At 39.9% G+C, this 57671-nt stretch carries 46 protein-coding genes and 1 other RNA gene (1 of these 47 only partly in view); 16 read left to right on the top strand and 31 right to left on the bottom strand.

Annotated features, from left to right (window positions below; genetic code table 11):
• The 5 genes from HL290_RS09895 to HL290_RS09915 form a co-directional block, all read right to left on the bottom strand.
• Positions 1-404, bottom strand: partial view of a Slam-dependent surface lipoprotein gene (locus tag HL290_RS09895; protein ID WP_198496341.1) — the 5' portion only. 388 nt of this gene lie to the left of the window's left edge; 404 of the gene's 792 nt are visible here — the first part of the coding sequence; the start codon lies at positions 402-404; its stop codon lies off the left edge, out of view.
• A 189-nt stretch (positions 405-593) separates the two neighbouring features.
• Positions 594-3764: a TonB-dependent receptor domain-containing protein gene (locus tag HL290_RS09900; protein WP_320158880.1), complete on the bottom strand. Its 3171-nt coding sequence runs from the start codon at positions 3762-3764 to the stop codon at positions 594-596.
• A gap of 139 nt (positions 3765-3903) precedes the next feature.
• Entirely contained in the window at positions 3904-4920 is a 1017-nt protein-coding gene (locus HL290_RS09905) for a FecR family protein (protein ID WP_198496342.1), read from the bottom strand.
• The gene (locus HL290_RS09910; protein ID WP_081409543.1) at positions 4921-5442 is read right to left on the bottom strand and encodes a sigma-70 family RNA polymerase sigma factor; all 522 of its coding nucleotides are present in this window, start codon (positions 5440-5442) and stop codon (positions 4921-4923) included.
• Between the two features lie 136 nt (positions 5443-5578).
• On the bottom strand, positions 5579-6469 hold the full coding sequence (locus HL290_RS09915; RefSeq protein ID WP_198496343.1) for a LysR family transcriptional regulator: 891 nt from the start codon (positions 6467-6469) through the stop codon (positions 5579-5581).
• A gap of 185 nt (positions 6470-6654) precedes the next feature.
• On the opposite strand from HL290_RS09915, the gene HL290_RS09920 reads away from it, so the two are divergent.
• The 5 genes from HL290_RS09920 (at position 6655) to HL290_RS09940 (ending at position 12101) form a co-directional block, all read left to right on the top strand.
• Positions 6655-7599, top strand: coding sequence for a dihydrodipicolinate synthase family protein (locus HL290_RS09920; RefSeq protein ID WP_003653186.1), 945 nt, complete (start codon positions 6655-6657; stop codon positions 7597-7599).
• A gap of 172 nt (positions 7600-7771) precedes the next feature.
• A complete protein-coding gene (locus HL290_RS09925; protein WP_045434717.1) occupies positions 7772-9157 on the top strand; it encodes an MFS transporter in 1386 nt (461 codons plus the stop codon).
• Positions 9158-9235: 78 nt separating this feature from the next.
• A complete protein-coding gene (locus HL290_RS09930; RefSeq protein ID WP_198496344.1) occupies positions 9236-10582 on the top strand; it encodes an OprD family outer membrane porin in 1347 nt (448 codons plus the stop codon).
• 646 nt (positions 10583-11228) lie between these two features.
• On the top strand, positions 11229-11513 hold the full coding sequence (locus HL290_RS09935) for a hypothetical protein (protein WP_013198682.1): 285 nt from the start codon (positions 11229-11231) through the stop codon (positions 11511-11513).
• Between the two features lie 285 nt (positions 11514-11798).
• Positions 11799-12101 (top strand): hypothetical protein, encoded by a 303-nt coding sequence (locus HL290_RS09940; protein ID WP_013198683.1) that lies wholly within the window; start codon positions 11799-11801, stop codon positions 12099-12101.
• A gap of 5 nt (positions 12102-12106) precedes the next feature.
• Here the strand turns inward: HL290_RS09940 and HL290_RS09945 are convergent, their stop codons facing one another.
• From HL290_RS09945 to HL290_RS09995, 11 genes are all read right to left on the bottom strand, one after another.
• On the bottom strand, positions 12107-13057 hold the full coding sequence (locus HL290_RS09945; RefSeq protein ID WP_198496345.1) for a hypothetical protein: 951 nt from the start codon (positions 13055-13057) through the stop codon (positions 12107-12109).
• Between the two features lie 170 nt (positions 13058-13227).
• The gene (locus HL290_RS09950; protein ID WP_198496346.1) at positions 13228-14544 is read right to left on the bottom strand and encodes an McrC family protein; all 1317 of its coding nucleotides are present in this window, start codon (positions 14542-14544) and stop codon (positions 13228-13230) included.
• Between the two features lie 8 nt (positions 14545-14552).
• Complete coding sequence (locus HL290_RS18665; RefSeq protein ID WP_227602219.1) at positions 14553-16772, bottom strand: McrB family protein; 2220 nt, start codon at positions 16770-16772, stop codon at positions 14553-14555.
• A gap of 147 nt (positions 16773-16919) precedes the next feature.
• The gene (locus HL290_RS09960) at positions 16920-20177 is read right to left on the bottom strand and encodes a type I restriction endonuclease subunit R (protein ID WP_198496347.1); all 3258 of its coding nucleotides are present in this window, start codon (positions 20175-20177) and stop codon (positions 16920-16922) included.
• Positions 20174-21565 (bottom strand): restriction endonuclease subunit S, encoded by a 1392-nt coding sequence (locus HL290_RS09965; RefSeq protein WP_198496348.1) that lies wholly within the window; start codon positions 21563-21565, stop codon positions 20174-20176. Before HL290_RS09965 ends, HL290_RS09960 begins: the two co-directional genes overlap by 4 nt.
• Complete coding sequence (locus tag HL290_RS09970; RefSeq protein ID WP_198496349.1) at positions 21565-23841, bottom strand: type I restriction-modification system subunit M; 2277 nt, start codon at positions 23839-23841, stop codon at positions 21565-21567. Before HL290_RS09970 ends, HL290_RS09965 begins: the two co-directional genes overlap by 1 nt.
• A gap of 89 nt (positions 23842-23930) precedes the next feature.
• Positions 23931-24289, bottom strand: a transfer-messenger RNA (tmRNA) gene (gene ssrA / locus HL290_RS09975).
• A gap of 160 nt (positions 24290-24449) precedes the next feature.
• A complete protein-coding gene (gene ggt / locus HL290_RS09980; RefSeq protein WP_198496350.1) occupies positions 24450-26435 on the bottom strand; it encodes a gamma-glutamyltransferase in 1986 nt (661 codons plus the stop codon).
• 304 nt (positions 26436-26739) lie between these two features.
• Positions 26740-28266, bottom strand: coding sequence for a DHA2 family efflux MFS transporter permease subunit (locus HL290_RS09985; protein ID WP_004641676.1), 1527 nt, complete (start codon positions 28264-28266; stop codon positions 26740-26742).
• Between the two features lie 6 nt (positions 28267-28272).
• Entirely contained in the window at positions 28273-29424 is a 1152-nt protein-coding gene (locus HL290_RS09990) for an EmrA/EmrK family multidrug efflux transporter periplasmic adaptor subunit (protein ID WP_198496351.1), read from the bottom strand.
• 268 nt (positions 29425-29692) lie between these two features.
• Entirely contained in the window at positions 29693-30190 is a 498-nt protein-coding gene (locus HL290_RS09995; RefSeq protein ID WP_004641674.1) for a thioesterase family protein, read from the bottom strand.
• Between the two features lie 142 nt (positions 30191-30332).
• Here HL290_RS09995 and hemB point away from each other — a divergent pair, with 142 nt between their 5' ends.
• The gene (gene hemB / locus HL290_RS10000) at positions 30333-31346 is read left to right on the top strand and encodes a porphobilinogen synthase (protein WP_198496352.1); all 1014 of its coding nucleotides are present in this window, start codon (positions 30333-30335) and stop codon (positions 31344-31346) included.
• Positions 31347-31371: 25 nt separating this feature from the next.
• Positions 31372-32487, top strand: a complete 1116-nt coding sequence (locus HL290_RS10005; RefSeq protein ID WP_198496353.1) for an NAD(P)/FAD-dependent oxidoreductase — start codon at positions 31372-31374, stop codon at positions 32485-32487.
• On the opposite strand, the gene HL290_RS10010 is transcribed toward HL290_RS10005, so the two are convergent.
• A complete protein-coding gene (locus tag HL290_RS10010; protein WP_198496354.1) occupies positions 32479-33384 on the bottom strand; it encodes a TIGR01777 family oxidoreductase in 906 nt (301 codons plus the stop codon). The genes HL290_RS10005 and HL290_RS10010 overlap by 9 nt on opposite strands.
• 83 nt (positions 33385-33467) lie before the next feature.
• Complete coding sequence (locus HL290_RS10015) at positions 33468-33920, bottom strand: ABZJ_00895 family protein (protein ID WP_003653232.1); 453 nt, start codon at positions 33918-33920, stop codon at positions 33468-33470.
• Positions 33921-34300: 380 nt separating this feature from the next.
• On the opposite strand from HL290_RS10015, the gene HL290_RS10020 reads away from it, so the two are divergent.
• A complete protein-coding gene (locus tag HL290_RS10020) occupies positions 34301-34678 on the top strand; it encodes a VOC family protein (RefSeq protein WP_004641669.1) in 378 nt (125 codons plus the stop codon).
• Between the two features lie 74 nt (positions 34679-34752).
• Here HL290_RS10020 and HL290_RS10025 read toward each other — a convergent pair whose 3' ends face one another.
• Complete coding sequence (locus HL290_RS10025) at positions 34753-35226, bottom strand: OsmC family protein (protein ID WP_198496355.1); 474 nt, start codon at positions 35224-35226, stop codon at positions 34753-34755.
• A gap of 164 nt (positions 35227-35390) precedes the next feature.
• Between HL290_RS10025 and HL290_RS10030 the strand changes: the two genes are divergently transcribed.
• Both HL290_RS10030 and HL290_RS10035 read left to right on the top strand, forming a co-directional pair.
• Complete coding sequence (locus tag HL290_RS10030) at positions 35391-36659, top strand: exonuclease SbcCD subunit D (protein WP_198496356.1); 1269 nt, start codon at positions 35391-35393, stop codon at positions 36657-36659.
• A gap of 9 nt (positions 36660-36668) precedes the next feature.
• Positions 36669-40265 carry an AAA family ATPase gene (locus tag HL290_RS10035; RefSeq protein ID WP_198496357.1) on the top strand — a complete coding sequence of 1199 codons (3597 nt, stop codon included), beginning with the start codon at positions 36669-36671 and terminating at the stop codon, positions 40263-40265.
• A gap of 200 nt (positions 40266-40465) precedes the next feature.
• Here HL290_RS10035 and HL290_RS10040 read toward each other — a convergent pair whose 3' ends face one another.
• Positions 40466-41158: a YggS family pyridoxal phosphate-dependent enzyme gene (locus tag HL290_RS10040; protein WP_198496358.1), complete on the bottom strand. Its 693-nt coding sequence runs from the start codon at positions 41156-41158 to the stop codon at positions 40466-40468.
• A 126-nt stretch (positions 41159-41284) separates the two neighbouring features.
• On the opposite strand from HL290_RS10040, the gene HL290_RS10045 reads away from it, so the two are divergent.
• Both HL290_RS10045 and HL290_RS10050 read left to right on the top strand, forming a co-directional pair.
• Positions 41285-42322: a type IV pilus twitching motility protein PilT gene (locus HL290_RS10045; protein WP_198496359.1), complete on the top strand. Its 1038-nt coding sequence runs from the start codon at positions 41285-41287 to the stop codon at positions 42320-42322.
• Between the two features lie 19 nt (positions 42323-42341).
• The gene (locus tag HL290_RS10050) at positions 42342-43460 is read left to right on the top strand and encodes a PilT/PilU family type 4a pilus ATPase (RefSeq protein ID WP_004641663.1); all 1119 of its coding nucleotides are present in this window, start codon (positions 42342-42344) and stop codon (positions 43458-43460) included.
• A gap of 69 nt (positions 43461-43529) precedes the next feature.
• On the opposite strand, the gene fur is transcribed toward HL290_RS10050, so the two are convergent.
• On the bottom strand, positions 43530-43967 hold the full coding sequence (gene fur / locus HL290_RS10055) for a ferric iron uptake transcriptional regulator (protein WP_003653242.1): 438 nt from the start codon (positions 43965-43967) through the stop codon (positions 43530-43532).
• 111 nt (positions 43968-44078) lie between these two features.
• On the opposite strand from fur, the gene HL290_RS10060 reads away from it, so the two are divergent.
• Positions 44079-44477 (top strand): outer membrane protein assembly factor BamE, encoded by a 399-nt coding sequence (locus HL290_RS10060; RefSeq protein WP_003653245.1) that lies wholly within the window; start codon positions 44079-44081, stop codon positions 44475-44477.
• A 67-nt stretch (positions 44478-44544) separates the two neighbouring features.
• On the opposite strand, the gene HL290_RS10065 is transcribed toward HL290_RS10060, so the two are convergent.
• The 10 genes from HL290_RS10065 to HL290_RS10110 all read right to left on the bottom strand — a co-directional run bounded on the left by HL290_RS10065 (position 44545) and on the right by HL290_RS10110 (position 54543).
• A complete protein-coding gene (locus HL290_RS10065; protein ID WP_005048580.1) occupies positions 44545-44856 on the bottom strand; it encodes an RnfH family protein in 312 nt (103 codons plus the stop codon).
• Positions 44856-45923, bottom strand: coding sequence for a hypothetical protein (locus tag HL290_RS10070; RefSeq protein ID WP_198496360.1), 1068 nt, complete (start codon positions 45921-45923; stop codon positions 44856-44858). Before HL290_RS10070 ends, HL290_RS10065 begins: the two co-directional genes overlap by 1 nt.
• A 151-nt stretch (positions 45924-46074) precedes the next feature.
• A complete protein-coding gene (locus HL290_RS10075; RefSeq protein WP_017388663.1) occupies positions 46075-46530 on the bottom strand; it encodes a bacteriohemerythrin in 456 nt (151 codons plus the stop codon).
• Positions 46531-46781: 251 nt separating this feature from the next.
• A complete protein-coding gene (locus HL290_RS10080; protein WP_198496361.1) occupies positions 46782-47630 on the bottom strand; it encodes a class II glutamine amidotransferase in 849 nt (282 codons plus the stop codon).
• A gap of 107 nt (positions 47631-47737) precedes the next feature.
• Positions 47738-48520 (bottom strand): GNAT family N-acetyltransferase, encoded by a 783-nt coding sequence (locus tag HL290_RS10085; RefSeq protein WP_045434753.1) that lies wholly within the window; start codon positions 48518-48520, stop codon positions 47738-47740.
• 122 nt (positions 48521-48642) lie between these two features.
• On the bottom strand, positions 48643-49548 hold the full coding sequence (gene argB / locus HL290_RS10090; RefSeq protein ID WP_003653251.1) for an acetylglutamate kinase: 906 nt from the start codon (positions 49546-49548) through the stop codon (positions 48643-48645).
• Between the two features lie 15 nt (positions 49549-49563).
• Positions 49564-50982, bottom strand: a complete 1419-nt coding sequence (locus HL290_RS10095) for a phosphomannomutase/phosphoglucomutase (protein WP_198077858.1) — start codon at positions 50980-50982, stop codon at positions 49564-49566.
• A 199-nt stretch (positions 50983-51181) separates the two neighbouring features.
• Positions 51182-51634, bottom strand: a complete 453-nt coding sequence (gene dut / locus HL290_RS10100) for a dUTP diphosphatase (RefSeq protein WP_003653255.1) — start codon at positions 51632-51634, stop codon at positions 51182-51184.
• 23 nt (positions 51635-51657) lie between these two features.
• Positions 51658-53697, bottom strand: coding sequence for a UvrD-helicase domain-containing protein (locus HL290_RS10105; protein ID WP_005042641.1), 2040 nt, complete (start codon positions 53695-53697; stop codon positions 51658-51660).
• Between the two features lie 192 nt (positions 53698-53889).
• Complete coding sequence (locus HL290_RS10110; protein ID WP_198496362.1) at positions 53890-54543, bottom strand: OmpA family protein; 654 nt, start codon at positions 54541-54543, stop codon at positions 53890-53892.
• A gap of 246 nt (positions 54544-54789) precedes the next feature.
• On the opposite strand from HL290_RS10110, the gene HL290_RS10115 reads away from it, so the two are divergent.
• The 3 genes from HL290_RS10115 (at position 54790) to minC (ending at position 57627) form a co-directional block, all read left to right on the top strand.
• Positions 54790-55716, top strand: a complete 927-nt coding sequence (locus HL290_RS10115) for an acyltransferase (RefSeq protein ID WP_045434764.1) — start codon at positions 54790-54792, stop codon at positions 55714-55716.
• Positions 55717-55731: 15 nt separating this feature from the next.
• A complete protein-coding gene (locus HL290_RS10120) occupies positions 55732-56778 on the top strand; it encodes a preprotein translocase subunit SecA (RefSeq protein WP_198496363.1) in 1047 nt (348 codons plus the stop codon).
• Between the two features lie 120 nt (positions 56779-56898).
• Complete coding sequence (minC, locus tag HL290_RS10125) at positions 56899-57627, top strand: septum site-determining protein MinC (protein ID WP_004641649.1); 729 nt, start codon at positions 56899-56901, stop codon at positions 57625-57627.
• The last annotated feature ends 44 nt before the right edge of the window (positions 57628-57671 follow it).

The following is a 57671-nucleotide window of genomic DNA, read 5'->3' on the forward strand; positions in this document are numbered from 1 at the left end:
CTTGCTGGCGTGTCGCCCGCTTTCCACCATTCACCAAAATAGACTTCCTGTGTGCCCACCTGACCAAAGTTAAAATTACCTAATGCACTGTGTGAAGGTGGCATTGCAGACACTGGAATATGCGAAATATTAAAGGTTTTGCTGCCAACCGTTACATTGGTGTTACTCGTTCCCTGAGCAGCAAAAGCCTGAGCCAAACCTTTTAACGAATTAAAACCTGTAAAAGCGTTATATGGCGCACCCGCAGCTTGAACCGATACCGCTGCTACGCCACCCGGATGACTTGCATTGGCAGCAGCCCCGATTTTGATGTTACTTTCATTACTCGAAATACCATCAATACCTGCATAAGCAAATGCAGTTGAACAAGCAACAAGACCCAAGAACAATTGAGAGATTTTCATTTGTTGTTACTCCATATTTTTAGAACTAAGTTATTGTTTAATTTAAAATAACGATTTCGCTATTTTTAATTTATTGAGTAGGCCAGTTGCAAACCTACTCGGTTTTTTGTAAATAATAATCATTCAATCTTATTATTTACCGTTACCTGACTCCCCTTTTATGTATGTGTAGAGGGAATCAAATTCTGTTTAAAATTTAGTGGTCCAACTGATTTTCATCGTTCGACCGGGTGCGGCCATGGCACTACGGGTTAAAGGATCGATATAAAACTGGTTAGAAAGATTACTGCCGACAAATTCAACCGTGTTGTAGTCATCGACCTGATAACGCGCATAGGCATCAAAAATCCATGTGTCATCCCACGCCAAAGGCACATTGAGGTAATAGCCTTTATTGACGCTAGCATCATTGTTTTTGCGTAGTGGGCTTTCATAAGCTTTATAAAATGTTGCACGTGCACCGAGCTCTAACTTTTCATCAAAAAAGCGTGCACCCAGCAAACCGTGGAAACTCAGTTCAGGTGTAGCCATGGTCACTAAGTAGCCATTTGGGAAACCATCATCAACACAACGCTGATACGGTTCACGGAACGCAAGGCCCTGCTCGGTTTGAACCGTGCCGCCTAAAATCATTTTGTTAATGGCACTATTGGTGTCACACACTTCATTTTTTAAGTTATAGGCGACGCTCAAGTCTGTGAAAAAACCGCCATTATCAAAACGGCTTTGTAGCTCTAGACCTGATAGTTTTTGTTCATCCATATTGGTAAAAATAAGATTTTGGTCACGCTCAATCACATTTTTGGTTTTGTTGTAGTAATAGGCGAGTTTAATGTCGGCATTGCGCGCTGTGCTGAACCAGTCACGCATGTCATAGACATAACCCACTTCGTAGTTAAAAGCGTGTTCAGGCTTAATTGCTTGGTATGGCAACATGGCAGAAAAACCGACAGTGCTTTCAAACAAACTTGGTAAGCGATATTCCTCTGCATAGCGTGCGTAAATTCTGCTGTTTGGCGTGAGGTGAATTGAGGCACCTAACTGCGGTGCCCAGCCGCTATCTTTAACTTTGTCGGCAGACTCAACCGGAACTTGGTCTACCACCGACATAAAGTTCCCGCCAGTTACGACGTACTTTTGTCCAGAGGCATTGAGCTGGTTTAAAGGATTATCGGCAAGCGACAATTGCCCGTTGGCATCAGCTTTCCAGCTCAGCGTATTTTTCTGTGACCAGATCATGTTATACAAAGTGCTCTCTGATGCAGGCACTGTATCGAGCTGCCCATCCCATTCAGGATTTTTTGTGGCATAGCGCTGTTTTAAAACATTGATTAAACGCTGCTGAGTCGAGGTGTAACTCTCGGGCATGGTCTGATATTCAAAGGTATATTCTTTAAGCTTCGCTTTTTTGGTAAACAGCGGATTTAAATTCGGGTCAATCTCACTCTGTAAAGATTTATTTAAAAAGTCATCAACAGCCCAATACGAGCGATAACGCATGCCCGCATCAAAACTTAACCAAGACAGCGGTCTATAATTAAAGTTAAAGTCGAAGGTTTTTTCCTCACGGCGCCCTGCCCGTGGTAATGCCTGATAGAGCGAATAACTTGGGCCAAATTCACCATAAACATCGTCAGACGTCAGTTTTTCTTTTAAGAAACTTCCACCGAGCGTCAAATCAAGCCGGTCTAACAAACGGGCTTTATTACTGACCGTAATGCCTTTACGCGTATTGTCAGAATGGCTTATCGCCGTGTTAATAATAGTGTTATCTCGAAAGTCGATTGTGGTTGGCCACCCACCACGTGTGTATGTCTGGCTTTCGGTGTCGGTTTGCCAAATGTTGGCATAGAAATCAATCCAACGATTATTCTCAGGCTTAAACTTATATTCGAGGCTATAAGCTTTAGAGTGAATATTGCTTAAAGGCCACTGTGGAACACCCAAGTCAGGCGTAATGCCCCAAACAATACGAGACGGCATAATTTCACCAAAAATATTTTTGGTATCTCGGTAAGTTAGTTTAAGAGTCTGGTGATCTGTTGGGCGATAGGTCCCTTTTAATAACCACGACTCCATATGACTTGAGGTATTGGGAACTTCATCGCCCGGTTGATAGGCATAGGCAAAGTAAGGAATAAAATCGAGACTACTGTCTGGCGTCGCTCGTTTATAATAGCCCGCGCCATGTGTGCCCGAAAAATAATTGCCGCGCTCACGTACTGCATAAACAGCCAGTAAATCGAATTTATCTTGCTTGGTGGCAATCGCCAATCGGCCCGCCAAGTCGTCGCCCGAAAAATTAGAATTATCACTTCTGGTACGGTTCTTTTTATAAATATCGGGGTCATATTTGGCCCCATTCATGTCGATCCAAGGCGTTGTTTCATCGTAGTTTTGGCCCACTTTGCTCATGTCTGGCAAAGACGGATCAATTGAGTTGGTTGAGCCTTCTACTTTTAACTCGGCACCAAAAGACTTACCCGGACGAACAATGTCATCGGCCTCTAGCGTTTTAACGACTACACCACCGCCAACAGAAGTCGTGGTATTGCGCTCTAAAGATGGGCCTTTAATGACTTCAATGCCCGCAATGAGATTGGGGTCGATATAGTTTCGGTTGTTTACCCCGTTGTAGCCACGCCACACGGCAATCGACTGTTCGGTGCCATCAATGGTTAAAGGCACACGACCAACGCCCTGCACACCACGTACACTTGGGTCGAGTGCGCCACTGTTACGGGCATCGCCACTATAGACTCCCACCATGCCTTGTAAAACATCGGCTGGGTTGGTTCCCTTAAAGCGCTCGACATAGTCTTTGCCCGCATAGACCGAAGAACGGTTTGCGTCATAAACTTTGTTATAGCCTTCTGTGTCACGGTCTTCTTTGCCGTACACCACAATTGGCGTGAGTCGTACCGATGCATCTTCTTCAATGACGGCACTACTTGGCGGCAGGCTAGCGGCCGGAACCTTAGAAGTTGCCCGAGACGTATATTTTTTGGTGAGTGTATAGCCCTGCCCAACTTTTACAGCATTAAATTCGGTTGCTTTTAAAAGCTGCTCAAAACCTTGTTCGACTGCAAAATTGCCTTTTAAGCCTAGGCTATGTAACCCTTGAAGTTGCTGAGCATCCATTGCAATTGAAGTACCCGATTGTTCGGCAAACTGATTCAGTACGTTAGCAAGACGGCCGGCAGGAATGTTATAGCTTTTAACTCCGGCTGTTTGTGCATAGGCCTGCTGCATGGGCAGCACAACAAGCCCACCCATCGACACAGCATGTATGGCAAACGCCAGTGTTGAGAATCGAAAAATCGATCGATTCCGCTTTTGCCCTGTTCCCGCTTTTTTCATTTGCCCCGCCCCAGTAAATCAAAATAAGAATCATTCAATACAACAGATTAAAATCATCCATATTTATTGCTTCTACTTACTATGACGAACGACTTTCAAAAAAGTGGAACCTAAAATTGAAAATAAATTTAATTTTTTATTATTTTAAAGAAACCATGACCACAAACGGCGTAATTTGCTTAATTTTCAGGTCTGGAAAAACCGTAGCCAAAAGCTTAAGCGATTCTGTGGTTTGGTCTAAAGGCAACACCGCATTGACCCGTACATGTTGCAGCACCGCATCATTAAAAATAATTTTGCCTTTGTAGTTGCGGTCTAGCTCTTGTAGCACTTGATTCAGCGGCAGGTTTTCTACCATGAGTTGATGCTTTTGCCATTTTTGTTGTTCGTTATACACATTTAGTGCAGGCAGTTTTTGCACACCGTTTTGATCCATTTTAATGGCTTGCCCCGCCTCGACAATGGCCTCGCGAGTAGTAAGCAATTGGGTCTTTTTAACCTGTGTGGCTTCTACTTTTACTTTTGAGTGCAACATTTTTAGTTCGGTTGCCGAAGGGTCATAACTGACACTAAAAGCTGTGCCGAGTGCCTGAATTTGTCCATGACTGGTTTTGACCAAAAATGGTCTGGTCTTATCTTTAGCAACATCGACATAAATTTGACCTTGCACTAACTCAACCACTCGCTGGTTGGTTTTAAAATCAAGATTAACCGCACTTTTACCCCGCAAAATTAAACGTGAACCATCCGGCAAAGTTTGCGTAGTCCACTGCCCCGATTGCCCTTGAATGTCAGCAGTCACATAGGCTACCGTAGTGTCGGTTAAATAAAATAACGCCCCACTCATGGCAACAAACACGACGGCAAAAGCTGTTCCTGCCCGTAAATGCTTGTAGGCTTTGCCTGAATTTAGGCCAGCTTTAAGGGCAACTTTAGTGACTTTTTTATATCCGCTAGTTTGGGAAAGTTTTTGAATTGAACCGATACATTGCTCAATATCGGCAGCCACTTGGCGATGTTGCTCACTGGTTTTTTTCCACTCTTCAAATTTTTGCTTGGCGGTTTTTCGTGAGCTTTCATCATCCGAACTCAGTTGAACAATCCAATGCGCGGCTTCTTCAACCAGTTGGTGATGTTTGCTTTTATCCATGGCCATTTAAATGCAAGCGTCCATGTCTTGTCGGTTTTGGTAGCACTGAATTAAACAGCTCGCCAAATATTTTTGAATCATTTTGGTCGACACATTTAAACGCTCGGCAATTTCTTTATGGGTATAGCCTTCGAGGTAATGCAAAATAAAGGCTTGCTGTGCTTTTTCAGAAACCCCTTCAAGTGCTTTGCAAAGCTGGTTAATCGCTTGAATAATCTGCATCTGGTCTTCGGGTGAAGCCACTGCATCAAGCATATATTCCATTTGACTCAAGCCATCTAAATAAGCCTGTTCAATGCGTTTACGACGCACTTGGTCAATCAGCAGATTTTTAGCAATTGACGTTAAATAGGCACGCGGTTCCTTAATGCCAAATAACTCGTCTCGGGTTTGTAGCAGTTTAATAAATGTGTCCTGAACCAGATCTGCGGCCTGTTCAGTATTACCTAATTTTTGTCTCAACCATTGGTGAAGCCAGCTTTGGTGACTTCTATATAACTGATCTACAAGCAAAGAAGTTTTGTTCACAGCAATTGGACTCAAAACAAGGAACTTACAAATGATAATAATTATCATTTAAACAAGTCAAGCAATAATTCAAGTAAAACTTAAATCACTGTTTAATAAATTGAATTAATTGCCCCCTTACTTTGCTGGACTTCTCTTAAAGCAAATGAGCCAGATTTTTAATTTCTTCCATCACTGCCTTGCAAGCAGGCGTTAAATAACCATGTTTAGAAATAGACAAAGAAATATAGCGCTTTAGCTCGGGACTCATAATTTTTGCCGCTTGAATTGAGGTGTATTGGCTGGCCTTTTTTAAAGCCTGTGGCCCAAGCATAGTATAAATGCCAGATTCAGCAACCAAATGCGTTTGCAAGCTAATCGAGTCGGCTTCAAACACAATATTCAGCTCTACCCCATTTTCATAAGCCATGTGGTCTAAAAAGTTTCGCCAGTTACTTGGCCTGCAAAACGTGACCAGCGGTAACTGATTTATTGCTTTAAAGTCGACTTCATTTGCCTGAGTTAACTCATCTCCTTCACACCCCACCAAATAGGTATCGGCTTCGGTAAGATAGACATCGCCCTGTTTAGGCGTCGGGTTAAACCGATAGAGTATGGCTAAATCGACGCTACCATCTTCAAGCCATTTTTCTAAATGTACCCCTTGCCCTTCACGCACAGACAGCTTAATTAAGGGATATTTCTCTTGAAGCACTTTATAGAGGGTCGATAACAACGGATGTGCAGTAGACGGCAAACTGGCAATACGAACCGTCCCGATCGGTGTATCGGTCGAGTGCAAAATTTCATTATTAAGTTGGTCGGTCACGTTCAACCATGAACGAATTTTAGGAAGTAAATGCTGGCCTAAATCGGTGAGTTCGACGCCTCGTCCGGTTCGGTTAAATAAACGACCGCCACATTGGGCTTCAAGTTCGTTCATTTGCCGACTGATTTGCGGTTGATTGGTGTTATGCAGCATTGCGACTTTGCTTAAGCTACCGAGTTCCACTGCGTCTAAAAATATTTTCCATAAATCATAATTCATCGATTCTTCCTAAATCGTAAACTAGCGCTTTTGAGCTATACATTTTCAGTATAACTGAAATTCAAGAATTGGTAATTCCTACATAGCTCGCCTATTTCTATACTCCAATCATGTTCTCTACAACACGATTTAAGTCAGATTAAGAACCAGAGAATATTTAATTACACTGTATAGGAAGTACGATTATGAGTTTAGATTTACGTGGATTAACCCCAGCACCTGTGACTCCTTTTACCCGTGATGGACAAGTAGACCATGATGCAATTCAACGTTTAGGTTCATGGTTAGGCAGCATTGATGGTGTGAAAGGCTTGGTTGTTCTTGGGCATGCAGGTGAAGGAACATTCTTGTCGCAAAAAGAACAAATGCAGGTCATCGAAAGCTTTGTTAAATCAGTAGATGACAAAATTCCGGTAATCGCAGGGATTACGCTCGAAGGTACTTCGGTTGCAGCAGAAGAAGCAAAACGTGCAGTGAGCGCGGGTGCTTCGGCAGGCTTAATCTACCCGTCACATGGCTGGTTGCGTTTTGGCTATCAAAAAGGTGCACCACAAGACCGCTATAAAGCGATTTACGAAGAAAGTGGTTTGCCATCTATTTTATTCCAATATCCAGATGCAACGAAGGCCACTTACGACCTAGAAACTCTACTCGATATTTCTGCACAGCCGGGTGTGTTTGCCATGAAAAATGGTGTGCGTAACATGCGCCGTTGGGATGTTGAAATTCCAATTATTCGCCGTGAACGTCCAGACTTACAGATTTTGACGTGCCACGATGAATATTTGCTTCACACCATGTTTGATGTAGACGGCGCTTTGGTTGGCTATGGCAACATTGCCCCTGAGCTTTTAATTGAAATGATTAAAGCAGGTAAAGCCAAAGATTATGCCAAAGCACGTGCACTTCACGACCAACTTTTACCAGTGACTCGCAATGTCTATCACCGTGGTTCACACATGGAAGGCACGGTCGCGCTTAAACATGCATTGGTTGCTCGCGGAATTTTGGACCATGCCACTGTGCGTTCGCCATTGCTTCCACTCGCAGATGGTGCTGAGCAAGAAATTCATGATGCGATGCGTCAAGCCGGAATTGGCAAGGTCGATTTAACCCAAGCCGTTGCTTAAATTCTATTCGGGCTAGCATGTACGCTAGCCTTTTTTTCCTGTACGCTGCCTGAGGCCAAACATCGGGCATGTCACTTAAAAATAATAATAAAAAGCATGCAAACTGTGGTGAACAGGTAGTGCGAAATAGAACAAAAAAACTACGAGGAATGTAGTCATAAGGAGATAGAAGATGACAAATCTAGCGGATGTAGAACCAATTAGTCATCATCAAAAAAATGCGGAAATTATTGCAAGACTCGAACGGCTTCCTGTGACCGGTCGATTGCAATTTATGCGAATTACCATTGGTATAGCGACCTTTTTTGACGCCTATACTGTTCTTGCGATTGCCTTTGCTTTACCCCAACTCATTACCGAATGGCACCTCACCCCTGCCTATGTCGGTGCGATCATTGCCGCGGGCTATGTCGGTCAACTGGTCGGTGCCATCTTTTTTGGTTCACTTGCCGAAAAAGTCGGTCGCTTAAAAGTACTGTCTTTTACCATTTTACTGTTTGTGGCAATGGACATTTCTTGTCTGTTTGCGTGGAGCGGAATGTCTCTGTTAATTTTCCGTTTCTTACAAGGTATAGGAACAGGTGGTGAAGTACCTGTTGCCAGTGCCTATATTAACGAGTTTATTGGTGCAGAAAAGCGCGGTAAGTTTTTCTTGCTCTATGAAGTTTTATTCCCGATGGGCCTTATGTTCGCAGGCATGGCAGCATTTTTCCTGATGCCAATTTATGGCTGGAAAGTCATGTTTATTGTGGGCCTCGTTCCATCTTTACTGGTGATTCCTTTACGGTTTTTCTTGCCTGAGTCACCACGTTGGCTTGCTTCAAAAGGCCGTTTTAAAGAAGCCGATAAAGTTGTCAAAAGTTTTGAAGACGGTGCGATTAAAAGTGGTAAAACTTTGCCTGAACCTGTGGTTAAAGACATTAACCCTCAAGCCATGGCAAAAACCGACTGGCGTGAGCTGTTCCAAGGCATTTACCGCAAACGTACCTTTACCCTGTGGGGTATGTGGTTCTGCGTCTATATGATTAACAATGCCATGGTGACTTGGCTGCCATCTCTCTACAAACAACACTTTGGTCTATCGCTTCAAACCAGTTTAGGTTATGGCTGGATTACCTCAGGTGTGGGTGTGATTGCCTCTATTATCTGTGCGTTAATGATTGATAAAGTCGGCCGCCGTCCTTGGTACAGTGCAGCGTTTTTCTTGGCAATTATTCCTCTCATGAGCCTATCGATTTTAGGTGCAAAATCGGCGATGGAAGTGGTGATTTTGGCAACGCTGAGCTATGCCATTTTGCAAACCATTTCATTCTCTTTATACCTTTACGCTGCCGAACTTTACCCAACTCGCCTACGTGCGATGGGCATTGGTTTTAGTACCGCTTGGTTACGTGCCGGCTCTGCAATTGGGCCTGTTATGGTCGGTCTGGTGGTTGGTGGCTACGGCATTCAATATGTGTTTAGTGTGCTGGCGGTTGTGGCGCTCATTGGTGGCCTTGTGACCTTCTTGTTTGCCATTGAAACCAAGGGTCAAGTGCTCGAAAAACTCTCTCCTTAATTCATCCATTTCATAAAAAGCTTGCCTAACCTCAGCGTTAGGCAAAGGGCTTATTCATGCTTAAAAAAGGAATTTAAAATGAATAAATATTTGCTATGGGGCTGTATTGGTTTAGGCAGTGTGAACAACGCGTATGCAGAGCTTCCCCAAGAATTTGGCAAGTTAGAATTAAAACTTAACACCCGTTACTGGAACAATAAAGGCACTGCCCACCCCACGCTTGCCAATCCTTCGCCTTCGTCGAGTGAATATGAACAAAGCGCCTTAGGGCTTGAGTTAAATTATCAGTCACCGTACATTTGGGACTGGCTTGGGGTAGATGGTTCACTCTATGCAGTCACCAAGTTATTTGACTCAGGCAAACCGAGCGCTCAGCTTTTAGAGGTTGAAAATAACGGCAAGCTCGATCAAAACTTTGCGACTTTAGGACAGTTCTACATTAAGGCAAAACTGGGCGATAAAGGCGAAATTAAATTAGGCCGTCAGTTGCAAGACTCACTCTTGCTTAAAAGCACCAATAACCGCGCAGTGCCCGACACTTTTTCGGGTGCGAGTGGTCAGTTTCAACTGAATGATCAGCTACAAACTTACATTGCTTACTATGACCACTGGAAACCGCGCAGCATGGATAGTTTTGAAAAGCTGGTGACTGAAAATGACGAACGCATTGATTATGTCGGTTTGCTTGGTGCCAAATACCAGTATAAAAACTGGAGCGTGAATGCCGAATATTTAAATAGCAAAGATTATTTAAAAAAGTACGGGGCGATTGCTCAATATAAGTTGCCCTTGCATGGCTTGGTGTGGACATTCAATACAGGTGCTTTTTTCTCGCGTGACGATGGCAAGCTGTTTAAATGTGGTGCCGAAACCGAGCTGGACTGTGTCAAAGGCCAAGACATTAACAACCGTGGGAATGGTTATTTTGTCGATGTAAATGTGGCCAAGAATAATCTCGAAGGTGGCATTGCCGTTTCAAAGTTTGATGGTTTTTGGATTGAAGATAACTTTGCCGTGCACTCCGACCGCAACTCGGTTTTGACACAAGACCACGGCACCAACCCGTTTCCGACCTCTGCGACCATTGGCCCAGACTTTACCAATAACGATGAAACCGCTGTTGCCCTTCGCCTGAAATATAACTGGAAAGACTACGTGAAAGGTTTAAAAACCGAAGCGAAGTATATTTATGGCTTTGGCGCTCACCAAAGTAATATCAGCAGTGATATTGAAGGTAAAGAGCGTTACTTTGACTTTACGGTGAGTTATGCGTTGCCGTGGGTAAAAAACTTAGATGTGCGTTATTCATTTTTGCATTATGATTCGAAGTTTGAAAATGCAAACCTAGGTGAAAAAATAAATGGCATGACTCGGAAAGATTGGGACCAGCACCGTGTATTTATTAATTATCGTTATACATTTTAAGTGCAGGTTAAACGTTTAGTTTAACTTTATTATTTTTATTAATTCACCGATTTAAATCGATAAACTTTTGAGTTTAATTAAAATATAAATTTATATTTTAATTTTTTATAATATTTTATTTAAATTGAATTGACCTGTTAAAAACTTATGATTATTATGGTCTCGCTGGCCTACATTGCCAGTCGGTTTTGACAGACCGAGTATACAGCGTATCAGGTAAATACTCCCTGAGTATGAGACTTGTGCGCAACTTGCACCTCCCCCTTACCGTTGCGGTAGGACGGGAGGGGGACGCGCTTGCGCGTGCTGGTTTGTATACCCAGTCTGTCAACCCTCTTCCGTTCTACCACCATAATCAATTGACGGTGATCTTTGGTGGTAGAGCTCCATAAATTCTAGGAGTTGACCATGCCATTTTTTATATTAATCCCCTATCCTCTCTCGTAATTTTATTTATTTAAAATTTAGGCTTTCTCTCACCTAAAATATTTTAAATTTATAAATAATTTTATTTTAAAATTTTAATCATTTTATTTTCCTGTATTACAGGTGGGTTAACTATTCCCTTTAAAAATGATTTTAAGACTTTAAATATAAGCGGCTTATTTTTTATTAATAACTTAGTGAAAATTATCACGAGAATAATATGAAACTTTATAAACCTATTTTGGCTTTAAGCCTTTTAATAGGCGATTACGGTGTTTCTGGTTGCGACATTCACACTCAGCAGGATTTTGAAGAAATTTGCCTGTCGGGTGGGCACACCCAAGCCAGTTGCGACTGTATATACCAAAGGCTTGAACAAGTTTACTCGCATAAGCTCATGCAACGTCTAGAACATGTCAGTTTGCAAAGTCCTGCTCTCCCACAGGACTTTGCCCCTACTTTTTTTAGTGTGATGCGGCGGTGCGATAAAAACGACATGGGCTAAGCGTTTGGCTTAGCTCCCTTATCTCTGTGTCGCAATGGTGGATGACTTTAAATCAGCGCAAAAAATTAAAGTTCTGTTGTGGCACAGGGGCCTTGGGGGGGGGGAAATGATTTCATTACTTCCTTTTCTAAAGATTAGTTCCTACCATTTGTCTTGAAGTATCTATGTCAATCAAAAAATTTAGTCTATTATTTTTACATAGAAAGAATGCTCAAAAAAATTAATTCGTTGATTTAAAAAAAAATGTTCATCTAAAATTTAATATTTCAAAAGCGAGCCATTCCTATGTCAATTGAAGATTTCTTTATAAAAGACTCTCCCTCTAAGAGATATCTTTTAATGAGCTTAGCCCTATTCATGTTAATAATGGCTTTAATTGCTTACTTTAAGGGAAAGTTGGGATTTGAATATGTATTTTCACTTATTGCAGGGTACGCCTTAATATTCTTTATTTTAAAAAATGCAGCATTACCACTTTTCCCTCCACTTACGGAAAAAAGTAGTGATGCAAACGCTATGGCTAGAACAACAATAGCAATTGTTTACATCCTTGCTTTCATAATTCTAACTATTTCTTATTTTTTATAATTGAATTACTCTTCAATTTTCTTACTTCGCTCTACAGTAATATAGTCATTAGGAATCACTAACTGCTTTTCCATATCTTTCACTTTGTAAGAAACTAAAGTACTTTTACCAATACCCTGAAATAACACTTTAACATCTTTAAAAATAAAGGTTTTATACTGACTCAGTTCTTTAGTAGTCGTTTTTGGTAATTCAATTAAATTGGCATAAGGCTCTTTGATATATAAAGTCGCTTTTTCTACTCTCACACCAGTTTTTTGCATGGCATAATTTAGAAACGTGTTACCAACCTCTTCAATAAAAAACATGGGAACAAGTGGTATCAAGATCAAAATAATGGCGACTTGTAAGCTATCATTAATATGCGTTTCTAATCTCTTGAATTTCTTTATTGCAAATGTTTTAAGATGGTCACTTGCACCTGAGTCATCAATAATATCTTGTAAATTCTCAAACTTTATACGAAATTCTTTAATCTTCTGTCGGTTGATATAAAAAGGATAATAAGTAAAGGCAATAAAAAATACGGTAATACCTATGTAAAGATTGATTTTCCAATGCAGTAAAAACAAACTATGAATAACATATAACAGATAAAGGGATGCAGCCAATGTGGTAATGCTAATCTTTGGAAATGGCAGTTTTTGTCCAATTCTGATATGGGGTGGTAAATACTTATCAACCACACTAAAGATGACATATGTCAATGGAACTAAGGAAATACCAAAGAAAAACAATATTGTGCTTAGCCCCGCATAAATAATAGAACATGCTACAAAAATTAGTAAAAAAATGAGCGTATCACCAAAACTAATTTCCGAAGGGATATAGCTAATCGTCACTAAATATGCGACTAAGCATAGTACACCTATAGCAATAATGGCTTTAGTCGTTGTGAGTGCTGTTTCATGCCACTGCCCCAGATTACTTAAAAATCTCATTATTAAGTTGTTCATTTGATCTAACCAAATCTTATAAATTATTTAAAAATGAATGATTACCCTTTTCTTAAACCGCTCCCCAGCGGAGTAATCATGTTTTGAAATTTCCCCAAATTTCAGAGTATGTTTTCACATACAATTCAGAAACTATCCGATATATATCTCTCTTATCAATAACTTAAGTTTTAAATTTCACTCTCAAAATTTGATAAAGATATAGATTTTATAAAGTCATATGGCTTATCTAAATTAAATGGAATAACCCGCAGCATAGCTTGATCATTTTGAACATTAAATTTAAAGCACATTTCATCTTCAAATTTATTTTTCTGATAAGGGTAAATTAGAATTACTTCACTGGCATGGTCTAAATAATAATGACTATAGGCAAACATTTGTTGCACATCACTATCTTTCAATCCAAAGCGTCGATTTCGATCATTTTGATCTAATAATTTCCATTTGGTATCTAAAATAATTTTGTACGGGGAACGCTTGTGCTGAATATAAATATCCGGTTTCAATCTAAAAAGTGGTTTTTCATTAAAAGTACAAATATGTTGATTCGATACTTGTGTTTTTACATCCCACTCCTTTAACTCACGACGTAAATGATAAGCAACATAATGCTCAAAAAGTTTTTCCATAGGAAATAGTAAGCTCATCCCACGCCAACCACCTTGAGTAGATACAGGCATATATTCACTTAAAATCAACTCAGTCCATGGTTTTATATCTGCATATAGTGCGAGTAAACGCCCTGACTGCCACTGCTTGAAATCTTGAACTATATTTTGACTCTTTGCAATTTCCCCAGTCATTAAGCGAAGCTCTTGAGCAAGTTTCCAATTTTTAGAACTTCGTGTTTTTTTACAAACGACATCTAATGCTGTTTTAATCAACCTATTCTCAGGGCGATCAACTTCATAGATGTCATGTTCAATAGGAAAAATATGCTTTCTTGCTGGGGATTGTCGCATATGTTTCACATGCTGTAATTGCCCTCTCAAGTACTTTTGCTCTTCTTGCACACGATGATAATCAAAGCGTAAACCGCGTTGAATTAGTTTTTCAAAATTACAAAGAAACTGATCTATGATCCACTCATGTATAGGTTGTTTAAAACGACTTAGGCTAGCCTCCCCAGCATCACGATATGGTAAATGTAAAGATACTTTGAGCATCTTTTTTAAGAGCTCACGTTCTTTTTCAATCGCAGTTTCATTGGATTCATTAAGAGTTATATCAACATGCTTGGGCAATATTTCAATACGCGTACCACACTTGGTTTCGATGACTCCAACATATTGATCTAGTCTGAGCTTTCTACGCCCAGCTAATTCAAATACTTTTGCACCATGCTTAGAAAATGAAGCCGAAAGTTCACATAAATGGTCAAAAGCAGATGCAGAAATATAAGCATGGTCTATCGTTGATTCAGGACATCCAATATGTGCAATGCTAATGTATGCATATTCTCTGACAGTTATCAGATCAGACATTTTCGCCCCTATTCGTGCTGAATAATCTTTTTGAAACTTTCAATAGAGTTAAATGAAGTCGGCACCAATTCCCAAATTTTTTTATCTTCAAAGTATCCTAAGTCCTCAGAATCCACATTTGGGAATATCACTGATGTTTCTACAGGCTTCGGCTTAAGCATTCCATTACTATTTAAAACTAAATTAATCTTTGCCCAATCATCAAAGAAATATTCTTGAAGCTGTGGAATAACTTTCTGCTTAAAAATGTTTGAGAGATTGTCTAAAGTTGGCTGTTGCTCTAGGCTCATAAAATTAGCGTGACCTAGGCAATGATCACGATCAAGCAATATTTCAATACGTTGATTGATAATAGTTAATAATTTTTGGATATTAACCTCATCAACCGTTACTTTTGCCAATAACTCTGGTTTCGGTGGCATTTCAATGAAGGTAAAACGACGACGCAATGCGATATCTAAACCTGTTAATGAGCGGTCAGAAGAATTCATCGTACCGATAATGTAGAGGTTATTTGGTACTGTAAATTCTCTCTTCGAGTATGGCAAAACAACTGATAACTCTTCACTAGCTCCAGCACGTTTTGAATCCTCAATCAAAGTAATAAGTTCACCAAAAATTCGAGAAATATTACCACGGTTAATTTCATCAATAATCAAAACGTGATTCTGATCATTTTTATTGATTTGGACTGGTTTTACTTTAGGTTTTAAAAACTCAGCGACTGCTTTTATATAGCTTCGATTATAAGCATCCTCAATTTGCTCACCTGAAAGCAAGCTTTTAATTTTACCTATATTTGCATAATAAGTAGCTTTCGCTTCTGAAGCTAATGGCTGACATTGTAGGGTTACACCACTACCAACATAACTTACGTTGAACTTTTTATTTTGTTGAGTATAGAGTTCTAATGGAGTTTCGGTAATTTCATCGAGAAATTTTTCTACTATTTCATCTATAGATTCTGATTGTTGAGAAACCCCTGTAGCATTTTTACATATATCTTTAAAAACTCCAGATTTTACGTTGTATGTTAAATTCCCTTGATCATCAGTTTCAGCTTGAATTCCTTCCACAAAATCTTCATAACTAAAGCTTTGATGAAACGTTACAAACTTAATTCGGCCTTCATTTTTATATTCCTCAAATCTTTCTTTTAATTTTTCACGCTTTTCATCTTTTAATTCTTCAAGTGACTTACCTTCAATAATTGAAAGCGCATGGTTGATTGTATTAAAGGTTTTACCAGTACCCGCAGCACCGAAAAGAATTCGATTCAAAGAAGTATCTATTGTCATATTTGATTTTCCCAAACGAACTATCCTTACAGGGTTACTTTTACTATTCTCATCTAATTCATACCAATCACATAGTGATTTCAATTGTTCAATACTATTGGGACATATCTGATAGTATTCATTTGTTTTTTTTAAAGTATTAGTATGTTTTTCTAAGTTCGAATTAGGCAAAGTTTGACTATTAATAAATCGACATTCTGTATCCTCTATAATTGTGCTAGGTGGTTTGTCAGATATAAATAGACGTACAGAAGTTGTATTAAGATTTTTTGTTTCTAGTGCTAACTCTTTATATTGTTTATTTACACATAGAAAAATGTACTTTGTTTTTTGTTCCGACTGAGGGTATCTAGCTTTTAAATATGCAAGAACTTCTTGAGTGGTAACTATTGAATTATTTTGAAGTGTATTTAAGGCTAATTCTTTACAAAGATCTTGATAACTTAATTTAAATTTTTGAATACTTTTTACACTCCATTCAATTAACTCTTCCAAAGATTTTGCAAGTCCCTCTTCAATTGACAAAATAGAAATTATTGATGAATTATTATTAAATTCACCTCTTATTTGTTCATATTGATTACGTAACTTACTACTAGCACCAACTGTATCTATTTTAACAATAAATCCTAAATTTCCATCTATGCCTACAGTCAAGGCTAACTCTTTTGGAGAATCTTGTTCAGGATAAATTTTCGCCCATGTATAAGGTTTAAATTTTCTGCTTTGATCAAGTGGACTATTTCGGAAATCTAACACTCCTAATGGGAATTGTTTTTTTATAATTTCCTCAGCCCAAACCTTAGTTAAACTATTAGCTTCTTTTAGTGTTCCATATGCTATATCTTGAGCATTATCATTTTTATTTCTTAATTGGTTTTGTAACTTTCGCAATAACTCAAAATGTTCTTCTCGGAAATACCCACTCATGCTTATTTATTCCCCTATACTAAAACCATCTAAATTAAAAATTAACTTCTAAAGCTCAGATTTACTCGCTAATACATCATATCGGAAATACCCACTCATGCTTATTTATTCCCCTATACTAAAACCATCTAAATTAAAAATTAACTTCTAAAGCTCAGATTTACTCGCTAATACATCATAAATAATATTCGCAAACTGGCGCATCTTAGATGGATCGCTCATCAACTGCATAGTTTGTTCATTATGTGCAGTATTACTGCCTAAAACTGCATCATCTAAAGCACTATCAAACTCACCCAACATTGCTTGTTCACGAGTATTATTTTGAATTTGCTTCATCATTTTAGTGTTTTCAGACATCTTGTCTGCTACCGTATACACATAATTAATCATGTCCTGATCTGTCAGATTATCGGTAATAAATACTTCATTTACACGCTGCAAGATGACTGATAAAAATTCTTCATTTTTATTTTTTGGCTTTGCCGTACCCAAATCATTAGCTGGTTCTAATTTATGTTCAGTACTATTGGCTTTAAGTTGGATATCCTGCTGCCGAATCTTAGAGAGTCGATAATGGCTCATAGCAACATTACTTAAGTCAATCACATCTTCATCAGCTGCTTGCTCACGCAATAAAGGACGTAAGTTACGAGCAAATAAACTGATTTTTTCGAGTTCTTTATCGTTATATTCCACGATCTGTGACATAAACTCATAAAAGCGCGTAAAACTACCTAAATCCTTTTTAAAGATTTCGAGAGCATCACGCGCTTTTTTCGCTTCGGCAAATTCATTTTCAGCATTGGCAATTAAAACGGGTTCGCCAGTTCGCTTAGTAATTTCCAAACGATTTTTTGTCACATCATAATCATTGATTGCTTTCGTATAGCTTTGCTGCCAACGTTGCATCGCGGGTTTACAAATATTGGCGAGTGCAGCATTCGATTTATTTTTGCTATAGAAAGCATCAACAAATTGCTCAACTTCAGTCATGAGGAAAATACGTGCTGCTTTAAGCTTTTCAGCTAAGTCATACACAATATCAGGATTTGAGACATCTGCCAGTTCAGCTGTTTGATAATAGGGTTGGAACGCATCCAAAATATCCTGCGGATCGTTAAAGAAATCCAGTACAAATGTGCCCGACTCTGCCTTACTAGGATAGATACGATTTAAACGTGATAACGTTTGTACGCATTCCACACCACCTAATTTTTTATCCACGTACATGGCACAGAGCTTTGGTTGATCAAAACCAGTTTGAAACTTATTCGCCACAATCATCACTTGAAAATCATCACTTTCAAATGCCTTACGCATTTCACGCCCTTTCAAGTTCGAGTTCATATTGCTTTCAGTAAATTTCTGTCCAAGCAAATGACTGCTATCGGCATCATTCTCACTAAACTCGACTTCACCCGAAAATGCCACCATGGCTTGGATGTGTGTATATTTCTGTTCGGTGATGTATTTATCAAAGGCTTGTTTATAACGTACTGCCTCTTTACGTGAACTGGTCACCACCATGGCTTTTGCCTGACCATTCAATAACCCCATGATGTTCTTTTTAAAGTGCTCAATGATCACACGAACTTTTTGCGAGATATTGTGGTCATGCAAGCGTACCCATTGATTGAGTTTAACTTTGGCTCTCTTGGCATCAACCGGATCATCTTTTTCTTCAATCTTTTGCTTGAGCTTATAAATGACTTTATAGTTGGTGTAGTTTTTCAATACATCCAAAATAAAGCCTTCTTCAATCGCTTGGCGCATGGAATAGACATGATAGGCTTCAGGCTTATTGCTCTTAGACGGCGGTAGCTCTGGATTCGGCAAGCGTCCAAACAGTTGTAAGGTTTTATCTTTCGGGGTTGCGGTAAAGGCATAGAAACTTAAATTCTGGCTACCTTTACGTGAAGCCATGACCGCATCTAATACATCTTCTGAAGTAAGCTGATCATCTTCATCACGCTCCTCAAGCATCAGCGTTTCTTTGAGCTGTCGTGCAGTTGAGCCACTTTGCGAAGAATGTGCTTCATCGGCAATTACGGCATATTTACGTTCTTTTAAGCTGGTACTATTTTCAATAGCACGCAGTACAAATGGGAAAGTTTGAATGGTCACAATAATAATTGGCTGCGCCATCTCTAAAGCTTTTGCCAATTTCTCAGATTTAGAACCATCACCCTCTTTATTATTAATTCGTCCGACCACACCGTCAGCATGTTCAAACTGATAAATCGTATCTTGTAGCTGTGCATCGAGAATCGTTCGGTCAGTCACTACAATCACTGAATCGAACATCTTTTTATTGTTAGCATCATATAGGCTAGACAGTTGATGCGCGGTCCATGCAATTGAATTAGATTTACCTGAACCCGCACTGTGCTGGATCAGATATTTTTGTCCTGTGCCTTCTGCCAAGGAGTCTTCGACTAATTTGGTCACGACTTTCCATTGGTGATAACGTGGGAAAATCAGACTTTCTTTTTTATATTTACGCCCTTCCCAATCTTCTTTTTCTTCAATCTGTAAATGAATAAAGTTACCAATAATATTAAGCAAGCTGTCTGGGGTTAGAACCTCATTCCATAGATAACCTGTTGCATATTCATTTTTATCGTCAGGTACATCATTACCAGCCCCTTGCTCTTTAGTACCTTTGTTAAATGGCAAGAAATAAGTATTGTCACCATTGAGATGGGTTGCCATATAGACTTCATACTGGCTCACCGCAAAATGTACCAAAGCCCCACGTTTAAAAGTTATTAATGGTTCTGTCTTATTGGTTTCAGGGTCTTTTGGCAGGCGTGTTTTTTTGTATTGTGCCATGGCATTTTGCACGGCTTGTTTAAATTCTGACTTGAGCTCCAGCGTTGCCACAGGAAAACCATTAATAAACAGGACTAAATCGATGCGCCATTTTTTTGCTTGTTTACCTGTCGCTTCGAGTTCGGCTTTGTTGGCATATGGGCTATAGACCAACTCAGGCACAACACGACAGATGTTCTGTTTATAAATTTCATTGAGTTCAGGATTTAAACCATGTTCAGGTTTAAACTGGCAAAATGAAAAGCGTGTACCTCGAGTTTTTAGTCCATGGCGCAATACGCCCAAAGTCCCGTAACTGCGGGATTCAATATCGGTAGCGTTAATGTCCGCTTTTTTAAGCTGTGCCACTACGGTATCTAAAAAATGACGTTCCGTATCATTTGGAAATATGCTTTTAAATTTTTGCCACTCGAAGTCCTGGGTCTTTTGTACAAAGTCTAAAATATCTTGTTCGTATAAGGCTTTTTCACGGTTATAACCTTGTGGCGAACCGACCTGCCAACCGTGGCTTTGCATTTGCATAATGATGTCTTGTTGAAAAATCGTTTCTAAAGTTGCATCTGATCTCATGCACTTAACTCCATGTTATCTTGATTATTATTTTTATTAGAATTTTGCCAGTTACGAACGTCTATTTTACCTGTTACGGCTGCTGAGATAAGTGCTGTACGACGTTCTTGCATAAGTTGAATTGCTGATTCAGCCTTTTTAATTAAGACATCAATACGTTCAACTTTTTCAGCAATAAATTCTACGATTTTTACTTGTTCTTCAATGGGGGCAACAGAAACAGCTAAATTACCTATAGAAACTGTAGATATATTAGGTTGTTGCCCAGTTTTATCAATTTGATTATTAAATTCTTGAACAAAATTTTGGTTCAAAACCATATAGTACAGCCATTTTTGAACACATAAATTATTGGGTCTTAAAATTGCATTACGCTGATTAAGAAGAATCTTTTCTTCTAAATCCATTAAAGTCGCTTTGATCCCTGTTGAAATAATCGGTCGAGTAAGTGCAAAGACCAAATCTCCCTTTTTAACAAGAAATTGCTCTAGTTTGTTTGCCTGCTCTACACTTACAAATGATAAATCAGACCAATCCAGATACATTGTTTGTATATTTGAGATTTTTAATACTTTTACTCCTTGATCGGTAAAACTATCACTTGAAAAAGCATAACCATTTAAGATTGAACCTAAATATTTAATCTTTTTTACATCCCAATGCTCAGGCACTTTCCCCAACCATTCCACACCTGAATCTTTCATTAGTACATTTGGATTTAAGCCTTTAGTCACCGCTTGGCTAATTACCGCTTGGCGTTTTTCTTTAAGCAGTTCAATCAACTTTTCTTGTTTGGTAATGAGGGTATCAATTTTTGCGGTTTCATGGTCGAGGAAATCTACAATTTTTAATTGTTCTTCAATGGGTGCTACAAAAGCAGCTAAATTACCTATAGAAACTGTTGATATATTAGGTTGCTGTCCAGTTTTATCAATTTGATTATTAAATTCTTGAACAAAATTTTGGTTCAAAATCATATAGTACAGCCATTTTTGAACACATAAATTATTGGGTCTTAAAATTGCATTGCGCTGATTAAGAAGAATTTTTTCTTCTAAATCCATTAAAGTTGCTTTAATCCCCGTTGAAATAATCGGTCGAGTAAGAGCAAAGACTAAATCCCCTTTTTTAACAAGAAATTGCACTAGTTTATTTGCCTGTTCTTCACTTACAAATGATAAATCAGACCAATCTAGATACATTGTTTGTATATTTGAGATTTTTAATACTTTTATTCCTTCATCGGTAAAACTATCACTTGGAAAAGCATAGCCATTTAGGATTGAGCCTAAATATTTAATCTTTTTTACTTCCCAATGCTCAGGCACTTTCCCCAACCACTCAACACCCGAGTCTTTATATTCAGCATATTTCTGATACTTCGCCATTAAGAATGCACCTCTTGTAAAAGTGCCATAATTTCACGGCTGACTGCATCCAAATCCGCATCAATCTCGGCTAAAGCTCGTGGTGGTTCATACACATAAAAATGACGGTTAAACGGAATCTCATAACCCACAATGCCAATTTCACCATCCTGTGCATCACGCTTATCAGCATTGATCCACGCATCAGGCACATGCGGTTGTACTTCACACTTAAAGTAAGGCTCGATTAAATCTGTAGTATCTACACTAGGGTTTAAAGCAATATTCTCTGCATCACGCAAATCACCATCTTGCACAAACTCAACCACTTTACCTTTATAGCTAAACTGACCATATAGTGGATTATCGACACCTTTAATGACTTTACTAATCACAGGTTCGGCTTCAGGATTTTTCCAAGTAATGGCATCCAAGAATTGCTTTTTTTCTTTCGCTTCAAGTTTAATGCTAGTGTCTTTTAAAGCCTGTTTGAGCAACTCATCAAAGGCATTAAAATCATCATGCTGTGCTGTACCAGTCTTAGCTTGCAAGGCTAGTGTTTTACGCATTAAAGCTCGTTGCTCTAACCAGAGTTTTGGTTCAAGTACAGTTTTAATATCTTTTTCTTTTAGTTCGCTAAATTCAGCTTTAATCAACGCACGAATTTCAACTTGAGCATCTTCACTCAATTGTCCATAGCTCGTTTCAGTCCAATCTTTGCCATAGCTTTCATAGACGTTTTGCATCACGGTATTAAATGGCTTAGGCGCAAAACGTAAAGTTGCAATTCGGTCATCAGACAGTTGTGCGGATAACCGTAACGGACGTTCAATGGTGACTCGACGATAGCCAAACTCATAACTATTGAAAATTTTGCTTGAGAAAGGTTTTTGCTGTTCACTTTCGCCATCTAAAGTCAACGTATCGACAGTTTCAAATGCACCGTAGTTTTGAGTAATGGTTTTAATTTCTACATCAGTCAGATAATTGCGTTTCGAACCAAGCGATTTACGCATTTTTGAACTCAAGTTTGTTGCATTAATTAAATGCACTTTGCCTTTACGTTCAGTCTCTTTTTTATTGCTAAGCACCCAAACATAGGTCGCAATACCTGTGTTATAGAACATATCCGTTGGTAAGGCGATAATTGCTTCGAGCAAATCCGCTTCTAAAATATAACGACGGATTTCACTTTCACCACTGCCAGCACTACCTGTAAACAAAGGTGAACCATTTAAAATAATACCAATACGGCTGCCTTGACCTGTGCTATCCACATCTCGCATTTTGCTAATCAAATGCATTAGGAATAAGAGTGAACCATCAGACACACGCGGTAAGCCTGCCCCAAAGCGACCATTAAAGCCCTTTTGTTCATGCTCATCTTTAATCTCTTGTTCGATCTTTTTCCAGTCCACACCAAATGGCGGATTTGACAGCATATAGTCAAACTTTTCATAAGTGAGCTGATCGTTAGATAATGTATTTCCTAGCTTAATATTACGGACATCTTGTCCTTTAATTAGCATATCTGCTTTACAAATAGCATAGGACTCTGGATTAAGTTCCTGACCAAAAACACGCATCACCGCTTCAGGATTATGTTCATAGACATATTCTGTACCCGAAGATAAGAAACCACCTGTTCCAGCAGTAGGGTCATAAATAGTCCGAATCACACCCTCTTTATTTAAGGCATCATCATCTTGACTAAAAATGAGGCCAGTGGTGAGTCGTACAATATCTCGTGGAGTAAAGTGCTCCCCTGCGGTTTCATTCGAACTTTCAGCAAAACGTCGAATAAGCTCTTCAAATACTAAGCCCATATCATGGTTAGAAATATTTTCTGGACTTAAATCGGTTGAAGCAAATTTCTGAACGACTTTATAAAGTAAGTTTGCATCATCCAGTAAACCCGTAAATTCATCAAACTTAAAATGTTCAAAGATTTCACGTGCATCTTTTGAAAAGTGTTGGATGTAATTACCAAGATTTGCTCGAATATTCTTTTGCCCTAGGCTACTCAAGTCGAGCTCTGAGGTATTAAAAAAAGATAGGCCCTCTGTTGCCTTTAATAACATTTTTTCTTTTGCTTCTTCTGGTAAAGGCATCGCCCTCACTTTCTCATTTGCCTCTAAGACACTGGTTTTACTAGACTCAAATACACATTCTAAACGGCGTAGTAATGTAAAAGGTAAAATTACTCTCCCATATTGTGACTGCTTAAAATCCCCTCGTAATAGGTCAGCAACAGACCAAATAAAAGCAGCAACCTGAGAAAAGTTTGTATTTGTCATGTTTACTAAAACCTTGTGTACAACCGTTAATTTTAATTGGTCAATAAAAAAAGCCCCAAATAATTAAATTTGGGGCTTTTCACGAATTTTGGTGGAGATGGCGGGAGTTGAACCCGCGTCCGCCAGCATTACGCTCGAGAATACTACATGCTTAGATATCGTCTATTGTTTTAACACCTTGTGACCCGACGAACAGGGTACAAGTTGCGATCCTCTAAGTTTGGTATAAAGCCCCGAGGCTTGACTCTATACGGACTTGTGTGCGTGCGCTACGGTCGGGTTCCTAAACCACAAGTATTCTAGGAAGCGGACAAACTGCCCTTAGGCAGCTAGAGCGTAAGTTTCGTCGTTTGCGACTAAAATATGCAAATTTGATTTACGAGAGAAAATGCGCTCTCGGCATGCATCTATGAGTTTCATCACCAGCGTCGAAGCCAATAACATCCCCATGAATGTATGAGCATCATAGCATAACTAAAATAAAATACTGTGCATTTTATCAACAGTCCGCTACTGATGAACATATTTACATAATGGAGAGCCTTTTGTTTTTTTCAAGGGCCACATAAAAAAGCTGCCAAAAATGACAGCTTTTTTTAAAGTTTGGTCTATAAAGCACCATTGCCTAAAACAATACCCTCACGGCGTGGGTCTACCCCACCTGCGTATTTACTTTGATTATTAATATTTACTTTCATAATCGTTGAAATACCACTGGTTTGTGCAGTGTTAGCAACGCCGTGCCCTTTTGCTTTTAAGCCTTCAATCAGGTCAACTAAAGAAAGCTGCACATTCGAGCTATCCACATTGGTGTTTTTACTATTGGTCGCTCCAAAGTTTACAAGCGAGGTGGCTTGCTGCGCATTTAAGTTCCAGTCCAGCGCACCCACCAAAGTTTTAACCACATATTGAATGATGGTACCGCCCCCTGGTGAACCTGTTGCCATATAAAACTCATCTGGCGTGGTGCCTTTAAACACTAAGGTTGGCGCCATGGTACTCCGTGGGCGTTTGCCCCCTTCTACACGGTTGGCAACCAGTGCCCCAGTGCTATCAAGCGGGTTAGCGCTAAAGTCAGTTAACTGGTTCGACAGCAAGAAACCATCCACCATGTGGAATGAACCCATGCTTGATTCAACCGTCGATGTCATTGAAACCACATTGCCATAGGCATCTACAATTGTGAACTGAGTTGTCCCGTGTTCAACAGTGGTGTCGACACCCGAAGCTGGATTGAAATTACCCGCTGGCGCAACGCCCATACTCTGGTTCGGGTTAATCAGTGCTGCACGTTGTTTTAAGTAATTTTTATCAATAAAGCTTGCAACACCCTGTGCTGGTAAAGCAACAAAGTCAGTATCTGCCACATATTTATCGCGGTCAGCATAGGCTAAACGTTCTGCCTCAGACACTAAATGCACGCCCATTACATCTGGCACACCACCTTCATTTTCAGGTTTTTTAGGTGGGTAAAGCGACATATCAAAGTTTTCTAAAATACCCAACGTTTGCGCAACCGCAATCCCTCCCGAAGATGGAGGCGGCATGGTACAAACATAGTAACGGTCACGGTATGTCGTACAAATCGGGTCGCGTTTTTTAACCTGATAGTTCGATAAATCCTGCAAGGTCATTAAACTTGGGGTAATTGGAGTTCTTGCTGGGTCATCACCTAGTGTTTGGCTTGCTTTTGCCACAATCGCTTGGGCAATTGGACCAGTGTGCAGTGCATTTGCGCCTTGCGTGGCAAGTGCATCTAGGGTTTTTGCATAGGCTTTATTGGTCATGGTTTCGCCCACTTTACGAGGTGAACCATCTGGGTAGAAATAGATTGCCATTGCATTTGCATCAAGCGCTAAATTATTTGCATTGCTTGCAATTGCATCTGCCAAACGGCCCGGAATGCGGAAACCATTGTCGGCTAAACCAATCGCTTCACCAAAAAGCTGGTTCCACTTGAGTTTGCCATGTTCTTTTTGTGCTTGTTCGAGCAAACGCATTACACCCGGCACACCAATCGAGCGACCACTACGGCGGGCACTTGGTACAGGCGCTGGTGAATTTGGATCATATATATCTTGGCGAATTAAATAATATTCGTTGGCTGCGGCAGGTGCTGTTTCACGACCATCATACGCCGTGACTTTTTTGGTTTTGGCATTGTAATACATCATAAAACCGCTACCAGCAATGGTGCTCGATTGTGGCTCGACCAAACCGAGCACCGCTTGTACCGCAACGGCTGCATCGACTGCGCTACCGCCTGCTCTTAAAACATCACAACCCGCTTTTACCGCAAGTGGCGTGTTTGCCACTACCATATATTTATCTGCGTATTTAACCGTGTTACCGAGTCTATAACCCGATGCTCCTTCAGGTGCTGCTGGGTCACCATTTTGGTTTGAACCGACCACCACGCTTGAACCGTCTTGTGCCAGTTTGCTACAACTGGTGGGGTCATTATCTACAATTAAATTGGGTGGGGTTGTATTTGAATCATCCTTGGGCTGATCTGACGAGGAGTCATCTCCACATCCTTGTAATAAACCGACTGCTAATAAACTACTGAACAAAAATGAATATCTTTTATTCACGTGATAACTCCAATATATACGCCTGCCTATCCATGCAATTGCCATGCAAGCTTCTTTGTTTTCAGGTATTAAGTTTTTTTAATCTTTGATAAAAATAAGGTTTTATAATATTGAATGTTTAAGGGCGTTTTATCCTGTGCCCTGTATTAAGCCTCCTTGCTTGATATCACACTCTTTTATAACTGATTTGCCCGATTCTGGCATGCTTTATTTCGCTAAATACAGGCAAAATCTGTCATTTATAGACTCGCTCTATTTTTTAGTGGACCTAAAAAAAGCACCTCCGGAGAGATGCTTTTGATGTTTAGTGAGAAGGCATTCCGCCGACGTCCCCTTTGGGTTTTGGACACAGCCAAATGACCAGCCCCGCAAAGACAAACACCATCGCAAACAGTAAAAATACATGGTTTGCTGACATGGTAATGGCTTCTTTATCGACAAGGTTTGAAATGATTCCTAAAGTCGAGTCAGCCGTAAAACCATTTTGCAAAAGGTTATTTTGAACTTCAGCAGTATTTAGGTTTGACACCATTTCACTACGCGCAACTTTGGCGTGGTCATCCCACACGGTGACTGCAATTGAAGCACCAATTGCCCCTGCCATGGTTCTTAAAAAGTTCATTAAGCCCGCCGCAGATGCAATTTCTTGCTGCAACACCGAACCCAGTGCAATGTTTGACAGTGGAATAAAGAAGAACGGTACGGCAAAGCCTTGCAAGATTTGCGGCCAAGCTAGTGCCATAAAGTCGGCATCTGTGGTCCAGAACGCCCGCATTAAGGTCACAGCACCCAGCAAAATCAGGCCAAAGCTTGCAAGCGCACGTGGGTCATGTTTGGTCGAAAGCTTTGCCACAATCGGTGACATGGTCAAACTACCAAAGCCCATGGTTGCGGTTAAATAGCCGGCCCATGTGGCGGTATAGGAAAGGTTCATTTGCAGCCACTGCGGAATCAGTACAATACTGCCAAAGAACGCTCCAAAGCCGAGCGACAAGGCTAACACTGAAATAGCAAAGCCCCTATGCCTGAATACCTTCACATCCACGACGGGGTGCTTATCGGTCAGCTCCCATATGAGGAACACCACAAAGCCAATGACGGCAGTTAAAGCGAGTACCACAATGCTGGTGCTGTTAAACCAGTCGCGTTCGTGCCCTAAATCCAGCATGAGCTGTAGCGCACCAATCCAGAGTATTAACAGACCTAAACCGACCGTATCGATTCTTAAAGAAATCGTTTCTGTTTCGGCTGGTTTGAGCAAACGGATTGCCGCTAAAACACAAATAATGCCGACCGGTATGTTAATAAAGAAAATCCAGTGCCAAGACAGGTTGTCACTAATCAAACCACCTAAAATTGGCCCTAAAATTGGTCCAACAACAGTGGTCATCGCCCATAGACCCATCGCCTGTGCATGCTTTTCTTTAGGGAAAATACGCATGAGCAAGGTTTGGCTGAGTGGCATAAGTGGGCCACCGCATAGACCTTGTCCAATACGGAAAAACACCAGCATCCCTAACGAGTTTGCTAGGCCGCACAAGAAAGAAAAAATGGTGAAACCAATCAGGCCAAAAATAAAAACCCGAACAGTTCCAAAGCGGCCCGCAAGCCAACCCGTTAAGGGTACACAAATCGCCTCTGCAACTGCATACGAGGTAACGACCCATGTCCCTTGTGTACTTGAAACAGCAAGGTTACCGGTAATGTGCGGTACAGATACGTTGGCAATGGTCGTATCGAGCACGACCATAAAGTTCGACAAGGCAATAACAAACGCTGCCAGTAATAAACGGCCACCGCTCAGCTCGGCAAAAGGTGTTTGCGTTTTCATAAGCGTTTACTTCGCAGATAAGTCGACTTTTGCTTCCATCGACAAGCCAACACGCAATGGGTGTTCAGCAAGTTCTTTCGGGTCAAGTGCAATACGAACTGGTAAGCGTTGAACCACTTTAATCCAGTTACCTGTTGCGTTTTGAGCCGGAATTAAGGCAAAGGCAGAGCCTGTACCACCAGAGAAGCCCATCACTTTGCCGTGATATTCAACATCGTCACCATATAAATCTGAAGTAAGTGTGACGATTTGACCCGGACGGACTTTTTTCAACTGACTTTCTTTAAAGTTCGCATCTACATATAAATCGTTGAGCGGCACAATCATCATCATGCTGGTGCCTGGTGCAACACGTTGCCCCACTTGAATATTACGACGCGTCACCACACCATCAACTGGTGCACGGATTACGGTACGTTCCAAATCAAGCTGTGCTTGTTCAACATGCGCTTGTGCAACTTGTACATCAGGTGTTGAAGTTTCACTTACACCCTGAATTAAAGCTTCGTTCGCTGCAAAAGTGCTTTCGGCAGCTTTACGGCTTGAAGATGATTGCGCTAAACCTGCTTTGGCAAGCTCTAGCCCTGCTTTGGCTGTTTCAACTGCACTTTGTGATTTAGTGAGTTCTTCTTTAGACACTGCACCAGACGCGGCAAGTTGCGCACGGCGATTCAGCTCTAAAGCAGCTCTGTCGTAGTCAGCCTGTGCTTGAGCAACTTGCGCTTTGGCACTGGTAATTTCGTCGGCACGTACCACAACTTGAGAGTTTAAAGAGCTACTGTTTGCCGCAGTTTGTTTGTATTGGCGTTTTGCTTTGGCGAGTTCTGCCTCAGCTTGCGCCAGTGCAATTTTGGCATCACGGTCATCAATACGAACCAGCACGTCACCACGATGTACTGTTTGGGTATCTTTTACCACAACCTGAGCGACCTGCCCGCTTACCATTGAAGTGATTTGAGCCGTTTCTGCACCGACATAGGCATTATCCGTACTCACGGAATGATTTAAAAATAATGCCCAGATTGCATATAAAATAGCGGCGATCAATAAAATCAGCGCAAAAAAACCAAGAAATTTTTTGCGCTTGTTTTGATTGTTGTCATCCGAGGCAGATGTTGTTGGCACTGTTTCTTGTACATTGCTTTGTGCATCAGTCATGGTATGTTCCTAAAGATGGGTTGGCTTTGCCATCAATCTCGCACTACACCTTGTTATAGAGTTTTTATTTTTCTATAAACAAGACATACCGCATTGTCAAAGGAGCTAATTTTAACGCTAAAACCTCATGATATGAGAATAAAAAATTATAACTAATGCGTTCGTTCTAATTAAATTAATGTTTATCTCAAAGTTTTTGTGAAAATTCCTGCTTTTCAAACACTAAAAAAAGCGCACTTGGCGCTTTTTAAATACTTAAATCGGTAACTTAATAGGCGTATGAAGCAATACCCGCAGCAATTGCTTTGCCTTCATCATTGACCATGGTCATGCGCATGGTGCAGCCCTTGCGACCTAAACGCAGAACTTCGGCACGTGCAATAAAGTATTTACCACGCCCCGGCGCCAAATAATCGACACGCATGTCGACAGTTGCCAAACGCGACACTTGCTTAATGGTCTCGGTTAAAGTTTCGGGGGTTGAACGGCGATATAGATGTTCCATTGCCACAATTCCGCCAATGCTATCGAGCAAGGTTGCAGCAACTCCACCATGCAAAATCTGAAATGCCAGATTGCCAATCAGGTCGGGTTGCATCTCGATATAGCCTTCAATCTGCCCGTCCACCACACGCATAATCATTCCACTATGCTTAAAAAAAGGAGAGCTATTAAACGCCTTACATAATTGCTTAAGAACTACATTCAGGTCAGTTTTTGCACCTAAATGAATGCTCCCAGTCCAATTTTTCTTTTCATCACTCATACGTTGCCTAAATTTAAAAGCATGATAAACACCCATAATTTTGTACAAATCCAGCATTATGGGGCTACAATACAGCAGTCGGTTGACAGTAATGGAATATCCGCCAACCTATCCTAGTGTAATACCGAACATCGAGATTGTTATGACTTATACGTTCAATCGTCCTGCATTTCCAGCCACTCGCATGCGCCGTATTCGTAAAAATGACCAGTTGCGTGCGATGGTCAGCGAAACACAGCTCACTACCAATCACTTGATTTATCCAGTATTTGTATTACCGGGACAAAATCAGACCCAAGATATTCCAAGTATGCCAAACATTCAGCGTTTGTCGGCAGATTTATTACTGAAAAAAGCTGAAAGACTTCTGGAATTGGGCGTATCAAAACTGGCTCTTTTTCCAGTTACGCCTCAAGAAGATAAAAGCCTGACCGCAGAAGCTGCATGGCATGAAGATGGTTTAGTCCAAACCACGTGCCGTTTACTTAAAAAAGAATTACCAGAAATGGTGTTAATCACCGATGGTGCACTCGACCCGTACACTACGCATGGTCAAGATGGCATTATTGATGAGACAGGCTATGTGCTGAATGACGAGACTGTAGAATGCTTGATTAAACAAGCATTAAGTCACGCTGAAGCTGGTGCCGAAGTGATTGCACCAAGTGACATGATGGATGGCCGCATTGGCGCTATTCGTCAGGCTTTAGAAGCCAATGGTCACATCTATACCAACATCATGGCCTACTCTGCAAAATATGCGTCTAGCTTCTATGGCCCGTTCCGTGATGCTGTTGGCTCTGCATCCAACCTAAAAGGTGGTAATAAATATAACTACCAGATGGACTTTGCCAACCGTGCCGAAGCTTTACATGAAATTGCGCTTGATATTCAAGAAGGCGCTGACATGGTGATTGTAAAACCGGGCATGCCATATCTGGATGTGGTACGTGAAGTGAAAGATACCTTTGGTGTTCCAACCTTCATTTATCAAGTGAGTGGCGAATACGCGATGTTAGCGGGCGCAATTCAAAATGGCTGGTTATCAGAATCAGTGATTTTAGAATCACTCATGTGCTGCCGCCGTGCTGGTGCAGATGGGATCTGGACTTACTTTGCAGAAACTGCTGCCGAAAAACTCAAGGAAATGAACTAAGTTCGCAGAGAAAGGATAACACTGCATGCATATTGCAATCATTGGCGCGGGCATAAGTGGATTGATGTCTGCGCTAGAGTTGGTTGAACAAGGCTGTACCGTCAGCATTTTCGATCAACAACAAGCGGGACAAGCAGCCTCTTGGGCTGGCGGAGGCATTCTCTCTCCGATGTACCCTTGGCGCTATGTGCATGCAGTGAACCAACTTGCTCAATTTGGTAAAGCCTCTTATCAAGCATGGAACCAAAAACTCTCCCCTGTTACAGGGATTGATTTTGAAATTCATGACACAGGCATGTTGATTTTTGATGAAGAAGATTTTGACGTCGGACTTTCCTACGCTGATCAACATCAAGAACCCATGCAACGCTGTGAATATTTACAGCGAGATGCCTTAGAGCAAGTCAATCCACATATTTCCGATCAGTTTCAACAAGCCATTTATTTCCCTGAACTATCTAATATTCGTAATCCACGCGTTTTACAGTCGCTCATTAGCTATTTAAAACAACATCCAAATGTTGAGTTTTTTGAACACGCTGCTGTTAAAAAACTGATTCAACAGGATGATGTTATACAGGCACTACAAACCGAAGATGGTCGCAAATATACAGCAGATCATTTTGTAATAACTTCGGGCGCATGGAGCCATTACTGGAACTCACAATTACAACTCGAAATTCCAGTCGAACCTGTTCAAGGTCAAATGTTGTTATTTAAAACCCCTGCTCACTGGCTACCGACCATGTGTATGAATCGAGTCATGTATCTGATTCCTCGTATGGACGGTCATATTGTGTGTGGTTCGAGCATGGCACATCGTGGTTTCGATACCACTACCGATGAAACTACCCAGCACAATATTTTAGAAGCTTGCTTAGAAATGGTTCCAGAACTGGCAGATTTTCCGATTGTACAGCGCTGGGCTGGACTCAGACCAAGTTCACCAAATGGTGTTCCGTACATTGGCAAAATGCCTGAAATGGACAACCTCTGGGCAAACTTTGGTCATTTTAGAAATGGGTTATGTATGGGCGCAGGCTCAGCACAATTGCTCCGTCAGCTTATGCTAGAACAACCAACGTTAGTTGATGCCAAAGCATACTCTCCAGAGCGCTTGCAAAATAAAATCTTAGCCTGACGCGAGTACATTCTCTAAAGCCATTTTTAACTGAGGATATGCAAACTCAAATCCTTCAGCTTGTAAGGCAGCAGGTTTAACGTATTGCCCATTTAAGATCAATTGCGATTGCTCCCCTAACAAACAGCGGAAAACCATACTGGGCGCTGACAACAGTGGTTTCTTATTGAGTACCGCAGCAGCTTGTTCAACAAAAGCTTGTTGAGTCACATTTTCTGGCGCTACAACATTATGAATTTGAGCAGATTGAGGATGTTTAAATATAAACTCGATTGCGTTCAACACATCTTCAATGTGAACCCAAACTACCGGCTGACGACCATGACCAATTTGACCAACTAAATTGAGTCGAATAGGAAGCAACATTTTAGGCAAGATTCCACCACCCTGCCCAAACACTACGCCTAAACGAATAATTTTAGTATTTTGCTGAGTATCTGCTAAAGCTGCGCGCTCCCATTCTTGGCAAAGCTGAGACATAAAAATAGGCTGTGGTGAACTTTGTTCGGTGCACACCTCTGCCCACTTTTCTTCAACATCTATACCGTAATAGCCAATCGCCGAACCAGACACAATCACTTCGGGAAAAATTTCAGATTGCTTTAGCCATGCATATAACTTTCGTGTCGTGTTTACTCGGCTTTCAATTAATTGCTTTTTACGTGAATCGGTCCAGCGTTTCTCACCAATATTTGCGCCTGCCAAATTCACGACATAGTCAATTTGACGTGTCGAAATATCTTCGAACTTTTGCACCCACTGTAAAGCAGGCTGGTCAGATTTCTTCCCAGCCTGCCGCGTAACAGCAATCACGTTATAATTTTTTTGCAGCAGGAACTTAATTAAATGAGTTCCTATAAAGCCACTGGCACCAGTGATTAATACATTCTTATTCATATTTCCTCCAAAACCGAGGACACAAGTTTTAGTTAATTATATAAGAATCATTTATATTTAATCGTAGCGGTTTCTGTAGTGATCTATTGCACATTAAACATTTTGCTTGCCATCCTTTGTGCCTGTTTCCCATAAAACCAATAGGTAATCAAATAAAGCGGGATCGCTAACATTAAAAGCATAATGAGCATAATGCTTAAAAACTGAGGCTGTTTCAGGTAAAGCATAAAGTTCTGCAAAATCTCTGGGTCTTTTCTTGCAAATAAAAACAGGCCGAATAAAACACCACACAAGTTATAGCCCCAAAAAATCAGGGTAAAACCTAAAGTAAATTTCTTTTTTTCTTGTACAGTCGGTGCACGGCGTTCTTTCTTTAAAAATTTAAACAGGACAAAAATCATTGCGCCTAAATATGGAACGGCTGTTAAAATACCACCTACACTCGCTGGTAATAGTGCTGCAACCACACCTACAATTAAGGTGAGTCCTATGCATAAAGCAAAAAACCAGAGAAAGTAAGAGCGTAATTTGGTCATCATTTTGCCTAATTTATGGGTTCAAAAAATAATTATAAATTTTTTTCGATTTTTTTTCATTTTTCTGTCAACCAATCTGAATCTCTTGACGTTATATAGGGTAATAAGGTCGCAGCAACCGAATACTTCCTTTGCACGGCATCCGCAAAATTGTATCGGTGACCTTTCATTACGACTCTTTTCTTCCTTCAGATTAGGTTTTGTTAGCAGCCGAAACCCTTGATGAAGTTTTTGACCGACGATTCTCTCATCACTCGAATCGTCGGTTTTTATTTTCTGGCACTTTCATTTAGTTTACGCTCACCATACACAATAGTTGTTTCATGGTCATAAAGGCTATGCGTATACTTTTTACACCATAAAAATATGTTTTTAATAATATGAACAACATTGCCTATTTTGAAATCCAGTCTTCAAACCCTGCCCGCGATGCGCAGTTTTATCAAGCTGTGTTCGGCTGGCAATTTAAACTCGATGAAAGTTTACCAATTGAATATTACCGTATAGAAACACCATCAATCATGGGTGGCCTTTTAAAACGCCCTGCTCAAACGCCCCCAATGGAATATGGCACCAATGCATTTACCTGTTCGGTTCAGGTCGAAAACTTTGATGAAATTGCTGCAAAAATTTTAGCGCAAGGTGGCATTGTCGCTATGGATAAATTCGCCATTCCCGGTCGTGCTTGGCATGGTTACTTTGTCGATTTAGACCACAACGTTTTTGGTATTTTTCAAGTTGATGAAAATGCTGCTTAAAGATTTTATTTAACGACTCTTTTATTTTTTAATTTATAGCCACCGCCTTGTTATCGGTGGCTATTTCATATTAATTATTCAGCAAAGCTAAAGGTGGCTTCACATGTAATTGGGAAATTAACCGAATTGGCAATCATGCATTCATGATGCGCTTCTTCATGTAATTTAGCAGCAAGCTCTTGGTCTGCACCTTTTTCTAAAATAACCGCTGGCTTTAAAATAATTTGAGTAAAGTGACCACGTTTAACTGGATCTGCATCTTCCATAAAGCCAAGTGCATGGTCAACATAACTCAGCACATGAATATGATTGACTGCACACAGGTGTAAATACCAAAGCTTATGACAAGCTGAGGCAGAAGCAACTAATAAATCCTCTGGGTTCCATCTGGTCACATCGCCTAAATAGGCTGGGTCTGATGAACCTTGAATAGTGGCTTTTTGTGGATGTTGAATACTAAAGTCTCTTTTATATGAACGATAAGATGAAGTGCCTGTACCTGTATTGCCTTCCCACTGTATTTTTACTTCGTATTTATGAATGGTCATTTTATTCTCAAGATTCATTATTTGAACTGATAGTAACAAAGCAAAGTTTAAAGTGACAAAATTAATTCAGATTTCAGCTTAGACTTAAATATCGAGCACTTTAAAATGTCTTGATAAAATCTCCTGCCAATTTATGCTAACGTATCTGTGTTTACTTTGGCTTGATGTCTGTTTCTATGTCCGTACATTTTCTACATACTTCTGACTGGCATTTGGGGCAGTTTTTTTATAATCATTCACGACACTACGAACACCAACAATTTTTGAGTTGGTTACTCACTCAAATTCAAGAAAAACAACCGCATGCCCTGCTCATTGCTGGTGATATTTTTGATGTGATTAATCCGGGTTCACAAGCACAAAAACAACTCTATCAATTTTTAGCAGATGCACATCGCATTGCACCGCACATGCAAACGCTCATGATTGCCGGTAACCATGACTCAGGCTACCGTATTGAACAGGTCGAACCACTTTTAGAAAAATACAATGCAAAAACCGTGGGCGTGGTTCGCTGGAATGAAGATAAAACCCTAGATCTCGATCGTCTGCTGTTGCCTATTTATAATCAAAATCAGGATATTGTGGCATGGTGCCTTGCCCTACCTTTTTTACGTTCAGTAGAAATTACGGGCTTTAATGAACATACCACCAATAGCAAAAATGCGATTGCCTATTTGCATGAACAACTGATTGCTGAAGCTAAACGTCGTAAAACACCAGACCAAGCGCTTATTTTGATGTCGCATGCTCATATGCAAGGTGGAGAAACATCCGACTCTGAACGTCCAATTATTATTGGTAATGAAGAGGCGCTTTCAACGACTTTATTTGAAGATGCTGTCGACTACGTAGCTTTAGGGCATTTGCATAAACCACAAAAAGTAGGCCAATCGCACATTCGTTATAGTGGCTCGCCTATTCCACTGTCTTTTAGTGAAATTAACTATAAGCACCAAGTGGTGGAGGTCAAAATCGAACCTTCTCAAGAGACAGCCAACCGTTTGCAGTTTGAAGCTGTTGAAATTCCGCGTTGTATCCAATTACATCGCATTCGTGGTGAATTAAACGAAGTGCTGCAACAACTCAAAGCTTTGCCACACGGCGTGATTGAAAATATTGACCATCGTGAATATGTCGATATTGAATATTATAGTTTAACGCCACCACAGCCTAATTTACGCCAACAGTTTGAAGCCGCATTGCCACCTGACCGCTATCGTTTAGTGCGTATTTCACGTCAATATGTGAGCCAAGATGCTTCGGACACCGATACAACTCAGCAAATTGCACTTGAACCCCCAACACCAGAAAAACTCTTTCAAAATATCTGGGAAAAACAAGGTTACAGCGCAGATGATGCAGTCTTAAAAGATTTTCTGAGTCTGGTACAAGAAGCACAAAAAAATCTTGAAAACGATGCAACCCCTTAAGGACATGTCATGAAAATTTTATCTATTCGTATAAAAAATCTGGCATCTCTTTCTGACGAGCACTTTATTGATTTTGAAAGCGCGCCTCTAGCTCACGCAGGCTTAATTGCCATTGTCGGGAAAACTGGTGCAGGTAAGTCGACCATTTTAGATGCCATGTGCCTCGCCCTTTTTAATCGCGTTCCTCGTCTTAAAGACAGCGATGGTAAATTAAAAGATGTTGATGGTTCAGAGTTACTCACCAATTCGCCTTTAACTGTTTTACGCCGCGGTACGGGACATGGGTTTGCTGAACTTTGCTTTATTGCACAAGATCAAAAACGCTATTTGGCACGCTGGGAAATTAAACGTGCACGTGAAAATCCGAATGGTAAATTACAAAGTGTGCAACGCCACTTAAAATGCTTGACCGATGGCGTGGTACTTGCCGATAAAGCCAAAGCGGTTGATGAAAAAGTTAAACAAATTACCCAGCTTTCATTTGAACAATTTACCCGTGCTGTTTTACTTGCCCAGTCAGAAGTCACGGCGTTTTTAAAAGCACGAGATAGTGAACGCGGTGAACTACTTGAGTACCTGACAAACTCCAGCATTTTCGCCAAAATCGGTGAACTGGCTTTTCGTAAAACAGCAGATATTGCCAAACAGCGTAAACAGCTTGAAGAATTTTTAGGTCATATTGAGATTTTGTCGGATGAAGAAATCGCAGCATTTACCGAACAATATCAGCAAGCTCAAGAGAACTATCAAAAATTAGAACAACAAAAAAATGTCTTAGATAAACAACAACAATGGTTTGAACGTAAAGCCAAACTTGAGCTTGAAGTTCAAGCTAAACAGCAACAGTTTCAAACCCAGCAAAACCATCATCAGCAACTTGCGGGTGAACGTGAGCAATTAAAACGACTTGAAGTTTTCTCTGAAATACGCCCACAGGTCTTTCAGCAGACTCAAAATTTACAAACCCTACAACAACTTGAGCCGCAAATTCAGCAAGCTCAAATTAAGTTTAATGATTTGGTTCAAATTTTTGAAACTGGACAAAAACAATATCAATCAGCAGAGCAAGAACTCAAACAAACGCTCGATTTTGAGCAACAGCATCAACCTGCTTTAAATCAGGTTCGACAGTCCATTCAAGAGCGAACATTTATTGCAGATGAATATAAAAAGTGCAAAGAAAAAAGAAATGTTCTAGAGCAGAAACTCAGCCCGTTGCAACAACAGCAAAACATGGTTCAACAACAGATTGAGCAGCTTCAACAAAATCAAATCCATCTGCAACAACAGCTTACTCAGACTGGGCAATATGCTGTATTAGATAAAGGCCTTTCAGCACATTTGCATCAACTCGGGCAATTTATTCAAAACTACGAAGTGATTGAACAACAGCTTGGAAACCCTACTCTTGCTCGTCAAAAGCTATCGGAAGCTAAAAGTGAACTTGAACAACTGACGACTTCGGTGGGGACAGTTGAACAGATTGAGGTAAAACTTGAGCAACAGCGTAAAGATAAAGAACAAAAGCTTGCTCAAATTACTCAGCTAGACCTCATTCAACAAAAAATTAAAATTTATCATGAGCTATATGCTGAGCTTCAGCAGTTCACCGAAAAACATAGCCAAACCTCTGCTCAAGAACAGCAGCTTAAAACCGTTTGCCAGTTAGCTGAGCAAGACTATCAAACAGCAAAAATAGAGCGTGAAAAATTACAGCACATCTTGCAACAACAACGTTTATTACATACTGAAAATATTGAACAGTTAAGAGCCAATCTTAAAGATGGCGAAGCTTGTTTAGTCTGTGGCAGCACGCATCACCCGTACCGTATTGATGACAGCACAGTTTCCAAGGCCTTATTCGACTTGCAGCAACAACAAGAACAGCAAGCATTAACCCTAGAGCAAACTAAATTTAACACGTGGCAAAGCGAACAGCAGACACTTACCCAGTGTCGTGCCGAGCTCGAACAAGTTCAAAAACATTTATCTCAACTTAATGCAAAACAAGCAAACTTGCAGCAAGATCTTGTCCAGCAATTAAGTCTCAACCAATTGCAAATTGATCTTGCTCAACCTCCAGAACAAATCTTACAAACACTTAACGAGCTTAGACAAGCCGCACAAACTTCAATAAGTTCATTTGACTCAGAAAACTTGCGTTTAACCCAAGCGATTAAGCAGCAGAACCAGTTGCTTCAACATGTTCAGCGTAGTGAAAGCTTGTTCAATACGGCACAGCAATGGCAACAACAAGTTCAGCATATTGTTCAGTGCTTATCTGAATCCGAACAGCACGCATGGCAGCAGTCGAGTAGCCAAACGGCTAAGCAGACTTGGTCTATTCTTGATGCACGTGCTAAGCAACTTGAACAACAAGAACAGCTTTCTCAGCGTTTTGAACAGCAGCAACAAGAACTTAAAATGCTGACAGCTAACCTTGAGCAAATGACCAAACAAATTAATGAGATCGATCAAAATCTCAAAGACATTACGCTCAAGGGTCAACAAAATAATGAAAAAGCGGTATCGCTTATTCAACAAATGACAGGCCTTTCTGACATTAAGCCTCATGATTGGTTAATTGAGCATGATGCCAAACGTCAGCATCAACAAACGGCTTATCATGCGTCTAAACAACGTTTTGAACAGACCAGACAGCACTTCGAGCAACAAAAACAGGCGCTAGATCAGCTCAAGCATCAACACCAACACACCGAGCAACATCAACAACAGATTAATGCGCAAATTCAAAACTGGTTAAACGAGCATTCTGATTTTCAAGCGCAGGACTTTACGGCGCTCATACAGATTAATTCAGCACAAGAGCAAAATATCCGTAACCGCCTTAATCAGGCAGAACGTCTACTCAGTGAAGCTTCATCTGCCCTTAAGACTATGCAAGAGCAATTGACTGATCACTTACAAACTCAACCAGATATTGAGTTTGAAAAGCTCCTGAACTTAATTCAAGACAATATTGCAGAGCTTAAAGCCCAACTGGAAGTTCGTGATCAGCTGAAACTTAAGTTAGAGCTACACCAGCAAAACCTTGCGAAACAGCAACAATACGCCCAGCAAATTCAAAACATTCAGCAAGAAGAACATCGCTGGAGCAAAATTTCAGGTCTGATTGGTGATGCAAAAGGCAAAGAGTTCCGTGACTATGCCCAGCAATATCATTTAGATATTTTAGTGGAACATGCGAATCAGCAACTGGCGATGCTTTCTCAACGTTATACGTTAAAACGGCTTGACCAATCTTTAAGTCTTGCCATTATCGACCACGATATGGACGGAGAAATGCGTTCGGTTTCATCTTTATCGGGCGGTGAATCCTTCTTGACAGCCCTCGCCTTATCTTTAGCCATTGCCAATATGGCTTCAGGCTCAATGAAAATTGAATCTCTGTTTATTGATGAAGGTTTTGGAACCTTAGATGCATCTTCTTTGCACATGGTGATGAATGCTTTAGATCAATTACAAAATCAGGGTCGTCAGGTTGTTCTCATCTCACACATTCAAGAAATGCATGAACGTATTCCTGTACAAATTCAAGTGAAACCACTTGGTGCTGGCGCAAGTACCATCGAGGTCATTGGTTAAAACTAAAAAGCCCCGACATCCTGTCGGGGCTTTTTTAGAATCTGCGTTGGTATAACTCCTGTCGTACCTGTATGCATCCATTCATCACTGTTTATTGTTATTCTTAGAAACATCCTGTCTCCTGATGAATTCATAATAAGTGAAAACCACTTCCCGCCATAGCCGCAAAAGGACGCAATGAACGTACGAAATAGCGTACATCATCCTTTTTGTGAATAGTCTCTAGCGCCAAATAAAGCTGTCCCTACACGGACCATGGTTGAGCCTGCAGCAATTGCAGTCTCTAAATCACCTGACATTCCCATGCTTAAAGTATCCCAGTCTACAGGGTGAGTATGTTTTTCTCTCACCTCATCAAACAAACGCTTAGCATCTGCAAAAGCGGCAGTATTATCAGGTGCAGGAATCACCATCAAACCGCGTAGTCTGATTTTGGGTAATTGGCTAATTTGAGCAACTAACTCGGCAACCTCATCTGGTGCACAACCATCTTTACTATCTTGCCCGTCAATATTCACTTGCAAACAAATATTTAAGTCAGATTGATCTTGAAGCCTTTGATTAGATAATCGTTCAGCAATAATTAAACGATCTACACCGTGTACCCAATCAAACTTTTCAGCCAAATTTTTAGTCTTGTTTCGCTGAACATGACCAATAAAGTGCCATTCAATTTCTAAATCTTGTAAAGCTTCAATTTTTTCCAAAGCTTCCTGTAAATAGTTTTCGCCAAATGCTATTTGCCCTGCTGCATACATTTCACGCAAACTTTCACTTGGATGTGTTTTTGACACGGCTAAAAGTTGCACAGTTTCAGGCGCACGCTGAGCATGTTCACAAGCACGCTGGATTTGCTGTAATACGTGCTGTCGCGCATCTTGCAGGTAATTCATTGACAAGGTTCTCATTTTCAAAAAACTTTTTTGCTTTTCACCTAAAGCGAGGTGTTGGTATGCCTCAGTGAAAGCCGTATATTATTCTACAAAATAATGACATATTTTGATTTACTTGGGGAAATTATGGATATTACAGAGCTACTCGCTTTCTCTGTGAAAAATGGCGCGTCCGATTTACACTTATCTGCTGGCATGCCACCACTGATTCGCGTTGATGGTGAAGTCCGTCGCATTAACTTACCAGCTTTAGACCACAAAGATGTTCACCGTCTGGTCTATGACATCATGAATGATAAACAGCGCCGTGACTATGAAGAAAAGCTCGAAACAGACTTTTCTTTTGAAGTTCCAAATGTTGCGCGTTTTCGTGTCAATGCATTTAACCAGAACCGCGGTGCCGGTGCAGTATTTCGTACCATTCCATCAAAAGTACTCACGATGGAAGATTTAGGCTTAGGGCAAATCTTTAAAGATATTTGTGATTACCCACGTGGCATTGTGTTAGTTACAGGACCAACAGGTTCAGGGAAATCAACTACGCTTGCAGCGATGATGGACTATATTAACGAAAATCGTTATGACCATATTTTAACAGTTGAAGACCCAATCGAATTTGTACACCAGTCAAAGAAATGTTTGATTAACCAGCGTGAAGTGCATCGTGATACGCATGGCTTTAATGAAGCACTACGCTCAGCACTGCGTGAAGACCCCGATATTATTTTGGTCGGTGAGATGCGTGACCTTGAAACCATTCGTTTAGCACTTACCGCTGCTGAAACTGGTCACTTGGTGTTTGGTACGCTCCATACGACTTCAGCCGCAAAAACCATTGACCGTGTGATTGACGTATTCCCTGCCGAAGAAAAAGACATGGTCCGTGCCATGTTGTCAGAATCTTTACAGGCTGTTATTTCCCAAACCCTCCTTAAAAAGAATGGTGGCGGACGTGTCGCAGCACATGAAATTATGATTGGTATTCCTGCCATTCGTAACTTAATTCGTGAAAATAAAGTCGCACAAATGTATTCATCAATTCAGACTGGTGCAAATCATGGCATGACGACACTCGACCAAAGCTTAAAAGGTTTGGTATCTCGTGGTGTGATTAGCCCACAAACTGCACGTACTGCTGCAAAACAGCCTGAATCATTCCTATAAAAATAATTAGAGAATAAATATGGATTTTAATGACCTACTCAACCTCATGGTTGAAAAAAAATCATCCGATCTTTTTATTACAGATGGTGTTGCGCCATCTATGAAAATTAACGGGCAAATTGTTCCAATTTCAAAAAATAGTCTTTCTGGGGACGTTATTGGTCAACTATTACATTCCATCATGAGCGAAAAACAACGCAAAGAATTTGCAGACACTCGTGAATGTAACTTTGCCATTATGAACCGTGATAAAACGGCCCGCTTTCGTGTGAGCGCTTTTCAGCAGCGCGACATGCCAGGCATGGTACTACGTCGAATTGAAACTAAAATTCCTTCAATTGATGACTTGCAGTTACCGCCTGTTCTTAAAGATTTATCAATGACTAAACGCGGTATCATTATTTTTGTTGGTGCAACAGGTACTGGTAAATCGACATCTTTGGCTTCAATGATCAGCTATCGCAATCACAATACTAAAGGTCATATCATTACCATTGAAGACCCAATCGAGTTTATTCATGAACATGCGGGCTGTATCATTACTCAACGTGAAGTCGGGATCGATACAGACTCTTTTGAAATTGCCTTAAAGAATACTTTGCGACAAGCACCAGATGTCATTTTAATTGGTGAGATTCGCTCTCGTGAAGTTATGGACTACGCGATTGGCTTTGCTGAAACAGGTCACCTTGTATTGGCCACAATGCATGCTAACAACGCCAACCAAGCGCTCGATCGTATTATTCACTTCTTTGAAAGTGACCGCCACAGTCAGCTTTACATGGACTTATCGCTTAACTTAAAGGCCATGATTGCGCAGCAACTTATTCCAACACCAGATGGCAATTCACGTCGTGCAGCCATTGAGATTTTGATTAACTCGCCATTAATTTCTGACTACATCCGTAAAGGCGAAATTCATGAAATTAAAGATTTAATGAAGCGTTCGCGTGAACTCGGTATGCAAACCTTTGACCAAGCGTTGTTTGATCTCTATAAAGCAGGCCAAATTACTTATAAAGATGCATTAAAACATGCCGACTCACCGAACGATTTGCGTTTGACCATTAAGCTTGCCGAAGAAGGACCTGATCAAATTGCAGGCACAAATCAGCATTTAACCTTCGATCGACAGTAATTTCTTCATAAAAAAAGGAAGGTTAAACGTAACCTTCCTTTTTTATTTGTTTTCTTTATGTGAAAACGATTATTTCTTGCGCAACACTTCCTGACACTCAGGTTCGTTACAGTAACCGTAGAGGTTTAATGAGTGACCTGTTAAGGTAAACCCATGTTGTTCTGCTACAGCATGCTGTTCCTTCTCGATAACATCATTAGTAAATTCAATAACTTTGTTGCAATTATAGCAAACCAAATGATCATGATGATCTTCTTGCATGATTTCGAAAACAGAATGATTATTTTCGAAATGATGGCGCTGAATGATACCCGCAGCTTCAAATTGTGTTAACACACGGTAAACTGTCGCAAGACCGACATCTTCCCCTTGTTCTAACAAAGTCTTGTAAATATCTTCAGCACTAAGATGATGTTGCTTTGAATTTTCTAATAATTCCAAAATCTTAATTCGTGGAAGGGTAACTTTAAGTCCAGCTTTGCGCAAATCTTGATTGGAAATAGGCATGAAAAAAGGTCTCTCAACAAATCTCAAGTTGGAATAGGCAATAGAATTTAGATGAAGTATGATCTATCCTTTGATCAAATGCATCATAATTTATTGGGATAGTGTAGCAAAATGCAAAAACTCGTGCTGACGTTATTAGTCACTTCACTCCTTGCTGGTTGTTCAATCTTTGGTGTATATAAGGTTGATATTCCTCAAGGGACTCCTTTGACCAAAGCTCAGGCCTCTCAAGTACAAGTCGGCATGAATTTCCAGCAAGTGCGTTTTTTGCTTGGTAGTCCAACTGTGACTGATCCCCTCAATCCTCAACGTTGGGACTACATTTACAACTATATCCCGGGAACTTATGCTAAAAAGGCAAAAATTCCTGCAGCACATGGTCAGCATTTAAAAATTTACTTTGATGGCACTGGCACAGTAACTAAAATTGAAGGTTTAGAAACTATTCCAGAATCGCAACCAGGTTTACCTGCTTCTAAAGAAGCGATTTTAACTGCCCCACCACTATAATCGTTTTTTCTAATAAAAATAAACCCCTCAAGTGAAATACTTCGAGGGGTTTTATTTATGGGACTTATTACTTTAAGCGATTACTTTTAATATATCGTCCCACAGGATTTTTCTCGGCGCGGTTACGGCGTATATCTTTAGGGTTAATAGTTAAAGGTCGATAGACCTCTACCCGATCACCTGCTTGCAAAATCGCATGTGCCTCAACTTTTGCACCAAAGATGCCAAGTTGTAATGGCTCAGGCAAACTCACCTGTGTCTGCAACCCGCTTGCCTCAACCGCTTGTAATGCAGTCATACCAGCTTCAAATGGAATAGCAACTAAAAACTGTTGCTCTGGGGCTGCAAAAGCAACCCACACTTGCTGAGCTTTTTCCATCAGATCATTTGTCCAACTACCGCAATCATGGCAATGACAATTGAAAGCGGTAAAACAATACGCACTGCAATACGCCACAAGTTATAAAACAACTCATTGCTAAAATTCATCGATTTACGCAAGTGGCTAATTTTCATAATCCAACCAGCAAAAATTGCATAGATGAGGCAAATGAGTAATCCCCAAAGCATCAAAATCAGCGTAAAGATGCCATGAAGTTCAGGCACAGCCCAAACCGCAATTGCCAAAATAATGACAACCCATTGTAAAACGTACATCAGCTGACGTTGAGCAAGCTGTTCTTTGGCAAGTTGAATAAACAGAGCTGTTGTCATTACCGCAGTAAAAATCCAGGTAAAAACAGGAAGCTGTGCTTGAAGAGAAAAGAAACCAAACGCGACGACAGCAATTAACTGAGCCAACCAGATTGGAAGTGCAGTTTTTGTGGCACCTTCTTGAGAGTGAATTACAGACAAGCTATTTTGCCAGTAAAGTCCTAAGCCTAAACCACTTGCAACAAGTGCAAGTACGGTCGCATTACCCCATTCTTTAAACTCAACATTTGTCCAATGCCAAGGCTGTAAAGTCGTTCCCATTGTATTAGCTAAAACAAGAGAAGCAATTACGCCGACTGTCATTAGCACAATTAAAATCTGCCGCGGAATAAAAGATAAAATTAAAGCTGCAACAGCAAGACCAGCAAAAACAATTTGCCCAGAAACACTATTATTGAGCTGTGCTGTCAGTAAGTTGCCAGCAGTACTCAGTACATTCCCTGCTAAAAATGGAATAAAAATAACTGCAAGCCAACCAGCCAAACGCCATTTTGGTGAACTATCTGCTTCACGAGTTAAACTTGATAAAGCATTTAAGGCAGTAGTCTTCGACCGTTTTGCTAAGGCAATTTCCAAATAACAAACTGGCAGAGCCAATAACAGCATTGTGCCTAACCACAATAACCAGAAATCGATTTGACGATCAATCTGGATTCCCATAGCGGGTGCCAATGTCGCCATAATGATGAAAGATAAGCAAAACGCCATCAGGGGCGATAACCATCGTGACATAGGTATGTCCTGCATTATGCATTCCTTGAAAAAGACTATAGATATTTTGCCCGTCTCATGCCTGAAAATCAAAGTTTGCTCAATAAAAAAAGCAAACTACCGAATCGATAGTTTGCTGCGCTAACTAAAATTATAAGTTTTGTTATTTAAGTTATGCGAAAAACCGAGCAAACCAGTTTTTCCCTTTCTTCTTTTCTTTTTCTCTAATAATTCCCATCATGTTTTCTTTTACTGCCCCCACATAATCAGCATCATCATGTTGAATATGATTGATTAACCATTTTGCTAAAATTTCTTGTAGCTCTTTTTCAACAGTATGTCCCATTTCAAAACGCTCACGATATAACTCTATTTTTTTAATAAATAAATCATGAACACGTTTATGTGGTACACGATATTTATAATCAGCTTCCTCTTGCAAACTTTCTTCGAAAGTAAAATGTGATTGCGTATAATCAATAATGTTGTCTAAAACGTCTTTAATACGACGTCTATCTTCATCATCTTTTACATCATCAATTTCATTAATATAATCAAGTATTCGTTTATGTTGCTCATCAATAACCTCAATGCCCGTATTATATTCTGAAGCCCATTTCATTTTCATACATCTCCCCAATGATGTTCAATGACTGTTGCATAAACCTCATGATATATTTAAAGAATATAAATAAAAACAAAGCTATTTTGTCGGCTTTATCATATAAAAATTATATTTAAATCAAGTTATTGTTTTTATTTATTTTTTAAAAAATTAACCAACTAAAATAATAAAGTATTTTTTAAACAAAATACCTTACTATTAAATGTGAAATATATATAAATATCTCTATTCATACATTTTAAATATACTTTATATTAATACTGATCTGCACGAGTAATACGTTTAAGCTCTGGATTTTCCTGCTCACGTTTTAATCTTTCCACATGAGTAATTGCTTTTTTAATCGGCTCACCATGTTGAAATAAAATCATTTCACCTGGTTGATAAGCAGTCCAGTTTTCATTATGTGTTAAAGGTTCTGTCGTTATAACTGCCACGCGATCTTCAGGTGTAGTGACCTGACTAAAATCAACCTCAACATCTAAGTCAATTAAATGAGCCTGATTAAATGGATATTCTCGAACCAACCAATGTAATTTAGTTATCGCGTAACTAAATAATGCCTTCCCATTCGACAAACAATAATTAAATGTGCCGTATTCAGCAATTTGTGGAGAAATTTTTTCTAATACTTCAAATATCTCATCAAGACTCGGTTCTTCATAACCGAAAGCTTCAACCAATTGATCAAGCAAATAACAAAATGCACGTTCACTGTCTGTATTACCCACAGGGGTAAAACGTCCACTTAGTGGTGGGTTAAAATCATGTAAATCACCATTATGGGCAAAAATCCAATGACGGCCCCACAACTCTCTAATAAAGGGATGAGAGTTCTCTAAAGTGATTTTACCTTGAGTTGCTTTACGGATATGCGCGATCACGTTACGCGATTTGATAGGATAATTACGGATAAGATCAGCAATTGGAGATTCAACTGCCGACTGGTTATCGACAAATAGTCGGCAAGCTTTGTCTTCGAAAAATGCAATACCAAATCCATCACTATGATCTGAGGTAATTCCTGCACGCTGTGAAAAACCACGGAAAGAAAAAGTGATATCCGTTGGTGTTGCACAATTCATTCCTAATAGCTGGCACATATCGCTTTTAAACTACTTCTAATTACCTCATATACTCTATTGTGCATGAGAGTAAAATTGCTTGCAAATCTCAATATGTGCTGGCTATTAGAAAATAAGACATATTATTAACGCTGCCCCATTTTATTCATAACAAATGAAGTCGCCACTTTATTCACTTCCAGAAATACAAAATAATCTAGACAGTTAAATTCTTCATCAAAAAATGCCTGTTTCGATAGTTTTGACTGCATGCTCAAATACATTTGGAACAGTTTTGGCATACGCTCATCTTGTGGAAAACTGAACTCAGGATATTCAGGTTCATAGATTTTTTTCGAACGAATATCAATTGTTTTGCTTTCAGATAATTGCTGAATCTGGCGATGCGTATAGTACGCTCTAGCCAAATTATCTTGCAGATGAATACTGACACAGCCCATCAAATATTTAGCCCGCATTGACCATAGCACTTTGGGTGCAAGGTTCAACCACAGCATCGATAACGCTTTACCATTACGAAAGCGAGGATGGACACAGGTACGCCCTATTTCTAACACATTAGGAAGGTGCGATAACTGAGGAACAATATCAAATTCATGTGCGCTGTAGCTTTGTGCGATCTCATGACCTTGAAATAATTTTAGACGGGTATACGCTACAATTTCTCCAGTCCACTTTTCACGTAAGACTGCATGCTCGCAACCAAAATCATAAATGTCTTGATCTAAGTTATCTTCAAAATGAATTCCAAATTGTTGGCTAAATTGTTGTGCACGAAATCGTTGTACATCTTGTAATTCTTTTAAATTATCAACCCACTCAAAACGAAATTGCGTTTGATTTATTGCTTTATGACGATTTAAAGGTAAAGTCCAGGTTTGGCGATATTGATTAAATTTTTCCAGCATAATGAACGCTCCTAGTGACACCCCTTACACTAGTCAAAGCTCATGACAAAAAAATGACCAAATTAAAATGGTATAAAAAAAGACCACCTAGAGTGATCTTTTTATTGAGAATAACGGTTTTATTAAGCAGTTTTTGCGCGATTAGAAATCAGTGTTCCAACCCCATGATCAGTAAAGATCTCAAGCAATGTTGCATGTGGTACGCGACCATCAACAATATGCGCACTAACAACGCCGCCTTTAACAGCATCAAGTGCACAACCTACCTTAGGAATCATACCGCCATAGATCACGCCTGTTTCAATGAGACGATCAACTTCTTGCGTAGTAAGGCCAGTTAACAGATTTTTGTTTTCATCCAGCACGCCACTAATGTTTGTGAGCAAGATTAATTTTTCAGCACCTAATGCTTCTGCCACCTTACCAGCCACTAAATCGGCATTAATATTATAAGTATTGCCTTCTTCATCTACACCTAATGGCGCAATAACTGGAATAAAGTCACTTTGGGTAAACATTTCCAGCACATCTGTTTTAACGCCAGTTACTTCACCAACCATACCTAAATCAATATGTTTGATAGAACCGTCTTCTTCTTGCTTTTCCATGAGCAATTTACGTGCACGAAGTAAATTACCGTCTTTACCTGTTAAACCAATAGCACGGCCGCCATGTTTATTAATCAGGTTAACAATCGATTTATTTACGCTACCGCCTAATACCATTTCAACCACTTCCATGGTTGCAGCATCAGTTACACGCATACCGTCAATACGGTCAGACTCGCGGCCTAACTGCTTTAAAAATGAGTCTACTTGTGGCCCACCACCGTGAACAACAATCGGATTTAACCCGACAGTTTTAAGTAAAACGATGTCTCGGGCAAATGAACTTTCTAGCTCCGGATCAGTCATCGCGTTGCCACCGTATTTCACCACCAGCGTTTTACCAGTAAAACGTTGAATATACGGCAAAGCTTCAATCAAGATTTTTGCTTTGTCGACACCGATATGCTGATGTTGGGGCATTACGCCTCTCCTTACTTAGGCCTCTGAAAGTTCTTGTGCAATTTGCGGATAGTGCTCTTGCAACATATCTACAAATTTTTGCTGGATTTCCTTTAATCGTAAAGGATTATCTGCGTCAAATCTTACTGTAAAATATTCACCAGTATTTGATGCTCGAATAATGCCAAAACCATCATCAAAATCAAGACGTACGCCATCGATTTTACTGATACGAGCACCTAAACGATGACTTAAAATTTCAATATCTTGTAATACATACTTTGGATCGGACTGATACGTACCAATATAGGTATCTTCTGTACAACATCTTTCTGGATAAGGAGCAAACAATTCGGAAATTGTTGTAGCATCAGATTGGGTAAAATATTCCATTACACGTAATGCAGCATATAAACCGTCATCATAGCCAAAACCACGTCCATCATTAAAAACATAGTGGCCTGCATATTCTCCACCAAAAATGGCGCGTCCATTCGACTGAGATAAATAAGCCCGTAAAAAACTACTTCCCGTACGGATCATTTTTGCTTTTCCGCCGAGTTTTTCGACCGTTTTTTGAACCATGCGTGAACATTTCACATCAAAAACGATTTCTTGCTCTGGGTGCTGCTCTAGACACATTTGTGCAAAAAGTGACAACAATCGGTCTGCGGTCAATATCTGGGCTTTTTCATCGACTAAAACTACACGGTCACCATCCCCATCAAGGGCAATGCCAATATCTGCCTGCTGCTCAACAACTGCTTTACGCAAATGAGTTAAGTGAGCTGCATGCGAAGGGTCTGGTGCATGGTCTGGAAACTCTCCATTTGGATGGGTTCGTAAAGCAATCACTTCACAACCCATTTTTTCCAATATTAATTTTGAGCAGTGTCCAGCAGAGCCATGTAAACCATCTAAAACAACTTTTAAAGGACGTTTTAACTGAATATCTTTAAAAATGGCTTGCTGATATTTTTGGCAAAACTCAGCTTTAAATTGAGGTGCAGTTAACTCCAGTACAGAAATTGAATGGGCTGGTACATAAGTTTGTGCTTCTTCACCCACCTGCTGAATCATTTCTGGAGACGGTGGTTCACCTTTTAAAATCCACTTAATACCATTATCGGACTTTGGGTTATGGCTTGCAGTCACCATAATGCCATTGCCACCAAAATCTCGCGCAATGTAATACATCATTGGTGATGAACAACAACCAATGTTTGTGACCACTAAACCCTGTTCTATTAAAATTTCTTCAATTAAGTGTGCATAGGCTGGACTTGTGAGACGGGCATCATAGCCAATCACTAATTGAGTTTGTTTTGCTTGTTTGTATTGTTGTGCCAATCCGTAGGCAATCGAACGAACAACGTCCGCGGTTAAGTAAGAAAGTTTGCCTCTAATATCGTAAGCACGAAAAATACTTTTTGGAAATGAGTGTCTTACATTCATAGTGTATCTTCTATTTAAAGATCAATCCGATCTATCGCAAAAACATAGATTATTCAAAATTTTTGAAAGGTTTGTTTGCTAAAAAAGTTAAAAGAATATGAGTAAAGCGTGTTGTAATATAATCCATTGTAACATTCAAGATGTAAAAAGAAACGCCTGTTCAACAGGCGTTTGATTTTCGTTAATATTTTCAAAAAACTTATTGTTTGCCTGTGTGACCAAAGCCACCAGCGCCACGTAAAGTTTCTTCAAATTCTTCTACTTGCTCAAATTCAGCTTGAACAACTGGAACTAAAACGTACTGTGCTAGGCGCTCACCTGGTTCTAAACGGAATGTGGTTTGACCACGGTTCCAAACCGAAACCATCAATTCACCTTGATAATCCGAATCAATCAAACCAACTAAATTGCCAAGCACGATACCGTGTTTATGCCCTAAACCTGAACGCGGTAAAATTAAACCAGCAAAATTTACATCATGAATATAAATTGCCATACCTGTTTTCACTAAAACAGTTTGTCCTGGTTCAATATCAATTGCTTCATCGACGCAGGCACGTAAATCTAAACCCGCTGAACCTGCTGTTGCATATGAAGGTAAAGGCCATTCTTTACCTAAACGCGGATCGAGCAATTTCACTTGAACTTTCATGGGATTTCCTAAAAATTAAAAAATTAACGCTTTAATAAAGCTTTTAAATTTGCCAGATATTGTTGAGCCTGTTCTTTAGGGTCAACATTAGCCGCAATTTTCTTTTTACGCCCTAACCACTCCAACTCATCTTGAGGGAGTTCATCAAGGAAACGGCTTGGGGTCATCTGTCTCATCTGCCCGCCATTTTTACGCTGCTCTGCCAAAGTTAAGGTTAAACCTTGACGTGCGCGGGTAATTCCCACGTACATAAGACGGCGTTCTTCTTCAATGGTTTCTGCTGCAATTGAGTTTTTATGCGGTAAAAGTTCTTCCTCTAATCCCATAATATAAACATATGGGAACTCCAAACCTTTTGCCGCATGTAACGTAAGAAGGTTAACTTTGTCTGTATCTTCTTCTTCCTGCTGCTGTTCTAACAGGTCAAGCAGAACCAGTTTTCGAATGACACTTTCAATATTTTTTTCATCAACATCTTCTGCGCGATTAATCAGGTTTTGAATACTGTTAAATAAATTCTCGATATTATCGAGCTTACTTTTCTCTTGTGCAGGTGTTGCAGACTGTTCACGAACATAATCCATATAGCCAGCTTCATTCATCATTTGACGAACTTTAGGCACAGGCTCATCGTCTTCTAACAATTCACGGGTAAACGTCGCAATAAAGTCGGCAAACTCATGAAGTTGAGTTTCTGCTTTTTTAGGAAGCACCATGCTTAAACGTTGGTCAGCAGAAGCACCAAGTAAAGACAAATTATTTTCTTGTGAGAATAAACCTAACTTCTCAAGAGTAACTGGCCCAATGGCGCGTTTAGGCGTATTAATAATACGTAAGAACGCACTGTCATCTTCAGGGTTAATAATAAGACGCAAGTAACTCATTACATCTTTAATTTCTGCACGAGCAAAGAAAGATGTACCGCCAGATAATTTATACGGGATTTGCATTTGACGAAGCTGTGTTTCTAATACACGCGCCTGAAAGTTACCGCGATACAAAACCGCGTAATCTTTCCAGTTTTTACCGTTCATCAGCTTGTGAGTCAGTAAGTCTTTTACCACGCGCTCTGCTTCATCATCATCATTACGACACGTAATAATTCTGATGACTTCCCCATGCCCCTTATCACTCCACAATTTCTTATCAAAAATATGTGGGTTATTTTGAATCACACAGTTCGCCGCTTTTAAAATACGGCTGGTTGAACGATAGTTCTGTTCAAGTTTAATAATATGTAAATTTGGGAAATCTTGTTTAAGCAAAGCCATATTTTCAGGCTTAGCCCCACGCCACGCGTAGATCGACTGGTCATCGTCACCTACCGCAGTGAACTGCCCCATCACCCCAACTAAAAGCTTGACCAAAATATACTGGGCTGTGTTGGTATCTTGATATTCATCGACCAATAAATAGCGAACACGGTTTTGCCATTTATCACGTACTTCTGCATTTTCTTGCAATAAGCGTGTTGGCATAACAATCAAGTCATCAAAATCAACAGCGTTGTAAGCACGTAGATTACGTTCATAAAGTTGGTAAAGATGGGCAAACTGTACATCTTCAGGTGTTTCACAAGTCGAATGTGCTTGCTCTGGCACGATCAGATCGTTTTTCCAATCTGAAATTTTCTTCATTGCCTTGGCAATTAATTCTTTGCTTTCTGCACCCGACAAATTGTCGCGATGCATCAGATCCATCAAAATACGTTTACAGTCATCTGCATCTAAAATCGAAAAATTAGCTTTTAAAGGTAAATTTTTAAGTTCCAAACGTAAAAGGTTTAAACCAAAAGTATGGAAGGTGGAAACCGATAAGCCTTTTGATTCTTCACGTGACAAAAGTTTGGTCACACGCTCTTTCATTTCACGTGCAGCTTTGTTTGTGAAGGTCATCGCGGTTATACGATGCGCTGGAATACGGCAATGCTGCACCAAATAGGCAATTTTACGAGTAATTACCGATGTTTTACCTGAACCAGCACCAGCAAGCACCAATAAAGGGCCCTGAGTATATTTCATGGCTTCTTCTTGCTTGTTGTTCAATTGACTGGCAGATGACATCGTGTAGTACCTCTTAATTTTTCGAGCATGATTATAGTCATCTCTGTTTTAGAATCCCAATAGTAAATCTACGGATATGTATAAATGATGTCTAATAATGCAATTTATGCGCCGCAGTTTGTCGTGGTTATTTATTATTCATAGTCATAAAAAAACCACCCGAAGGTGGTTTTTAATACAATAATTTAAATCTTATTGTTTTGCATAGATGCTGATTTCTACACGACGGTTTTGTTCACGACCAGACGCAGTTGAGTTATCTGCGATTGGGTTAGAAGAACCATAACCTTGTGCATCGATACGGCTAGATGAAAGGCCTTTACCAGCTAAATAGTTTTTAACTGATTGTGCACGTGATTGAGATAACGGAATGTTGATAGAGTCATTACCAGTGTTATCAGTATAACCAGTAACCAAAATCGCGCTCTTGTTATCTTCAGCCAATGTTTGAGCTACTTTGTCTAAAGTTGAATAGAAGTTTGGCTTGATGTTTGATTTGTTTGTATCAAAAGTAATGCTACCAGGCATAATCAATTGAACAGAGCCATCTGGATTACGACCAACGTCTACGCCAGTACCTGCCATTTGTTGACGTAATTTTTTCTCTTTCTGGTCAAGATATACACCACCAGCGGCACCAAGAACTGCACCAATTGCTGCAGCACGGTTGTTTTGACGGCTAGAGTTTGCACTTGATTTAGAAATACCGTAACCAGCAGCTGCGCCAATTAAAGTACCTAATGCGGCTTTATCGTATTCAACGCCACCAAGATTATTACCAGTTGTTTGACAACCAGATAGTACTACTGCTGCCCCTACCACTGTTGAAATAACTAATGCACGCATTGCATGCCTCCTCACTTTGTGTGTTTTGTTGTCTGGATGAATAATGAAACAAAAACGAAGTATAAAACATTGATATTTTGTTAATAATAAACACTTTAGTTACTTTTTTGTAATATTTTGATGCACTTTCAGATGCTAGCTCATCACAATTTCTTCATTGTTGTCTAAGATGTCGTTGTATTTCATATTACGATAGTTATAGTTAAACAACTTTTCTATGGATTTTAGACATTCGGGGTCATTCATATGTCAACTGCACCCAATAAGCAATCTGCGCTAAAAAAAATTACACGTGGACTCACTGTAGGTACAGTCATTACAGGAAGTACGTTTTTTCATGGTCCACCTGTTTTGGCATTAGGTCTGACCAAGCTATTAAAAAAATCATCAAAAATAGATGAAACCAATATCCAAATTACAAATAGCTGGTTAGGTGTTAATAATTGGTTGATTGATCATGTCTTACCAAATCTAAAATGGGACATTACGATCGATGAGGGACTTGACCTAAATATGCAAGGTCGTTATCTCATGACGTGTAACCATCAAAGTTGGGTCGATACAACGGTAAATCAATATTTTGGTTTAACCCGTATGCCACTCACCCGCTTTTTTACCAAATGGGAACTTATTTTTATTCCTTTTGTTGGGCAAGCATTTAAAATTTTAGGCTTCCCAATGATGAAACGTCACACCAAAGAACAGGTTGCAAAAAATCCTGAACTCAAAGACCGTGACATGATGGAAGCACGTAAAGCCTGCGAGCAGCTTTTAAGTCAACCATTTACATTATTGAATTATTTAGAAGGTACTCGTTTTACTCAAGAAAAACATGACCAGCAAAAATCACCATATAAGCATTTACTTAAACCTAAAGCGGGTGGTTTAGCCCTTGCATTAAATATCTTGGGTGACAAAATTGATGCCTTGGTTGATATGACGATTGTCTACCCTAATGGCGTACCCGGATATAGTAATTTCTGGCTAGGTGATGTTTCAAAAATTGCGGTAAATTTGCGTAAAATTGAAATTCCAGATTGGGTTCTTGGTGGAAACTATGAAGATGACGCGGTTTACCGTGAACGTTTCCAACAATGGGTCCATGAAATTTGGACCGAAAAAGATCAACTTATTGAGCAAATGAAATCTCAATATCTCACTACAAACCTTTAAAAAGCACTCGTTATTATGCAAAACAGTTCTGGGAAAAAAACGAAATATCACCATGTCGATCCAAACAGTCTTTCATTTAAGCTGTTTTTGATCTATGACATCTTTATGGTGTTCATTATCATTTTTAACCTGTTCTGTCTGGCTGCAAATTTCTTTTTAATGAGCAGTATTGGGGCATGGTTCTTCGAACACATTCATTTGCCCCAAATTGTGAGCTTTTACCGTAATTCCCTTCACCCATGGGTAATCACATCAGAAGCATGGTTTATTGGTTTTTTAATTGTTGAGTTACTTGTCCGCTGGGGCATTGCCATTATTTATAATCATCATAAACGTTGGTTCTTTTTCCCTTTTATTCACTGGTATGAAATTTTAGCCATTATTCCTCAGCTTCGTTTTTTACGTTTGTTTCGAGCAGGAATTATTGCTTATCGCTTACATGAGCTGGGCTATCCTGTTGTTCCGCCAAGCTGGCGAAAGACAGGTTTGTTTTACTATCGCGTCGTGATGGAAGAGCTGTCCGATCGTGTTGTTATTACGGTAATTGATGGTATTCGATATGAACTTGAAACCAGTTCTAGCCATAAACAAATTATTCACGACTTGGTTAATCATCATCGTGAACAATTTACTGTCACCTTAACAGCATTATTACAAGAGTCTTTAGCAACCGCTTTAAAAGAACAAAAGCCAGCAATTACAAAAGGCGTTGGGAAAATTGTAGATCAGGCTATAGTAGATACCCCTGAACTAACCCAGTTATTACGCTTAATTCCTTTAGTGGGTGGTCGCATTGAGCAACAGATTCAAAGTATTGGTCAAAGATTAGGTGAGAATATTAGTGCCGGTTTAATTGAGCCTCTCATTGAAAATTCATCAACTCATCCAAATCCGACTTATCAATTAATTTCTCAAAAAGTGAGTGAAATAAATATTAATAATCGTCAGCTTGAGCAATTGGTTGAATCTGTTGTGTTCGAGACACTCGAGTCTGTACGAAAACAAGTCAAGGTCAAACAATGGCAACAAACGCTTGCGGAGTATGATCGAATCAAAGAATAAGCATTTACTTAATTTTTTATGAATCTCGCTAGAGAATTGGCACAAATTGTTCTAGCATTTGCCCTATTTACAATAAACTTAACGCTATTACAGCTCGTTTAACGCCTTGAAGGAAGACTTATGGCTGATATACGGATTACCGGCAGAATGGTTAACTTTAGCAGGATAACCTTCGATACCAATGATCATGATGTGATCCGCCAGCAATTATCAAATATATTAAATGAAGGTTCCTATCAGGGAACTTTAGTAATTATTGACAGTACAGTTGAGCAAGAATTAATTGCATTGATTCAACTTCTGGTGAGCTTAGGTTTGCAACCTATGGCGGTAATCGATGGTATTTTAGGAGATGAAGCTCGCGCTATTCAATTCCCTGTTTTACCGGCAGATCAACCATTACAGCGTATTAAAGCCACAACCGAACAAGTGGCGATTGTAGAAAAACCGGCTACCGCTCCTGCCTCGTCTTCAGCAGAAACAAAAAAACCACTAAACAAGATAGCGGTTGCCCATATTACCTCTTATCATGATGAAATTTTGCGTACAGGCCAATCCCTCGTACAAGATAACGGCGATATTATTTTGAAAGCTGGCATGAATAGTGGTTCTGAAGTTATTGCATCAGGAAATATACATATTTATGGCACAGTTCGTGGTAGAGTCATTGCTGGTGCGGGCGGGCACGCAGCTGCACGCATTTTTTGCCAATCTTTAGAGGCTGAGCTCGTTTCCATTGCCGGAACGTATTGTGTCGCAGATGATATCCCTAAACATGTGGTAAAAAAGCCAGTACATATATATTTAAATGAAAAGCAAGAGCTTGAATTTGAAGCGATTGAACTTTAGTTTATTAAGTAAATCACCAAAAAACAGCCCTTTTAAGGGTGTAT

It is taken from the genome of Acinetobacter sp. AC1-2, assembly GCF_016124155.1.
Classification (GTDB): Bacteria; Pseudomonadota; Gammaproteobacteria; order Pseudomonadales; family Moraxellaceae; genus Acinetobacter; species Acinetobacter calcoaceticus.

Bases quoted from the DNA above. Each gene is read 5' to 3' on its own strand.
- HL290_RS09900 (WP_320158880.1), bottom strand. From the start codon at position 3,764: ATGAAAAAAGCGGGAACAGGGCAAAAGCGGAATCGATCGATTTTTCGA.
- HL290_RS09905 (WP_198496342.1), bottom strand. From the start codon at position 4,920: ATGGCCATGGATAAAAGCAAACATCACCAACTGGTTGAAGAAGCCGCG.
- HL290_RS09915 (WP_198496343.1), bottom strand. From the start codon at position 6,469: ATGAATTATGATTTATGGAAAATATTTTTAGACGCAGTGGAACTCGGT.
- HL290_RS09920 (WP_003653186.1), top strand. From the start codon at position 6,655: ATGAGTTTAGATTTACGTGGATTAACCCCAGCACCTGTGACTCCTTTT.
- HL290_RS09925 (WP_045434717.1), top strand. From the start codon at position 7,772: ATGACAAATCTAGCGGATGTAGAACCAATTAGTCATCATCAAAAAAAT.
- HL290_RS09930 (WP_198496344.1), top strand. From the start codon at position 9,236: ATGAATAAATATTTGCTATGGGGCTGTATTGGTTTAGGCAGTGTGAAC.
- HL290_RS09935 (WP_013198682.1), top strand. From the start codon at position 11,229: ATGAAACTTTATAAACCTATTTTGGCTTTAAGCCTTTTAATAGGCGAT.
- HL290_RS09940 (WP_013198683.1), top strand. From the start codon at position 11,799: ATGTCAATTGAAGATTTCTTTATAAAAGACTCTCCCTCTAAGAGATAT.
- HL290_RS09945 (WP_198496345.1), bottom strand. From the start codon at position 13,057: ATGAACAACTTAATAATGAGATTTTTAAGTAATCTGGGGCAGTGGCAT.
- HL290_RS09950 (WP_198496346.1), bottom strand. From the start codon at position 14,544: ATGTCTGATCTGATAACTGTCAGAGAATATGCATACATTAGCATTGCA.
- HL290_RS18665 (WP_227602219.1), bottom strand. From the start codon at position 16,772: ATGAGTGGGTATTTCCGAGAAGAACATTTTGAGTTATTGCGAAAGTTA.
- HL290_RS09960 (WP_198496347.1), bottom strand. From the start codon at position 20,177: ATGAGATCAGATGCAACTTTAGAAACGATTTTTCAACAAGACATCATT.
- HL290_RS09965 (WP_198496348.1), bottom strand. From the start codon at position 21,565: ATGGCGAAGTATCAGAAATATGCTGAATATAAAGACTCGGGTGTTGAG.
- HL290_RS09970 (WP_198496349.1), bottom strand. From the start codon at position 23,841: ATGACAAATACAAACTTTTCTCAGGTTGCTGCTTTTATTTGGTCTGTT.
- HL290_RS09985 (WP_004641676.1), bottom strand. From the start codon at position 28,266: ATGAAAACGCAAACACCTTTTGCCGAGCTGAGCGGTGGCCGTTTATTA.
- HL290_RS09990 (WP_198496351.1), bottom strand. From the start codon at position 29,424: ATGACTGATGCACAAAGCAATGTACAAGAAACAGTGCCAACAACATCT.
- HL290_RS09995 (WP_004641674.1), bottom strand. From the start codon at position 30,190: ATGAGTGATGAAAAGAAAAATTGGACTGGGAGCATTCATTTAGGTGCA.
- hemB (WP_198496352.1), top strand. From the start codon at position 30,333: ATGACTTATACGTTCAATCGTCCTGCATTTCCAGCCACTCGCATGCGC.
- HL290_RS10005 (WP_198496353.1), top strand. From the start codon at position 31,372: ATGCATATTGCAATCATTGGCGCGGGCATAAGTGGATTGATGTCTGCG.
- HL290_RS10010 (WP_198496354.1), bottom strand. From the start codon at position 33,384: ATGAATAAGAATGTATTAATCACTGGTGCCAGTGGCTTTATAGGAACT.
- HL290_RS10015 (WP_003653232.1), bottom strand. From the start codon at position 33,920: ATGACCAAATTACGCTCTTACTTTCTCTGGTTTTTTGCTTTATGCATA.
- HL290_RS10020 (WP_004641669.1), top strand. From the start codon at position 34,301: ATGAACAACATTGCCTATTTTGAAATCCAGTCTTCAAACCCTGCCCGC.
- HL290_RS10025 (WP_198496355.1), bottom strand. From the start codon at position 35,226: ATGACCATTCATAAATACGAAGTAAAAATACAGTGGGAAGGCAATACA.
- HL290_RS10030 (WP_198496356.1), top strand. From the start codon at position 35,391: ATGTCTGTTTCTATGTCCGTACATTTTCTACATACTTCTGACTGGCAT.
- HL290_RS10035 (WP_198496357.1), top strand. From the start codon at position 36,669: ATGAAAATTTTATCTATTCGTATAAAAAATCTGGCATCTCTTTCTGAC.
- HL290_RS10040 (WP_198496358.1), bottom strand. From the start codon at position 41,158: ATGAATTACCTGCAAGATGCGCGACAGCACGTATTACAGCAAATCCAG.
- HL290_RS10045 (WP_198496359.1), top strand. From the start codon at position 41,285: ATGGATATTACAGAGCTACTCGCTTTCTCTGTGAAAAATGGCGCGTCC.
- HL290_RS10050 (WP_004641663.1), top strand. From the start codon at position 42,342: ATGGATTTTAATGACCTACTCAACCTCATGGTTGAAAAAAAATCATCC.
- fur (WP_003653242.1), bottom strand. From the start codon at position 43,967: ATGCCTATTTCCAATCAAGATTTGCGCAAAGCTGGACTTAAAGTTACC.
- HL290_RS10060 (WP_003653245.1), top strand. From the start codon at position 44,079: ATGCAAAAACTCGTGCTGACGTTATTAGTCACTTCACTCCTTGCTGGT.
- HL290_RS10065 (WP_005048580.1), bottom strand. From the start codon at position 44,856: ATGGAAAAAGCTCAGCAAGTGTGGGTTGCTTTTGCAGCCCCAGAGCAA.
- HL290_RS10070 (WP_198496360.1), bottom strand. From the start codon at position 45,923: ATGTCACGATGGTTATCGCCCCTGATGGCGTTTTGCTTATCTTTCATC.
- HL290_RS10075 (WP_017388663.1), bottom strand. From the start codon at position 46,530: ATGAAAATGAAATGGGCTTCAGAATATAATACGGGCATTGAGGTTATT.
- HL290_RS10080 (WP_198496361.1), bottom strand. From the start codon at position 47,630: ATGTGCCAGCTATTAGGAATGAATTGTGCAACACCAACGGATATCACT.
- HL290_RS10085 (WP_045434753.1), bottom strand. From the start codon at position 48,520: ATGCTGGAAAAATTTAATCAATATCGCCAAACCTGGACTTTACCTTTA.
- argB (WP_003653251.1), bottom strand. From the start codon at position 49,548: ATGCCCCAACATCAGCATATCGGTGTCGACAAAGCAAAAATCTTGATT.
- HL290_RS10095 (WP_198077858.1), bottom strand. From the start codon at position 50,982: ATGAATGTAAGACACTCATTTCCAAAAAGTATTTTTCGTGCTTACGAT.
- dut (WP_003653255.1), bottom strand. From the start codon at position 51,634: ATGAAAGTTCAAGTGAAATTGCTCGATCCGCGTTTAGGTAAAGAATGG.
- HL290_RS10105 (WP_005042641.1), bottom strand. From the start codon at position 53,697: ATGTCATCTGCCAGTCAATTGAACAACAAGCAAGAAGAAGCCATGAAA.
- HL290_RS10110 (WP_198496362.1), bottom strand. From the start codon at position 54,543: ATGCGTGCATTAGTTATTTCAACAGTGGTAGGGGCAGCAGTAGTACTA.
- HL290_RS10115 (WP_045434764.1), top strand. From the start codon at position 54,790: ATGTCAACTGCACCCAATAAGCAATCTGCGCTAAAAAAAATTACACGT.
- HL290_RS10120 (WP_198496363.1), top strand. From the start codon at position 55,732: ATGCAAAACAGTTCTGGGAAAAAAACGAAATATCACCATGTCGATCCA.
- minC (WP_004641649.1), top strand. From the start codon at position 56,899: ATGGCTGATATACGGATTACCGGCAGAATGGTTAACTTTAGCAGGATA.